General features: G+C 62.1%; 50 protein-coding genes, 1 tRNA gene and 1 pseudogene (2 of these 52 running past the window's edge). 22 read left to right on the top strand and 30 right to left on the bottom strand.

The window, feature by feature from the left end; all coding sequences use genetic code 11:
* From V8J83_RS13435 to V8J83_RS13420, 4 genes are all read right to left on the bottom strand, one after another.
* Positions 1-580, bottom strand: the 5' portion of a protein-coding gene (locus V8J83_RS13435) for an IclR family transcriptional regulator (RefSeq protein WP_339986913.1). The gene continues 203 nt to the left of window position 1, outside the view; the window shows 580 of its 783 coding nt (coding positions 1-580); it begins with the start codon at positions 578-580; the stop codon falls past the left edge of the window.
* 12 nt (positions 581-592) lie between these two features.
* Positions 593-1,972 (bottom strand): TRAP transporter large permease, encoded by a 1,380-nt coding sequence (locus tag V8J83_RS13430; RefSeq protein ID WP_339986912.1) that lies wholly within the window; start codon positions 1,970-1,972, stop codon positions 593-595.
* Positions 1,969-2,679, bottom strand: a complete 711-nt coding sequence (locus V8J83_RS13425; protein ID WP_339986911.1) for a TRAP transporter small permease — start codon at positions 2,677-2,679, stop codon at positions 1,969-1,971. The genes V8J83_RS13430 and V8J83_RS13425 overlap by 4 nt, the downstream gene beginning before the upstream one ends.
* 128 nt (positions 2,680-2,807) lie before the next feature.
* Positions 2,808-4,040, bottom strand: coding sequence for a TRAP transporter substrate-binding protein (locus V8J83_RS13420; protein ID WP_339986910.1), 1,233 nt, complete (start codon positions 4,038-4,040; stop codon positions 2,808-2,810).
* A gap of 121 nt (positions 4,041-4,161) precedes the next feature.
* Between V8J83_RS13420 and V8J83_RS13415 the strand changes: the two genes are divergently transcribed.
* Both V8J83_RS13415 and V8J83_RS13410 read left to right on the top strand, forming a co-directional pair.
* Positions 4,162-5,787, top strand: a complete 1,626-nt coding sequence (locus V8J83_RS13415) for a GMC family oxidoreductase (RefSeq protein ID WP_339986909.1) — start codon at positions 4,162-4,164, stop codon at positions 5,785-5,787.
* 138 nt (positions 5,788-5,925) lie between these two features.
* The gene (locus V8J83_RS13410; protein ID WP_339986908.1) at positions 5,926-9,282 is read left to right on the top strand and encodes a Hint domain-containing protein; all 3,357 of its coding nucleotides are present in this window, start codon (positions 5,926-5,928) and stop codon (positions 9,280-9,282) included.
* Here the strand turns inward: V8J83_RS13410 and V8J83_RS13405 are convergent.
* The 5 genes from V8J83_RS13405 to V8J83_RS13385 form a co-directional block, all read right to left on the bottom strand.
* Positions 9,279-10,109 (bottom strand): carbon-nitrogen hydrolase family protein, encoded by an 831-nt coding sequence (locus tag V8J83_RS13405; RefSeq protein WP_339986906.1) that lies wholly within the window; start codon positions 10,107-10,109, stop codon positions 9,279-9,281. The genes V8J83_RS13410 and V8J83_RS13405 overlap by 4 nt on opposite strands.
* Positions 10,099-11,571, bottom strand: a complete 1,473-nt coding sequence (glpK, locus tag V8J83_RS13400) for a glycerol kinase GlpK (RefSeq protein WP_339986905.1) — start codon at positions 11,569-11,571, stop codon at positions 10,099-10,101. Before glpK ends, V8J83_RS13405 begins: the two co-directional genes overlap by 11 nt.
* 9 nt (positions 11,572-11,580) lie before the next feature.
* A complete protein-coding gene (locus V8J83_RS13395) occupies positions 11,581-12,330 on the bottom strand; it encodes a DUF805 domain-containing protein (protein WP_339986904.1) in 750 nt (249 codons plus the stop codon).
* 75 nt (positions 12,331-12,405) lie between these two features.
* A complete protein-coding gene (gene glpD, locus V8J83_RS13390; protein ID WP_339986903.1) occupies positions 12,406-13,962 on the bottom strand; it encodes a glycerol-3-phosphate dehydrogenase in 1,557 nt (518 codons plus the stop codon).
* A gap of 88 nt (positions 13,963-14,050) precedes the next feature.
* Positions 14,051-14,755 (bottom strand): arylesterase, encoded by a 705-nt coding sequence (locus V8J83_RS13385; RefSeq protein WP_339986902.1) that lies wholly within the window; start codon positions 14,753-14,755, stop codon positions 14,051-14,053.
* Between V8J83_RS13385 and V8J83_RS13380 the strand changes: the two genes are divergently transcribed.
* From V8J83_RS13380 to V8J83_RS13365, 4 genes are all read left to right on the top strand, one after another.
* On the top strand, positions 14,754-15,443 hold the full coding sequence (locus V8J83_RS13380) for an ABC transporter ATP-binding protein (protein ID WP_339986901.1): 690 nt from the start codon (positions 14,754-14,756) through the stop codon (positions 15,441-15,443). The genes V8J83_RS13385 and V8J83_RS13380 overlap by 2 nt on opposite strands.
* Positions 15,440-15,793, top strand: a complete 354-nt coding sequence (locus V8J83_RS13375) for a hypothetical protein (RefSeq protein ID WP_339986900.1) — start codon at positions 15,440-15,442, stop codon at positions 15,791-15,793. The genes V8J83_RS13380 and V8J83_RS13375 overlap by 4 nt, the downstream gene beginning before the upstream one ends.
* Positions 15,790-18,309: an ABC transporter permease gene (locus V8J83_RS13370; protein WP_339986899.1), complete on the top strand. Its 2,520-nt coding sequence runs from the start codon at positions 15,790-15,792 to the stop codon at positions 18,307-18,309. The genes V8J83_RS13375 and V8J83_RS13370 overlap by 4 nt, the downstream gene beginning before the upstream one ends.
* Positions 18,310-18,377: 68 nt before the next feature.
* Positions 18,378-19,181: a metallophosphoesterase family protein gene (locus V8J83_RS13365; protein WP_339986898.1), complete on the top strand. Its 804-nt coding sequence runs from the start codon at positions 18,378-18,380 to the stop codon at positions 19,179-19,181.
* An 89-nt stretch (positions 19,182-19,270) separates the two neighbouring features.
* On the opposite strand, the gene mnhG is transcribed toward V8J83_RS13365, so the two are convergent.
* From mnhG to V8J83_RS13330, 7 genes are all read right to left on the bottom strand, one after another.
* Positions 19,271-19,603 (bottom strand): monovalent cation/H(+) antiporter subunit G, encoded by a 333-nt coding sequence (gene mnhG / locus V8J83_RS13360; RefSeq protein WP_339986897.1) that lies wholly within the window; start codon positions 19,601-19,603, stop codon positions 19,271-19,273.
* Complete coding sequence (locus tag V8J83_RS13355; RefSeq protein ID WP_339986896.1) at positions 19,600-19,932, bottom strand: MrpF/PhaF family protein; 333 nt, start codon at positions 19,930-19,932, stop codon at positions 19,600-19,602. Before V8J83_RS13355 ends, mnhG begins: the two co-directional genes overlap by 4 nt.
* Complete coding sequence (locus V8J83_RS13350) at positions 19,929-20,405, bottom strand: Na+/H+ antiporter subunit E (RefSeq protein ID WP_339986895.1); 477 nt, start codon at positions 20,403-20,405, stop codon at positions 19,929-19,931. Before V8J83_RS13350 ends, V8J83_RS13355 begins: the two co-directional genes overlap by 4 nt.
* A 70-nt stretch (positions 20,406-20,475) precedes the next feature.
* On the bottom strand, positions 20,476-21,987 hold the full coding sequence (locus tag V8J83_RS13345) for a Na+/H+ antiporter subunit D (protein ID WP_339986894.1): 1,512 nt from the start codon (positions 21,985-21,987) through the stop codon (positions 20,476-20,478).
* Positions 21,984-22,400, bottom strand: coding sequence for a Na+/H+ antiporter subunit C (locus tag V8J83_RS13340; RefSeq protein ID WP_339986893.1), 417 nt, complete (start codon positions 22,398-22,400; stop codon positions 21,984-21,986). Before V8J83_RS13340 ends, V8J83_RS13345 begins: the two co-directional genes overlap by 4 nt.
* Positions 22,400-22,822 (bottom strand): Na+/H+ antiporter subunit B, encoded by a 423-nt coding sequence (locus V8J83_RS13335; protein WP_339986892.1) that lies wholly within the window; start codon positions 22,820-22,822, stop codon positions 22,400-22,402. The genes V8J83_RS13340 and V8J83_RS13335 overlap by 1 nt, the downstream gene beginning before the upstream one ends.
* Positions 22,819-25,146 (bottom strand): putative monovalent cation/H+ antiporter subunit A, encoded by a 2,328-nt coding sequence (locus tag V8J83_RS13330; RefSeq protein WP_339986891.1) that lies wholly within the window; start codon positions 25,144-25,146, stop codon positions 22,819-22,821. The genes V8J83_RS13335 and V8J83_RS13330 overlap by 4 nt, the downstream gene beginning before the upstream one ends.
* Positions 25,147-25,688: 542 nt before the next feature.
* Between V8J83_RS13330 and V8J83_RS13325 the strand changes: the two genes are divergently transcribed.
* The 3 genes from V8J83_RS13325 to V8J83_RS13315 all read left to right on the top strand — a co-directional run bounded on the left by V8J83_RS13325 (position 25,689) and on the right by V8J83_RS13315 (position 28,346).
* On the top strand, positions 25,689-26,591 hold the full coding sequence (locus V8J83_RS13325) for a hydrogen peroxide-inducible genes activator (protein WP_339986890.1): 903 nt from the start codon (positions 25,689-25,691) through the stop codon (positions 26,589-26,591).
* Between the two features lie 83 nt (positions 26,592-26,674).
* Positions 26,675-27,376, top strand: a complete 702-nt coding sequence (locus V8J83_RS13320) for an Ldh family oxidoreductase (protein WP_339986889.1) — start codon at positions 26,675-26,677, stop codon at positions 27,374-27,376.
* Positions 27,377-27,380: 4 nt separating this feature from the next.
* The gene (locus V8J83_RS13315; protein ID WP_339986888.1) at positions 27,381-28,346 is read left to right on the top strand and encodes a LysR family transcriptional regulator; all 966 of its coding nucleotides are present in this window, start codon (positions 27,381-27,383) and stop codon (positions 28,344-28,346) included.
* Between the two features lie 382 nt (positions 28,347-28,728).
* On the opposite strand, the gene V8J83_RS13310 is transcribed toward V8J83_RS13315, so the two are convergent.
* The 3 genes from V8J83_RS13310 to V8J83_RS13300 all read right to left on the bottom strand — a co-directional run bounded on the left by V8J83_RS13310 (position 28,729) and on the right by V8J83_RS13300 (position 32,418).
* Positions 28,729-29,889 carry a carbohydrate ABC transporter permease gene (locus V8J83_RS13310; RefSeq protein ID WP_339986887.1) on the bottom strand — a complete coding sequence of 387 codons (1,161 nt, stop codon included), beginning with the start codon at positions 29,887-29,889 and terminating at the stop codon, positions 28,729-28,731.
* A gap of 196 nt (positions 29,890-30,085) precedes the next feature.
* On the bottom strand, positions 30,086-31,114 hold the full coding sequence (locus V8J83_RS13305; RefSeq protein ID WP_339986886.1) for a carbohydrate ABC transporter permease: 1,029 nt from the start codon (positions 31,112-31,114) through the stop codon (positions 30,086-30,088).
* Between the two features lie 71 nt (positions 31,115-31,185).
* Positions 31,186-32,418 carry an ABC transporter substrate-binding protein gene (locus V8J83_RS13300; protein WP_339986885.1) on the bottom strand — a complete coding sequence of 411 codons (1,233 nt, stop codon included), beginning with the start codon at positions 32,416-32,418 and terminating at the stop codon, positions 31,186-31,188.
* Positions 32,419-32,607: 189 nt separating this feature from the next.
* On the opposite strand from V8J83_RS13300, the gene V8J83_RS13295 reads away from it, so the two are divergent.
* Positions 32,608-33,600 (top strand): ester cyclase, encoded by a 993-nt coding sequence (locus V8J83_RS13295; protein WP_339986884.1) that lies wholly within the window; start codon positions 32,608-32,610, stop codon positions 33,598-33,600.
* A 6-nt stretch (positions 33,601-33,606) separates the two neighbouring features.
* Here V8J83_RS13295 and V8J83_RS13290 read toward each other — a convergent pair whose 3' ends face one another.
* A complete protein-coding gene (locus V8J83_RS13290) occupies positions 33,607-34,182 on the bottom strand; it encodes a hypothetical protein (RefSeq protein WP_339986883.1) in 576 nt (191 codons plus the stop codon).
* A gap of 192 nt (positions 34,183-34,374) precedes the next feature.
* On the opposite strand from V8J83_RS13290, the gene V8J83_RS13285 reads away from it, so the two are divergent.
* From V8J83_RS13285 to V8J83_RS13270, 4 genes are all read left to right on the top strand, one after another.
* Complete coding sequence (locus V8J83_RS13285) at positions 34,375-35,070, top strand: GntR family transcriptional regulator (RefSeq protein WP_339986882.1); 696 nt, start codon at positions 34,375-34,377, stop codon at positions 35,068-35,070.
* A gap of 77 nt (positions 35,071-35,147) precedes the next feature.
* A tRNA-Met gene (locus tag V8J83_RS13280) sits at positions 35,148-35,224 on the top strand.
* A 326-nt stretch (positions 35,225-35,550) separates the two neighbouring features.
* Positions 35,551-35,823 carry a thermonuclease family protein gene (locus V8J83_RS13275; RefSeq protein ID WP_339986881.1) on the top strand — a complete coding sequence of 91 codons (273 nt, stop codon included), beginning with the start codon at positions 35,551-35,553 and terminating at the stop codon, positions 35,821-35,823.
* A 69-nt stretch (positions 35,824-35,892) separates the two neighbouring features.
* Entirely contained in the window at positions 35,893-37,290 is a 1,398-nt protein-coding gene (locus V8J83_RS13270) for a hypothetical protein (protein WP_339986880.1), read from the top strand.
* 9 nt (positions 37,291-37,299) lie between these two features.
* Here the strand turns inward: V8J83_RS13270 and V8J83_RS19065 are convergent.
* A pseudogene (locus tag V8J83_RS19065) lies at positions 37,300-37,476 on the bottom strand (hypothetical protein); the annotation flags it as partial.
* A 296-nt stretch (positions 37,477-37,772) separates the two neighbouring features.
* A complete protein-coding gene (locus tag V8J83_RS13265) occupies positions 37,773-39,623 on the bottom strand; it encodes a hypothetical protein (protein ID WP_339986879.1) in 1,851 nt (616 codons plus the stop codon).
* A gap of 281 nt (positions 39,624-39,904) precedes the next feature.
* On the opposite strand from V8J83_RS13265, the gene V8J83_RS13260 reads away from it, so the two are divergent.
* Positions 39,905-40,093 (top strand): hypothetical protein, encoded by a 189-nt coding sequence (locus tag V8J83_RS13260; RefSeq protein WP_339986878.1) that lies wholly within the window; start codon positions 39,905-39,907, stop codon positions 40,091-40,093.
* Positions 40,094-40,430: 337 nt separating this feature from the next.
* On the opposite strand, the gene V8J83_RS13255 is transcribed toward V8J83_RS13260, so the two are convergent.
* The 8 genes from V8J83_RS13255 to V8J83_RS13220 all read right to left on the bottom strand — a co-directional run bounded on the left by V8J83_RS13255 (position 40,431) and on the right by V8J83_RS13220 (position 46,956).
* Entirely contained in the window at positions 40,431-40,631 is a 201-nt protein-coding gene (locus V8J83_RS13255; RefSeq protein ID WP_339987009.1) for an HGGxSTG domain-containing protein, read from the bottom strand.
* A gap of 985 nt (positions 40,632-41,616) precedes the next feature.
* Positions 41,617-43,143 carry a YfjI family protein gene (locus V8J83_RS13250; protein WP_339986877.1) on the bottom strand — a complete coding sequence of 509 codons (1,527 nt, stop codon included), beginning with the start codon at positions 43,141-43,143 and terminating at the stop codon, positions 41,617-41,619.
* Entirely contained in the window at positions 43,140-44,036 is an 897-nt protein-coding gene (locus V8J83_RS13245; RefSeq protein WP_339986876.1) for a DUF7146 domain-containing protein, read from the bottom strand. The genes V8J83_RS13250 and V8J83_RS13245 overlap by 4 nt, the downstream gene beginning before the upstream one ends.
* Complete coding sequence (locus tag V8J83_RS13240) at positions 44,033-44,236, bottom strand: hypothetical protein (RefSeq protein WP_339986875.1); 204 nt, start codon at positions 44,234-44,236, stop codon at positions 44,033-44,035. The genes V8J83_RS13245 and V8J83_RS13240 overlap by 4 nt, the downstream gene beginning before the upstream one ends.
* A complete protein-coding gene (locus tag V8J83_RS13235) occupies positions 44,233-44,586 on the bottom strand; it encodes a hypothetical protein (protein ID WP_339986874.1) in 354 nt (117 codons plus the stop codon). Before V8J83_RS13235 ends, V8J83_RS13240 begins: the two co-directional genes overlap by 4 nt.
* Positions 44,587-44,691: 105 nt before the next feature.
* Complete coding sequence (locus V8J83_RS13230; protein ID WP_339986873.1) at positions 44,692-44,886, bottom strand: helix-turn-helix transcriptional regulator; 195 nt, start codon at positions 44,884-44,886, stop codon at positions 44,692-44,694.
* A 79-nt stretch (positions 44,887-44,965) separates the two neighbouring features.
* Complete coding sequence (locus V8J83_RS13225) at positions 44,966-45,766, bottom strand: hypothetical protein (protein ID WP_339986872.1); 801 nt, start codon at positions 45,764-45,766, stop codon at positions 44,966-44,968.
* The gene (locus V8J83_RS13220; RefSeq protein WP_339986871.1) at positions 45,763-46,956 is read right to left on the bottom strand and encodes a tyrosine-type recombinase/integrase; all 1,194 of its coding nucleotides are present in this window, start codon (positions 46,954-46,956) and stop codon (positions 45,763-45,765) included. The genes V8J83_RS13225 and V8J83_RS13220 overlap by 4 nt, the downstream gene beginning before the upstream one ends.
* A gap of 392 nt (positions 46,957-47,348) precedes the next feature.
* On the opposite strand from V8J83_RS13220, the gene V8J83_RS13215 reads away from it, so the two are divergent.
* The 7 genes from V8J83_RS13215 to V8J83_RS13185 all read left to right on the top strand — a co-directional run.
* Positions 47,349-48,302, top strand: coding sequence for a helix-turn-helix domain-containing protein (locus V8J83_RS13215; protein ID WP_339986870.1), 954 nt, complete (start codon positions 47,349-47,351; stop codon positions 48,300-48,302).
* A 109-nt stretch (positions 48,303-48,411) separates the two neighbouring features.
* A complete protein-coding gene (locus tag V8J83_RS13210; RefSeq protein WP_339986869.1) occupies positions 48,412-49,821 on the top strand; it encodes an aldehyde dehydrogenase family protein in 1,410 nt (469 codons plus the stop codon).
* A 70-nt stretch (positions 49,822-49,891) separates the two neighbouring features.
* Positions 49,892-51,538, top strand: coding sequence for a GMC family oxidoreductase (locus V8J83_RS13205; protein ID WP_339986868.1), 1,647 nt, complete (start codon positions 49,892-49,894; stop codon positions 51,536-51,538).
* A 362-nt stretch (positions 51,539-51,900) separates the two neighbouring features.
* Positions 51,901-53,859 (top strand): CocE/NonD family hydrolase, encoded by a 1,959-nt coding sequence (locus V8J83_RS13200; RefSeq protein WP_339986866.1) that lies wholly within the window; start codon positions 51,901-51,903, stop codon positions 53,857-53,859.
* A 10-nt stretch (positions 53,860-53,869) separates the two neighbouring features.
* On the top strand, positions 53,870-55,360 hold the full coding sequence (locus tag V8J83_RS13195) for a M81 family metallopeptidase (protein ID WP_339986865.1): 1,491 nt from the start codon (positions 53,870-53,872) through the stop codon (positions 55,358-55,360).
* 132 nt (positions 55,361-55,492) lie between these two features.
* Positions 55,493-57,061: an ABC transporter substrate-binding protein gene (locus tag V8J83_RS13190; RefSeq protein ID WP_339986863.1), complete on the top strand. Its 1,569-nt coding sequence runs from the start codon at positions 55,493-55,495 to the stop codon at positions 57,059-57,061.
* Between the two features lie 166 nt (positions 57,062-57,227).
* A protein-coding gene (locus tag V8J83_RS13185; protein WP_339986862.1) for an ABC transporter permease crosses the window boundary here: on the top strand, positions 57,228-57,285 show its start. Its footprint extends 905 nt past the window's final position; the window shows 58 of its 963 coding nt (coding positions 1-58); its start codon is at positions 57,228-57,230; its stop codon lies off the right edge, out of view.

Here is a 57,285-nt window from a genome sequence, read left to right as displayed (position 1 = left end):
CCTGTCGCGTTACCTCGGCAAGCTCGGCCATGAGGGCTGCGCGGTCGGTGATGGTGTTCTCGGTCTTCTGCGTCAGGGCCGTTGCGTTGAGATAGCGTTGCAGGTGATTTGGCGCGAGCGAGCTGAGGTACATTTTGCCCGACGCGGTGCAATGGAACGGCACCCGCGTGCCCTGCGGCAGTTGGATGCGCAACGGCCATTCCGTTTCCACCCGCTCAAGGTAGAGCATCGCGTCGCGGTCCGGCAGCGCGATATTGCAGGTCTCGCCGATCTCACGGCTGAGCCGTTTGAGGATCGCCTGCCGTGCGGTACGGATGCGCAGGCTCGACAGGATCGACGCCGCAAATGTGCGCAGCCGAGGCCCGGGCGAATACGTTCGCCCGTCGAGATCGCGTTGCAGGAAGCGTTCCTCTTCGAGGGTTGCAAAGAGGCGGTGGATTGTGGGCTTGGGCAGTTCGAGATTGGCGTTCACATCGGTCGGCGTGACGGGCACTCCGGCGCGGGCCACCTCCTCCAGCACCATCAGAAGCCGGAGGTTGGTGGGGATGTTGTCACGCGGCTGCTCCCCGTCCAGTCCCATCAGCTACATCCCTCAGAGGTCCGGCAACAGCATCGTCGACAAAGACGGCACCAGCGCCACAATGATCCAGATCGAGATCAACGCGATCAGGTACGGCCACGTATAGCGGAGCAGTCGGAAATACGGCACCCCTGTTACGCCGGACGCGACATAGAGGTTGAGGCCATAGGGCGGTGTGATGAAGCCGATGGACGCCCCGACAAGGAAGATAACGGCGAACTGCACAGGTTCTACGCCGATATCATGGGCAATCGGGGCCAGAATGGGCGCAAGGATGATGGTGACGGGCAAGCTTTCCAGGACCATGCCGCAGACGAACACGATGGCCATCGCGGTGAACAGGACGGCGTAATAGCCCCCCATGGAGGTGACGAATTCGGTCAGGAACGCCTGCGCGCCCAGAACCGACAGGATCTGCTGCATGACCACCGACACGGCGATGAGCGGGGCCAGAATGCCGGTGATCTGCGCCGAGCGCATGGTGATCGACGGCAGCTCCAGCGGGCCGAAGCCGTTGACGACGAGCATGCCGCCAAAGCTGCGTTCATCGACGGGCCGCTCTTCGCGGGAGGCAAATTCCGGGCGGCTGATCGAGACGATCTTGGTGATGGCGAGGCACGCGAAGCCGACGATCACGCAAAAGCCCACCGTCACACCGGCCGCTTCGGTCGGGGAGAATTTGCCGGTGTAGATGCCCCAGAGCACAAGACCGATGGCGAAGAAGCCAAGCCAGGCGCCGAGGCCGGTTTTGATCACCCGCACGATGTTGAGGTTGATGATATGGCCCCATTTGTTCTTGAAGCAGACGATGAAACAGGCGGTCATCATCGCGAGGACCATCAGCGTGCCGGGAATGATCCCCGCGACGAAGAGGTCGGAAATCGGCAGGTTCATCAGGAAGCCGTAGACGATGAAGATGATCGACGGGGGGATGATGATCCCCACCGTGCCGCCCGCCGCCGCAGTCGCCGCCGAGAAGCGTTCATCGTAGCCGCCCTTGACCATTTCGGGGTGCAGCATCGAGCCGATCGTCGCCGTGGTGGCCGAGTTCGAGCCCGAGATCGCGGCGAAAAGCCCGCAGGCGCCAAGCGCCGCCATGGCAAGGCCGCCCCGGATCCAGCCCAGGCAGGCATAAGCGTAATCGGTCAGCCGCCTCGCGATGCCGGAGCGGTTGATCAGGTCGCCGGTGAGGATGAAGAGCGGCATCGCCAGAAGCGCGAAGCCGTCGGTGAAGACGCGGCTGAGTGCAGCGCTCATGTTGTCGAGCGGCAGACCAAGCACGAAGGACATGCCGATAACCCAGTAGCCGATCACCAGAAAGACAGGCACACCCATCATGAACAGGAAGGTCACGCCCAGGGAGAGGGCGGTGATAAGGGTTCCGTCGCTCATGTGTCACCTCCGATCACGGCTTGCTTGATGATGGCGTCCCCAGAGCGGAAATTACGCACATCCTCGAACCAGTTTTCCAGCACGCGGGCGACGAGGAAGATGAACGACACCGGCACTGCAAGGATGAACCACCATTGCATCAGGTCGTTGGTGCCCGGCACGATCTGGAAATTGTCGGCGGCATTGGCCACGACGCGGCTACCGGTGACGATGACAACCCAGGAGAAGCCGATCCAGAGGAGGGCGTCGACGGTAAGCATGAACATTTGCCCGGTGCGGGGCATGTTGGTGCGGAATTCGCTGAACGCGAGGTGGGTGCGGAGCTTGACGTTATAGCTGCACCCGACCCAGGTCATCACGAGGAACAGGAAGGGCGGCAGAGTTGTGGTCCAGGGCCAGGGTTTGAGCCAATCGGGCGTCGTCGAGAAGTCGAGCCCCAGCATACCGGGGACAAAGCGCTGGATCACGCCGAAGAAGATAATGCCACCGATGGTGAGGTAGGAAATCACCATCACGTAGCCTTCGAGGTGGCGTTCGATGAAGGGGGACGCACGGTAGAGCCCCATGACGAGGAACCCGCCCGCCAGCAGGATGACCAACCCGACCACCCATGCGGCGGGCAAGTTCAGGGCCTGACTGATTTCCCACGAGCTTCCACTGGCGAAGGCCGAAATGATCTCACCAATTCCGCTGAATAGCTCTCCCATCGGCCCCTCCCGGCGTTTGAGTCTTTTGAGACAGGCGTTCTTGGATGGCCTGTTGAGGTAAAAGCGGCGGCCCCCCTTTGATCTGGGGGCCGCCGTCAATCATGTCAGGTCTGATCCGAAGGCTCGGATCAGCCGCGCCACCAACGACGGGGCTCGACGTTTTCGGCCAGCGTCCCATCGGGGATCTCGCGGACGATGTCGAAGATCTCCTGGTAGGTGTCGGCACCGCCGGCCCACCCGTTGAGACGCTCGCGCCACTGAGCCCAGGGCTCGGGATTGTACTCGGGCGAGCACATTTCGCGGGCCATCTGGATCTGATCTTCCGGCAGGGTGGCCACGCGGACGTTGTTTTCCGCGAATATCGTGCCGGGACGCGGCGGATCGGTGAAGCCCACGGTGTTGACCAAGGCGGCCTCATTGGCGGCCTGAACATGGACCTGCGTGAAGTAGGCCGATTCCATGATGGCGTCCTGCAAATGCGGCTCAAGGCTGTCGAACAGCTCGGCGTTCATGCCGGTGTGCTCGGTGCCGCAGAAGAAGCGCAGATCGACCGACTGGCTGACCACGGGCGACATATTGGCGTAAGCCACGGCCGAAGCCCATGTCTCGGCGCCGTCCACGAGGCCCTGGCGCAGGCCGTCGAGGGTCTCTTCCCACGCAATCGGCGTCGGGTTGAGGTTCATCAGATCCATCGCGATCCGGCCAAGCTGCGTGCCGGTCACACGGTTGCGGGTGCCGAACAGCTCTTCGAGGGTGGTGACGGTCGGACGATCCTCGAACGAGGCGCCCATCTGCAGGCCGCGCAATTCGGCATGGCTGAACAGGAACTTGACGCCGTGACGCTGTTCCAGCGGATCGCGCAGCAGGCGCTGCGATTCCGGGTGGTAGAGGAAATAGTACTGATCCGCGCGGTTGCGGAACATGTAGGCGTAATCCAGCACGTTCAGATACGGCGCGGAGCCTGCGGAGTTCTGGGTCGAGGCGGAGTAGAAATCCACAACGCCAAGCTGCGCGCGCTCAAGGCAGTTGAGCTGCCCGCAGATCTGGTTGTCGCCAATGAATTCAAGGCGGATCTCGCCGTCCGTCCGTTCTTCGAGGTCGCGGGCGAATTCCAGAACACCAGCGCGCTCGATCAACAGATTGCGGGCGTTGAAGCCGGCAGCGCCCATCTTGAGCTCGTAACGGGCGGGCGTGCCAAGACGCCGCTCGTAGGTCGATTCAACCGCGCGCGCCAGCGACGGAAGCGTCACCGCACCGGTCAGCGTCGCGGCGCCCATCATGACCGACGACAGGCCATACGTGCCTGTCAGTTTCATCAGATCCCTGCGCGAAATCTGGCTGAGGACTTTCGAAGCCTTCATTTCCATTACCTCCCAATAATGCGCGAAAATGATACTTGTGGTCTCAATCCTGCTCAACTTATTGTCTCGCATGCAAGGAAAATCTTTTCCGCGCTGGCATTCTGTGCAGGGGAACGAAAAAATGACGGGCCTTTCAGCAGACTACGTGATCGTTGGCGCGGGCAGCGCGGGCTGCGTGCTCGCCAATAGGTTGTCGGCCGACGGAAAATCGCGGGTCATTCTGCTGGAGGCCGGGGGGCGCGATTGGAACCCGTGGATCCATATTCCAGTCGGCTACTTCAAAACGATCCACAATCCGAACGTCGATTGGTGCTACAAGACCGAGCCTGATCCGGGGCTCAACGGGCGGTCCATCGAATGGCCCCGCGGCAAGGTTTTGGGCGGGTCGTCGTCGTTGAACGGGCTTCTTTACGTGCGCGGACAGCCGCAGGATTACGACCGCTGGCAGCAGATGGGCAACGCCGGGTGGGGCTGGGACGATGTGCTGCCATTGTTCAAACGGGCGGAATGCAATGAGCGCGGCGCCGACGCGCATCACGGCGATCAGGGCCCGCTTTCGGTGTCGAACATGCGCATTCAGCGCCCGATCACCGACGCCTGGGTCGCGGCAGCGCAAGCGGCAGGCTACGCGTTCAACCCCGATTACAACGGGGCCGAGCAGGAGGGCGTTGGGTATTTTCAGCTGACGGCCAAGAACGGGCGGCGGTGCAGTTCGGCCGTGGCCTACCTCAATCCGGCTCGCGGACGCGCCAACCTGCAGATCGTGACCCATGCGCAGGTGGACAGGATCCGGCTGCAGGGCACGCGCGCGACGGGGGTGCAATACACCGACCGCAGCGGTGCGGTTCAAATCGTCAGCGCCGCGCGCGAGGTGATCCTGTGCGGCGGGGCGATCAACTCGCCTCAATTGCTGATGTTGTCGGGGATCGGTGAGGCCGCGCAACTGGCCGAGCACGGGATCGATACGGTGCAGGATCTGGGCGGTGTCGGAAAGAACATGCAGGACCATCTGCAAGCGCGACTGGTCTACAAATGCACGGAGCCCACCTTGAATGACGAGGTGTCGAGCCTTTGGGGACAGGCCCGTATCGGTTTGAAATACCTCATGTTTCGCGCAGGTCCAATGACGATGGCCGCCAGTCTTGCCACGGGGTTCATGCGCAGCAACGACACGGTCGAGACGCCCGATATCCAATTCCACGTACAGCCCCTGTCGGCAGAGAACCCGGGCAAGGGCGCGGATCGGTTCAGCGCCTTCACGATGTCGGTTTGCCAATTGCGCCCCGAAAGCCGCGGCGAAATCCGGCTCAACTCCGATCGCCCGCGCGACTATCCGAAGATCATCCCCCGCTATTTGTCGACCGAGACCGATTGCCGGACCATGGTGGCGGGTGTGAACATCGCCCGCACCATCGCGCGCCACGCGCCGCTGACCTCGAAAATCTCGGAAGAATACCGGCCCAACCCGTCGCTCGACATCAATGATTACGACGCAACGCTGGATTGGGCGCGGTCGAACACGGCGTCGATCTACCACCCGACCGGGACCTGCAAGATGGGTCAGGGAAGCGATGCGGTGGTGGACGATCGGCTGCGCGTGCACGGGATTTCGGGCCTGCGGGTCGCGGATTGTTCGATCATGCCCGAAATCGTTTCGGGCAACACCAACGCGCCTGCGATCATGATCGGCGAGAAGGCCTCGGATCTGATCCTGGAAGATGCACAGGCGGCCTTGTCGGCGGCGTGAGCCGACCCACGCCGCGCAAAAAACCCACGTTTCGCCATATTTCGTTAGGGTCCTGCCCCATTCGGGTCATGCAAATCTGATTAAAATTGCATCAATAAGAACACCAGCGGCTCAAAGAAGCCGGAGTGAGCAGGCCCCATGGCGACAATCAATGGCAACGCGTCCGACAACACGCTGACCGGTACCAGCACCGCAGACAGCATCACCGGCGGGTCCGGCAACGACACCGTCACCGGTGGCGCGGGCGATGACATCATCGACGGCGGTGCGCCAAGCCTGGCGCCGACGCCGCTTGACCTGAACTGGACGTCGCAAGGCGGCAATGGCACCTCGGTTGCGGGTGGGTTCACGCAGGACACCGGCGGGATCGACGTTGCCGTAAGCTTCACGAATGACGGCGCCGGGACGAACGCGGCCGTCTCCACCTCGGCGACTTATGTGGCGGGTGGCGAGACCTACAATCCGAATTCCAACCTCGCCTTGCAGGGCAATGGCGGCGCGGCAGTCTGGACCGTGGATTTGAACTTTTCGGCTGTGGGCGGGTCGGGTTTTGCCGATGAGGTCGAGAATGTCGCCTTCCGGCTGCAAGACATCGACCAGTCCGGTTGGCAGGACATCTTCACCGTCAACGCCTATGACGCGGCGGGCAATTTGATCCCGGTCGTGCTGACGCCCGCGGGCAATGACACGGTCAGCGGCAACACGGTGACGGCGGGCCCCGGCGCGACTGCGGCCAGCGATCCGTTGGGGTCGGTTCTGGTCGAGATTGCGGGACCGGTCGCGCGGGTCGAGATCATCTATGCAAACGGCGGCACGTCGGGTCAGTTGGGTTTGATCACCGATGTGGCCTTCGATGCGGTGCCAACCGATGACGATGAGCTGTTTGGCGAAGCAGGGAACGATACGCTGATCGGCGGCTTCGGGGACGATGTGTTGACCGGGGGCGGTGACAACGACAGCCTCGACGGCGGGTCGGGCAATGACCTACTGATCGGCAGCAGCGGCAATGACACGCTGCGCGGCGGCGACGGGCAGGACGACCTGCAAGGCGGCTCGGGAGGCGATGCGTTGTTCGGCGAGGACGGCAATGACACGCTCGATGGGGGTGGCGGGGCCGACACACTGGAGGGCGGCGCGGGCGACGACAGCCTGTTCGGGGGCAGTGGCTTTGACATACTGACGGGGGGCGCCGGCGCCGACACGCTCAACGGGGGCAACGGCAACGACACAATCACGGCGTCGGGCGGCGATGTGGTGATCGGCGGCGAAGGCGGCACGGACACGGCCGACCAGCTCATCGTGGACGATGTGGCCGAAGTGATCTTCGACCCCAGCAACGGCGAGAACGGCACAGTTGTTTTCAACGACGGCTCAACCGCCAGCTTCACCGGCATCGAAGAGCTGATCGTGAACGGCGGCCCGGACGGGATCGTCTCGGGTACGGCCGGCAACGATGTAATCGACAGCGCTTATGTCGATGAAAACCTTGAACAAGTCGACAATGGCGACGGCACGCTTGGCACCAGCGGTGATCAGGATGTGATCGAAGCCGGGGGCGGCGATGACACGGTCTTTGCGGGCGACGGCAACGACAGCGTGGTCGGCGGCCCAAGCGGCGCGCTGACGACGGGCAGTGTGGAGAACCTCAGCTGGGTCGCGGAAGGCGCCGACGGGACCGATCTTTTGAGCGGTTTCACGCAAGATACCGGCCTGGCCAATATTACGGTTTCGATCACCGATGACGGGGCGTTGCAGCAATCGGCCGTCTCGACAACGACGCAATACACCGCAGGCGCGACCGAGCCATTCGCGACGGGGTCCGGCCTTGCCCTGGGCGGTGACGGCGGGCCGGATGTGACCACCGTCGCCTTCAACAGCGACGCGGAGCTGACCAACGTGTCATTCCGGGTCAACGATGTCGACAGCGGCTCCTGGATTGATGTTCTGACGATCAACGCCTTCGATGCGAACGGCGATCCGGTCGCGGTGACCCTGACGCCCGCAGGCGACGACATCGTGTCCGGGCAGACCGTGACGGGTGGCCCGACGGGCGACGATCCGAACCTGGCGAATGGCTCGGTCCTGGTGAACATCGCGGGTCCGATCACCGCATTCGAAGTCATCTATGAGAACAACAGCACCGGTGGACAGGTTGTCTTCCTGACCGATGTGCATTTCACCGCCAGCGAATTTGACGACGACGTTCTGCATGGCGACCAAGGCGACGACACGCTGGACGGTGGCGCAGGCGATGACGTGCTGTTCGGTGACCAGTTGGCGCTTGATCCGGCAACGGTCCCATCGGGCAGCGGCGGAACCGCCACGTCGGTCACGTTCCAAAACGACAGCCCCTACGCGGTCGAGCTGGCGCAGATCGACGCAAGCGGCGCGTTGGTGTCGGTCATCACCATCCCATCGGGCAACGCCTTCACCAGCGCCTCGACCACGCAGACGAACTGGGCCCTTCTGGATCCGGGCTCGGGCGATATTCTGCAGGTCTATGAGGCGCCGCCCAACGGCGCCACGCAGGTCTTTGACAGCAGCGGCGCCGACAGCCTTGAAGGCGGGCTTGGCGATGACACGCTGTCGGGTGATTTCGGCAACGACACGCTTGATGGGGGCGACGGCGACGACTCCATCCTCGGCGGGTCCGGCGCGGACAGCATCACGACCGGCGACGGCGCGGATAGTGTGAATGCGGGCGACGACGCGGATTACATTATCGGATCCTCGGGCGACGTAATCGACGGCGGCGAGGGCGGGGACGACAACGACACCTTGTTCCTTGGCGACGACGGCGCGACCATCATCTACGACAGTGGCAACCCGGAAAACGGCACCGTCATCTTCAGCGACAATTCCACGCTGACCTTCACCAATATCGAGACGGTGATCCCCTGTTTCACGCCGGGAAGCCGGGTTGAGGTGGCACGCGGCACCTTCAAGGTCGAGGATTTGCGCGTCGGCGACCTGATCCGGACGCGCGACGCAGGCCTGCAGGCGATCCGCTGGATCGGGCGCAAGCACCTGACGCAATCAGATCTTTCGGCCGCACCGCATCTGCGGCCCGTCCGTATCCGCAAGGGCGCATTGGGCGATGGTCTGCCGAACCGCGATATGGACGTCTCGCCGCAGCATCGCATGCTGATCGAAGGGGTCAACGCCGAGCTATTGTTCGGCGAGGCGCAGGTTTTGGTGCGGGCCAAGCACCTGACGCATCTGCCGGGGATTGACGTTGCCCACCGGTGCGAACGGGTCACGTATATACACGTGATGTGCGACGCCCATGAGGTGATCCGCGTCGACGGGGCCTGGACCGAGAGCTTCCAGCCCGGCGATATAGTGAGCACTCAAGAGGCCCGCGCGATTTTCGGCGATCTTCTGGCGCAATTCCCCGATCTCGGCACCGAGAGAGGGCGCGCGATGTACAACGCCGCCCGCGTGAGTTTGAAGGCCCATGAAGCGGCGCTGATCTCGGCGTCGGTGTTGGGTTAGAGCCGCCGCAGGGGGGCGTCGCGCTTGTTCACGAGATTCGGGATCTGGCCACGGGTTTTCTCGACCCGGCTCAGGTCCAGATCGACCACCGCAAGCTTGGGCGCGCCGTCTTCGAGATCGGCGATCACCTTGCCCCACGGGTCGACGACAAGCGCGTGACCATAGGTTTCGCGACCATCGGCGTGATGACCCGCCTGCGCAGGCGCGATCACATAGGCACCGGTTTCGATCGCACGCGCCCGCAGCAGCACATGCCAATGGGCTCGGCCCGTGGGCACGGTGAACGCGGCGGGGCTGAAGATCACGCGCGCGCCGCCTTCGGCCAGCGTGCGATGCAGGTGCGGAAAGCGCATGTCGTAGCAGATCGTCAGGCCCATCGGCCCCCAGGGCGTCTCGGCCAGAACAGCCGCATCGCCCGGCGCAAAGGCCTTGGATTCCTTGAAGGTCGCGCCGGGCACATCAACGTCGAACAGGTGCAGTTTATTATAGGTCGCGCGGATCTCGCCGCCGGGGTCGATCAACGTTGATTGGTTGAAGAAGCGGCCATCCGGGGCCAGCACGGGGGTTGAGCCCGAATGCAGCCACAGCCCGTGTTGCACCGCGGCCTCGCGACAGGCGGCAATGAAGGGATCAGCTTCGGCCGCGACCACCTGCGTTTGCGACACGGCGCGGTTGGCGTTCATCAGGCCAGAGACCTCGGGCAGGGCCAACATTTCGGCCCCCTGCCCTTTCGCATCCGCGGCCAAAGCTTGCATCGTGGCGATGTTCGGCGCGTGACTGTTGGCCGAGCACATCTGCGCGGCGGCGATGCGAAGGTTATGTTCCATGGTTGCTCAACGTCCGTGCGATAGCGTCTTTCCAGCCAGAATAGCGGGTGGCGCGGGTCGCGTCGTCCATCTGAGGCTCGAAGGTGCGGTCCACCGCCCACCGGGCGGCGAAGGCGGCCTGATCGGGGTAAATGCCCGCACGGTTGCCAGCGATCCAGGCCGCGCCGAGAGCGGTGGTTTCCAACACCTCGGGCCGATCAACCGGCGCGCCGAGGATGTCGGACAGAAACTGCATCGTCCAATCCGACGCGGTCATGCCGCCATCCACGCGGACGGTACCGGTTTCACCCGGGTAATCGGCGGCCATGGCTTCGAGAAGGTCGCGGGTCTGGAACCCGACGCTTTCCAGTGCGGCACGGGCGAATTCCGCAGGGCCGGAATTGCGCGTGAGGCCAAAGATCGCGCCGCGCGCGTCCGGGTCCCAATAGGGCGCGCCGAGGCCGGTGAAGGCGGGCACCATGTAGAGCGTCTGCGCCGGGTCGGCCTGCGCCGCGAGGGGGGCGGTGTCGGGGGCGGCGTCGATGATCCCAAGCCCATCGCGCAGCCATTGCACCACCGCGCCCGCGATGAAGATGGACCCTTCCAGCGCATAGGTGGGCGTGCCGTCGAATTGGTAGGCGATGGTACCAAGCATCCGGTTTTGCGACGCGACCAGCGTATCGCCGGTATTGAGCAGCGCAAAGCAGCCGGTGCCATAGGTCGATTTCAGCATGCCGGGTTGAAAGCAGGCCTGCCCAACGGTCGCCGCCTGTTGGTCGCCGGCGACGCCGAGGATCGGAATCGTTCCGCCAAGCAGGGCGGTTTCGCCGAAATCCGCGTTGCAATCGAGCACCTCAGGCAGGATCGCGGCGGGGATGTTGAGAAGCCGTAGAATGTCGTCGTCCCAGTACCCGTCCCGAATGTTGTAAAGCAGCGTGCGGGCCGCGTTGGTGGCGTCGGTCACATGCCGCGCACCGCCGGTCAGCCGCCAGATCAGGAAGCTGTCGATGGTGCCAAAGGCGAGTTTCCCGGCCTCGGCCTTTTCCCGGGCACCATCGACATTGTCGAGCAGCCACGCCAGTTTCGTGCCGCTGAAATAGGGGTCCAGGAGCAGGCCGGTCTTCTCCCGCACCATCGCCTCGTGCCCGTCACGCTTGAGGCGCGCGCAGAGATCGGCGGTGCGGCGGTCTTGCCAGACGATGGCCTTGTGGACCGGCTCGCCGGTCTCGCGATCCCACAGGACGACGGTTTCGCGTTGGTTGGTGATGCCGATGGCCGCCACAGGGCCGCCTTGCGCAAGCGCATCCTTGCAAGTGCCCAGAACCGTATCCCAGATCTCGTTTGGGTCATGTTCGACCCAACCCGAGGCCGGGAAATGCTGCGTGAATTCCTGCTGCGCGCTGGCCTTGGGGCGCAGGTCCGCGTCGAAGACGATGGCCCGCGACGAGGTCGTGCCTTGGTCGATGGCAAGTATCTGGGTCATGGTGCTTCCTTATCCGAAACGGTTGGGCCCGGGCGTGCCGCGTTGGCAGAAATACACCAGCAACAAGATAATGTACCCGATGGCGACGATGCCCATCAGTCCGAAGAAGACAAAGGTGGTTTCCACGACGCCACCCGCCAGGGTCGCCCCCAAGAATAGGGCAACCACAAGTGTCGCGATCAGGTAACCGCCGATCCACCAGCCTGATCGATCCGTATCGTGCAATCTGCGCCAGCTTACGGCGAGCGACGGCAGAAGCGTTGCAAGGGAGAGCACGGCGTTGAACGGGCCGCCGGTTTCCGACGTCAGGGAGCCGGGGAACAAGATGGCATCAATGATCGTCGCGCCGATCCCCGCAAGCACGAGGAACAGGACAAAGAACCAGTATTCCGAACGGCTGGCCCGGCCGCTGAACGTCACGTATTTCGAGAAACAGACCCGGATCGCCTCCCCGAAAGACCGGGATGGGGCGCCTATGTAAAGGCCATCGGGGCCGATCTGATCGGTCGGGGCTCGGTCGGCTTGGGCGGTCCCAACGCGCGGCGGCGCGGGCGGGGGCGGCGGGCCGCTGGCTGCCGGCGGTGGCACCGCCGAACTGCCGAAGGCGAAATGTTGCGCGGCATTCTCCCAGCCCTCCAGGCCGTCACGCCAAACCAGCGTGTCATCTGCGATCTGACCTGTGGCGATCAGGCGCTGGATCTCTACCTCTTCGACGGGGCCGCGGCGCTCATCGTCTTCCGCATAGTACCAGTTGGTCATCGGTGCCGTCCCTCACATTCGAGCGTTGCAGCCATTGATCTCGGGTTTGCCCGCAAGGTCAAGGCACGCGCCTTGTCATGTGGCTTGGCGCTGTTCGGCCATGAAGGCGTCGAGCGTCGCAATCTGATCCGCCGTCATCCGCAACCCCAGCTTCGAGCGCCGCCAGACCACATCGGCCGCGTTGCGCGCATATTCGCGGGTCATCAACCAGCGCACTTCGGCCTCGGTCAGGGTGGCCCCGAACGCGAGGCCCAGATCCTCGGCCTTGTCCGCCCGCGCCAGGATATCCTTCGCCTCGGTCCCATAGGCGCGCACCAGCCGCCGGGCCCAGGCGTCATTCAGGAACGGATAGGCCACCATCAACGCGCCGATCTGTGCCTGTACCCCATCGACCGGAAAATCGCCACCGGGCAATGGCACGCCCGCCGTCCATTTGTCGCCCGCCTGCGGAAAGAACCGCGCAAGCTTGTCCCAGGCGTCCTCGGCCAAAACGCGGTAGGTGGTGATCTTGCCGCCAAAGACGCTGAGCATCGGTGCCCCGGCTTGGTCCAGCGACAGCACATAGTCGCGGGTCGCCGCGGTGGCCGATTTCGCGCCGTCGTCATAAAGCGGCCGAACGCCGGAATAGGTCCAGACGACGTCCTCGGCGGTGAGCGTCTGCTTGAAATATTCATTGGCAAAGCGCAGCAGGTAATCGCGTTCCTCGGGCGTGCAGCTGGCCTCGCGCGGGTCGCCGGGATGTTCGGCATCGGTGGTCCCGATCAGGGTGAAATCGGTCTCATAGGGGATCGCGAAGATGATCCGCCCATCCGTGCCCTGGAAGAAATAGCATTTGTCGTGATCGAACAGCCGCCGCGTCACGATGTGCGAGCCACGCACCAACCGCACCCCTTCGGACGAGTTCTGCCGCGCCACGTTGCGCACCACATCCGCGACCCAGGGCCCGCCGGCATTGACCAAGGCCCGGGCGTAAACGGTGCCCGCGCCCTCGCCATCCATCTCGATCCGCCAAAGCTCACCCTCGCGCGCGGCGCTGAGGACCTTGGTGCGCACCATGATCTTTGCGCCACGTTGCTCGGCATCGCGCGCATTCAGAATAACAAGCCGCGAATCCTCGATCCAGCAATCGGAATATTCGTAGGCCTTGGTGAACCGGTCCTGCAACGGCGCACCTTCCGGCGTGTCGTCCAACGAAATCGTCGCCGTGCCCGGAAGGATTTTGCGCCCGCCCAGATTGTCATAGAGGAACAGGCCAAGCCGGATCAGCCAGTTGGGGCGGCGACCCTTCATCCAGGGCATCACCGCCGTCAGGATGCGTGATGTCGGCGTTGAATTGTCGAACCGCATGTCCTTCGACAAGGGAAGCACGAATCGCATCGGCCAGGAAATATGCGGCATCGCCCGCAGCAGGGTCTCGCGTTCCTTCAAGGCGTGACGGACCAGCTTGAATTCGAAATACTCCAGGTAGCGCAGCCCGCCGTGGAACAATTTCGTCGACGCGCTTGAGGTCGCACCCGCGAGGTCTTCCATCTCTGCGAGCGCAACGCTCAGGCCGCGCCCCTGCGCATCACGAGCAATGCCGCAGCCGTTGATGCCACCGCCGATAACGAAAAGATCGTAGGTCTCTGCCATGGTGCCCGCTCCGCGTGTGTTGATCGCGTGCTTTCACTTCATGTTCGGTCGGTCAAGTGTTGTTTTCGTTTTGGTTCGCTTTGGGGGCTCATTCCGCCTGCGCGGCCACGATCAACGCCTCCACCTGCGGCCCAAGTGCCTCCACGATCAGGGCAACGCCTTCGGCATTGGGATGGATCCCATCCGACTGCATCACCTCCGAAAGTGCTGCGGGATCCGACTCAGTCATCGCCTCGAACCCCGCAAAGAAGCTTTCGGCGTAAAGCGTACCGTATTGTGCGGCCAGATCCGGGTACATCGCGTCAAAGGCCTGCTTGTAGTCCGGGCCGTAATTGCCGGGCGCGGACATGCCGACCAGCAAGACCTCGACCCCGGCCCCGGTCGCGACATCAAGGATGCCGGCCAGATTGGCGCGACTGGCCTCGGGCGGGATGGCACGCAGCAGATCGTTTCCGCCGAGCGTGACGATCATCGCGTCGACCTCCTCGGTCAAGGTCCAGGCCGCGCGCGCCAGGCCGCCTGCCGTGGTGTCGCCGGACACGCCCGCATTGATCAGGCGCACGTCATGGCCGCGGGCCTGCAACCAGCCCTCCATCTGCGGCACGAAGCCGTCTTCCTGCAATAAACCGTAGCCCTGCGTAAGGCTGTCACCCAGCGCGGCGATCACAACGTCCTGCGCTGCGGCGGGCACGGCCGCCGCGAGGAAGCTTACAAAGCCCAACAGGGCTGGCTTGCTTGCGCGCCGCGCCGCCCCATATGCCGAAGAGCACGCACACCAAAGGCCACGCCCCATGGATCCGATCCTTTCGCTGAACGAAGCGCGCCTGACGCTGGATGGCAATGCGGGGCGGGTGGACATCCTGCATGGCATCACGCTGGACGTCGCGCGCGGCGATACGCTGGCGCTGACGGGGCCGTCGGGGTCGGGCAAAAGCTCTCTCCTCATGCTGATGGGCGGGTTGGAACGGGCCACCGGCGGAACGGTCACGGCACTTGGCCATGATCTGACCGCGATGACCGAGGATCAACTGGCCCGGTTTCGCAGGGATCATATGGGGGTGGTGTTCCAGAGCTTCCACCTAATCCCGACCATGACCGCGCTGGAAAACGTGGCAACGCCGCTGGAACTGGCCGGTCATGGCGATGCGTTCGACCGCGCGGAGGCCGAATTGCAGGCCGTGGGTCTGGGCCACCGGTTGGGCCACTACCCCGCCCAGATGTCCGGCGGTGAGCAGCAGCGCGTGGCGCTCGCCCGGGCCGCCGCGCCGCGGCCCGACATCCTGCTGGCCGATGAGCCGACCGGAAATCTCGACGGTGCCACCGGTGCGCAAATCATGGAGCTGTTGATGGCCTTGCGCGACCGGCATGGCGCGACCTTGATCCTTGTCACCCATGCGCAAGACCTTGCCGCCCGATGCGACCGCGAGGTGCGCCTGCGCGACGGGCGGATCGATCCGATGTTACAAGACGCAGCAGAATGAACAGACGTTGGCGATATGAAGGGCTTGGGGCCCTTGTGCTCGATGGTCAGGGGGTCTCCCTCGACCAGCCCACCCACGATGATCCGCAAGGCATCGTCGCTTTTGTCGAACGCGATGCAAAGGCCGAGGGGCGGCTGTCGCTGGAACGCGGGGCAATCCGCTACATCCGGTATGGATGGCTGAAAACGGTGCTCGACCGCCCCCATCCAATGGCGCGTCAGGCGCTCTTGGAAGGCGCGGATATCGGTGTCTATATTCACCGCTGGAACGATCCCATGGCCGCGACCGAAACCATGCAGGCCTTGCTGGCCACCGATCAGCCGCCCTGGAACATGGGCATTCGCCGATGATCCTGGCCTGGCGCATTGCGCGGCGTGAATTGCGGGGCGGCCTTACGGGGTTCCGCGTGTTCCTCGCCTGCCTTGCCCTCGGGGTCGGCGCGATTGCGGCGGTCGGCTCGGTCCGCGTCTCGATCGAGGAAGGCATGGCGCGCGAGGGCGCGGTGATCTTGGGCGGTGACGCCGAGATGTCGTTCACCTACCGCTTTGCCGACGCGCAAGAGCGCGCGTTTATGGATGGCGTTGCGCTGGCCGTGTCGGAGACCGTCGACTTCCGCTCCATGGTCGTTGTGGACCGCGATCCGGTGGAACGCGGCCTGACGCAGGTGCGCGGCGTAGATGATGCCTGGCCGCTTTATGGCGAAGCGGGCCTTGATCCGCCGATGTCGATGGCCGAGGCGCTTGCGTTGCGCGATCTGCCCGGGGCGGTCATGGCGCCGCTGTTGATGGACCGGCTGGCGCTGGAGATCGGCGATACGTTCAGCCTTGGCACGCAGGCCTTTGAACTGCGCGCGGCCCTGACCGATGAACCCGATGGCGCGGCGTCAGGCTTCGGGTTGGGCCCCCGCACCATCGTGTCCCTTGAAGGTTTGGAGGGCGCGGGCCTTCTGCAGCCAGGCACCCTGTTTGAGAGCCAGTACCGCCTCGCCCTGCCCGATGGCGCGGATCTTGCAGCCCTGGAGCAGGAGGCGCAGGCGTTCGAGGCCAGCGGCGCGCGGTGGCGCGACGCGCGTAACGGCGCACCCGGCATCGCCGAATTCATCGAGCGGATCGGGGCGTTCCTGGTGCTTGTCGGGCTCGCCGGATTGGCCGTCGGCGGGGTTGGTATCGCGGCGGCCGTGCGGGCCTATCTCGATCGCAAGACGGCGACCATCGCGACGCTCAAGACGGTGGGCGCCGAAAGCCGCACGATCTTCGCGGCCTACTTCATGCAAGTCGGGCTTCTGACGCTGGTCGGGATCGTTCTTGGCCTCAGCCTCGGGGCTTTGGCGCCGATTGCACTTGGCCCGCTGATCGAGGCGCAACTGCCGGTGCCCGTCGCAATCAGCGTCTATCCCGCCCCTCTTGCCGAGGCCGCGCTCTACGGCATTTTGACCGCTCTGATCTTCACGCTCTGGCCACTGGCGCGCACGGAACGGGTCCGCGCCGCAGCGCTGTTTCGCGATGCGACCGCCCCGGCGAAGGGCTGGCCGCGTTGGCCTTACCTGCTGGTGATCCTTGCTCTGGCGGGCGGATTGGTCTGGGCCGCGGTGGCGTTTTCGGGGGTGCCGACACTGGCGCTTGGCACGGCGGGGGGCATCTTTGCGGCTCTTCTGGTCCTGTCGCTGGCGGCCATGCTGATCCGGATGCTGTCGCGGGTCCTGGCGCGCAGTCGACTGGTGCGCGGGCGCTCGACCCTGCGTACGACGCTTGGCGCCATCGGCGGGCCTAGCTCGGAGACGACATCGGTTGTGCTGTCGCTGGGTCTTGGCCTTTCGGTTCTGGCGACCATCGGGCAGATCGACACCAACCTGCGCAGTGCGATCCAGCAGAACCTGCCGGAGGTCGCGCCCTCTTATTTCTTCGTGGATATTCAACCCGATCAGCTTGATCCCTTCCTTGCCCGCGTCGAAGGCGACCCGCAGGTCAGCCGCGTCGAGACCGCGCCGATGCTGCGCGGGGTGATCACGCAGATCAACGGCACCCGCGCCCGGGACGTGGCGGGAGATCATTGGGTTATTCAGGGCGACCGGGGCGTCACCTACATGGCCGGGGCCCCGCCTGCCGGGGAAATCGTCGATGGCGCATGGTGGCCCGAGGGGTACGCCGGCCCGCCCCGCGTGGCCTTCGCCGCCGAGGAGGCGTTGGAGATCGGGATCGGCGTGGGCGATACGATCACCGTCAACATTCTCGGCCGCGATATCGAGGCCGAAATTGTTGCCCTGCGCGATGTCTCCTTCGAGAATGCCGGGATCGGCTTCATTCTGACGATGAACGAAGCGGCCTTGGCGGGCGCGCCGCACACCCATATCGCCACCGTCTACGCCGAAGAGGCGGCGGAGGCGCAAATCCTGCGCGATGTCGCGGGCGCGGCCCCCAACATCACCGCGATCCGGGTGCGCGATGCGCTGGATCAGGTGGCCCAAGCGCTGCGCTCGATCGCGTCTGCGACGTCCTATGCCGCGCTGGCCACGCTTCTGACCGGGTTCATCGTGTTGGTGGGCGCGGCAGCGGTGGGCGAGCGGGGGCGCGTGTTCGAGGCGGCGGTGTTGAAAACCCTGGGCGCGAGCCGCGGGATGATCCTGCGCTCTTTCGCGTTGCGCGCGGCGCTCATGGGGGCGGCGGCGGGGCTGGTCGCGATCTTCGCAGGCGCGGTTGGCGGATGGGCGATGATGACCTTCGTGATGGACACGGACTACGTCTTCGAGCCCTATTCCGCGGCTGCCATTGTGGTTGGGGGGGCTATCACGACGCTTTTGGCGGGCCTGGCCTTTGCGATACGGCCTTTGAACGTGCGCCCGGCGCGGATCCTGCGCGCGCAAGACTGAGCGGTTTCGGCGTTTTGAGCCCCGCTTTCCCCCTTGCCAAAGTCCCGTCGACATCGCACCTGTAGTCCATGTTGAGGTCGGTAAAATCCCTTTGGGGGCGTAAGGGTCAGGCGGGCGTGGAGCCTGCGGTTGCGGAGGTTGAGGACCTGCCCTGCCCCGAAAGGCCGACCTATGTGATCGGCGACATCCACGGGCGCGCCGACCTTCTCGAACAGATGCTGGAACTGATCGACGCCCATATCGGCGGCACGCTTGCGAACAATCCGAAACTGGTCTTTGTGGGCGATTACATCGACCTTGGCCCAGACAGCGCCGTGGTTTTCGACCGGTTGCGCGAGTTGACGGACGCCTTCCCCGACAACGTCACCTGCCTGATGGGCAACCACGAGCGTATGTTGTTGGATTTCCTCGAAGATCCGGCAACGCGCGGGCCTCGTTGGCTGCGCGCAGGGGCGGCGGAGACGCTGCGCAGCTTTGGCGTGGCAACATCCGATCTGGAGGGCAACACCCAATACAATGCCCTGCCCGCCGCCGCCGAAATGCTGCGTCGCAGGCTTCCTGCGGGCCTGCTCGATTGGGTCAGGGCGCTGCCGCTGTCGTACCGGTCGGGCAACCTTTGGGTGGTGCATGCGGGCGCTGATCCCGGCCACGCGATGGAGGACCAGACGGCGCGTGTGATGCTTTGGGGGCATCCCGAATTTGATAGCGCGCCGCGCGGAGACGGGTTGTGGATCGCCCATGGCCACACCGAGATGGCGGCCCCGCTGGCCCTCGAAGGGCGGATTGCGACAGACACCGGGGCGTGGAACACCGGACGCTTGACCTGCTGCGCGATCCGGCCCGATGGGCGGCATGATTTCCTCCAGACCTGAGGCCGGACTGCGTTCGGGAGAATGCATATGCGTGCATCTGAACGGGGTTTGATCGCTGCGCGGCGTGGGCGCGGCCGAGGCGCGCGGTTCTAGCGCGAGAGCTTTTCCTCGGCACCCTCTTCCAGTTTGGTGTTCCAGAGCGGCACACGGGCCTTGAACGCAGCGCGCCCGATCATATGCGCGGCGACGGGCGCCGTGATCAGCAGGAACAGGATCGTCGCCACGGCGCGTGTGATCGTGCCGGTATCGGCGAAGAAGATCGCGACCGCGACGAGGATCAGGCCGGAGCCCAGGGTACCCGCCTTGGTCGAGGCGTGCATGCGGATGAGCACGTCGGGCAGGCGCAGCACGCCGAGGCCCGCGACGAAGCAGAAAAACCCGCCAAGGATCAGCAGCGCGGCCATGATGTATTCGGCGATCATGTCTCGGGCTCCTGTTTCTTGGCACCAGGGGCGGTGACGGGCGTGGAGCCGTCGTAGCGGTGCTGTCGACGTTCAACGTAGCGGGCCAGCGCCACGGTGGCGAGAAAGCCGATCACGGCGACGACGATGGCGACATCGACGAAGGCGGTCTGTTCGCTGAGGATTGCGTAGAGGCCGCAGAAGGACACGATGAGCACGGTCATCATGTCGAGGGCCACGACGCGGTCCGGCAGGCTGGGGCCTTTGACGAGGCGGATGAATCCGCCCACGACGCCGAGCATCACGAGGATGAACGACACGTCCACGGCGGTGGCAAGGATCGGGCTCATTCCATGGCCTCCTTCACGCGACGCTCGACGCCTTCCTTGATCTGACGGCGGATCTCGTCTGGATCGTCGGCAAACATGGCGTGGATATAGAGCGTTTTGCAATCCTCGGTCACATCAAGGCTGAGCGTGCCGGGGGTGAGAGAAATGTAGTTCGTCAGCACCAGGACGGTCATTTCGTCCTTCACGTCGAGGGGGACGGAGACGATGCCGGGGCGCGCCATATGCTGCGGGGTGAGCACGTCGAAGACGACCTGCACCGACGAAGCGATGAGTTCCCAAAGGAAGGTTATGATCAGGCGGATCCAGCGAAAGGTGCGTTTGAAATAGCGATCGCAGCCCGGAAAGAGCGGGCGGGTGACGAAAAGCGCGGCGGAGCCGAGCGCAAAACCCACGAGCAGGTTCGCCAGGGTGATTTCGCCGGTGAGCGCGGCCCAAGCGACGGCGAGGGCGATGTTGAGGCCGAAGATATTCATGGGCAGGCCTTCCCGTATGTGGAGGTCGGGCAGTGCATTTTCAGGGCCCAAAGATGCGGCATGTTGCATGTCATTGGCCAGCCTCCGGGCCCGTGCCGAGGACGGTCTGGACGTAGATTTCCGGGTTCAGGAGCTGTTCGGCGGAGCGGGTGGCGAATTGCACGAAGGGCTCGGGGAAAAGGCCGATGATGCAGGTCAGAAGCGCCAGCGCCGCGATGGGGGTGAGAAGGGCGGCGCGGTCTTTGGCGGGCAGGCTTGAGAGTTTCGGTTCGATCCCCGAGGGATGCGGTTTCCAGAACGCATTGCCCCAGATTTTCGTCATCGAGTAGATCGTCAGCAGGCCCACGGCCAGCGCGATGAAGGCGATGAAATAGCCGCCGTCTTCCAGTGCGGCCTTGATCAGGACGAACTTGGCCCAGAACCCCGAAAGCGGCGGGAAGCCCGCCAGCGAAAAGGCCGGGATCAGGAACAGGAGCGCCAGAAGCGGCGCGGTCTTGTAGAGGCCGCCGATCTGGCTCAGCTCGGTGGAGCCTGCGATGCGGCGCGCGACACCTGCGACGAGGAAAAGGTTGGCCTTCACGATGATATGGTGGACGAGGTAGAAGACCGCGCCGACGAGTGCGAGCGGGGTGAACAGTGCCAGGCCAAGGATCATGTAGCCGATCTGGCTGACGATGTGGAAGCTCAGGATGCGGCGGAAGTCGTTCATCGCCGCTGCGCCCAGAACGCCGGTGACCATGGTGAAGCCCGCGACCCACAAAAGGATCGTGTGGGTGTAGGCAATGTCGGTGGTGAAGACGAGCGTGAACATGCGGATCAGGGCGTAGACGCCGACCTTGGTCAGGAGCCCCGCGAAGATCGCCGAGACGGAAATGGCCGGGGTATGGTAGCTTGCCGGCAACCAGAAGAAGAGCGGGAAGACCGCCGCCTTCACCCCGAAAGCGATCATGAACATGACGGCGACGACGACGAGCAGGCCGGGGTTTTCGACCTCTTGGACCGCGCCGTGCAGGTCGGCCATGTTGAGCGTGCCGGTCATCCCGTAGAGCAGGCCCACGCCCGAGAGGAACAGGATCGTCGAGATCAGGTTCAGCGTCACGTATTTGATGCCGCCGTCGAGTTGTTGGCGGGTGCCGCCGAGGATCAGCAGGCCGAAGGACGAGATCAGCATGACCTCGAACCAGACGTAGAGGTTGAACAAGTCGCCGGTCAGAAACGCGCCGCAGACGCCCGCAAGCAGCACCTGGTAAAGCGCGTGATAGCCCAGTTGTTCCTTGCGTTCCTCGACATCGGCGAGTGCATAGACGGCGACGGCCAGCCCGGTGATCCCGGTGATCACGACCATCACGGCGCTGAGCAGGTCGGCGACGAGCGTGATCCCGAAGGGCGCGCCCCATTGGCCCATCTGCGCGGCGACGACGCCTTGGTCGAGCACCTCGATCATCAGGATGACGGAGGCGATCAGAAGTGCGGCAGAGCCGATCACCGACAGCCAGCGGCCTTCGGGGCCGTGGCGGAACAGGAACGCGAAGACGGCCGTGGCGAAGGGGATGATGATGGGGGCTGCGAGGATCCAGCTCATGATTGGGTGTCCCGCGCGATATATTGCTTTTCGGCGACCTGTTTGGCGGCGTCTGCCTTGGCCTCGGGCGGTTCGGCCAGGCGCATCTCGTCGGAGTTGAGCGTGCCGAGGTTCTGGTAGGTGCGGTAGACCAGTGTGAGGGCGAAGGCGAAGAGGCCGAAGCCGATCACGATCGCGGTCAGCACCAGCGCCTGTGGCAGGGCGTTGGCGACATCGGCAGCGGGCGCGGTGGCGCCATCGGGGATCAGCGGCGGGCTTTCCGGGGTCAGGCGACCGCCGACGAAGATCGTCAGGTTCGCGGCGTTGGAGATAAGGACGAGGCCGAAGAGGAAACGCAGGACATTGCGCGCCAGCATCAGGTGAACGGCGGCGGCGACGAGAACGCCGACCATGATCGCGACAAGCAGTTCCATCAGACTTCCTCCTCCAGCGCGAGAACGAGGGTCAGGATGGAGCCGAAGACGACGAGGTAGACGCCGATATCGAAGAACAGCACCGAGGATATCGGGAGGTAATCGCCGGTCGCGCGGTCGCCGATGAACCACCATTGGCCGGTGAAGAAGGCATCATCGAAGAACACCGGGTAAATGCCGGCGCCGAGCGAGATGCCGAGGCCGATCATGGCGATGTTCTGCGGCTCGAAGTTGAGGGCCTTGCGGCAGGCCTCGGGGCCAAGCGCGATGGCATAAAGGATAAAGCCCGTGGAGCCGATCAACCCGCCGATGAAGCCGCCGCCGGGCAGGTTGTGGCCGCGCAGGAGCATGTAGACGGAGAACAGCAGCAGAAGCGCCACCAGAAGCCGCGTGGCCGCGTTGAGGATGATGGAGTTCATCATGTGCGGTCCTCCGTGGTGCTTGGGGCGGCGGTATCGGCGTCTTCGCGGATGGTGCCGTATCTGGTGCCGCGCAGGAGCGCGTAGGCCGAAAGTGCGGCGATGACGACGACGGCGATCTCACCGAAGGTATCCAGCGCGCGGAAATCGACGAGGATCACGTTGACGATGTTGGAGCCGAAGGCCTCGTAATAGGACGTCGCGTTGAAATATTCCGTCAAGCGCAGGTCGAGATCATCTTGCAGAACGGCGACCAGCACCAGCGTCGTGACCACGCCCACGGCGATGGAGAGCATGGCGTGCACGGGGCGGTTGGGCTCGGACGTGCGCAGGCCGAGATGCGGGAGTTTGAGCATCGCGACCGCGACAAGGACCACCACGAGCGTTTCGACCAGAAGCTGCGTGATGGCGACATCGGGGGCGGAGAACATGATGAAGATCAGCGCGACGCCGATGCCAACGACGCCAAGGGCCGCAATAGCGGTCATGCGCGAGCCAGTCAGCGCGGTGAGGATCGCGCCCGAGGTGATGAACAACAGAACCGCCCAATGTTTGAAGAGCAGCCCGTCAAGCTCGGCAGTCAGGTCGAGGCGGAAGTTCAACGCATCCTGCGCCCAGAGGGTGAAGCCGGTGGTCACTGCGAAGGTTGCGAAGATGATGAACACGTAGCGCGTCAGCACGCCCGATTGCAGGTAGCGCGTCTGGAACTCGGCGGTGGCCTTGAGGCCGTCGAGGACGCGGTCCCAGCCGGGATCGAACTTGATCGGATTGGCGGTGATGATCCGTGCCAGGACCTTCCGAAGCCATCCGTGGCCGAGGTAGAGGAAGAAGCCCACGGCGAAGGTGATCATCGACAGGATGAAGGCCTCGTTCACCTCGCGGAAGAGGTAGAGGTCGACCGACACGGGCGCGCCGTAGACCGCATCGGTGGCGGGCCCGACGAGCCAGATTTCGGGGATGTCGGAATAGATCCCCAAAAAGAGCGACAGAGCGCCCAGAAGGAACGGGCCGATCCACATCGGGAGCGGGCCTTCGTGAACATCCTTGAACCGCTCGGGCAGGCGCCCGAGGAAGGGCCGCGCGACAGAGATACCGGCGGCGACGAACATCAGGACGGAGGCCGCGAAGATGGTGCCGGTGATCCAGAGCGTCGCGGTATCGGCCTCAAGGCCCGCCTTGTAGAGGAATTCCTTGCCGATGAATCCGAAGAACGGCGGGATGCCCGCCATGGAAATCGCGGCCAGCGCGCCTGCGATGAAGGTGATGGGCATCTTGCGGGCCAGACCGCGCAGGTCGGTCGCTTCGCGGGTGCCGGTTTCATGGTCGACGATGCCGATCATCAGGAAGAGCGCGGCCTTGTAGAGCGAATGCACGACGAGGAAGATCATCGCGGCCTTGATCGCATCGGAAGAGCCCGCGCCAATGAAGAGCGTGAGCGCGCCGAGGGCCATGAGGGTCGTGTAGGCCAGCACCTGTTTGATGTCGGTCTGCCGGATCGCGAGGAAGGACGCGAAGACGGTGGTGAAGCCCCCCGCGATGACCAGCGCCCAGAACCACGGCTCGGTCCCGCCCAGGGTCGGGTTCATCCGCGCCATCAGGTAGATACCCCCCTTCACCATCGTGGCGGAGTGCAGGTAGGCGGAGACCGGCGTGGGCGCGGCCATGGCGTTGGGCAGCCAGAAGTGGAACGGGAATTGCGCGGATTTGGTGAAGGCGCCCGCCAGGAACAGGACCAGGATCGCCTCGTAATGTGCGTGATCGCGGATCGCGTCGCCCATGGTGCGGATTTCGGCCAGCGAGTAGGTGCCCGCGGCCTGCCCCAGAACGATCATGCCCGCAAGAAGCGCAAGGCCGCCGGTGGCGGTGACGAGCAGCGCCTGTAGCGCGGAGCGGCGGGATTTGGCGCTGTCGGAGGTGAAGCCGATGAGCAGGTAGGAGGAGAGTGTCGTGACCTCCCAGAAGACGAACAGGGCTATGAGATTGTCGGCCAGAACGAGGCCCAACATGCCCACCATGAAGGCCATCAGATACAGGACGAAGCGCGGATATTCCGGGTGTTTGCCGAGGTAGGAGGTAGTGTAGAGCGTGACCAGCGTGCCGATGCCGGTGATCAGGAGCGCGAAGGTGAGCGACAGGCCGTCGATCAGCATCTCGATCCGGATGCCCATCGAGGGCACCCAATCAAAGCCGATCAGAGGGGTCTCGCCCGCCGCGACGGGGCCAAGGAATTGAGCAAACCACGCAAACAGGGCAGCGGGGATCAGGACCGATATCCATCCCGCCGGACCGCCCGCCAGCCGTGGCACCTCCGCGCCGCCTTTTGCCACGTCGTCTCGTCCTTCCGGTTGCCGCCGTCTGCGGGCGGCATTGATCACTCATTGGCCGGTCTGCGCCTGAAAGTGGTGCGCCGTGCGCTCAGGTCCAGACCATGTTGCACTTTTTTGCGCAACCGCCGATTTCGAAATGCCAGATAGGGCATCCAGGTCGATAGTTCAATACTAAGACAATCGCGCTGTGGATTGGTAAAGGCTATTGATTAGGGGGGAGTGCGGGCGCGGAACCGAGCTGACCACAATTCTGGCGCCACAAAACAGAAAGGGCAGCGCTCAGAGACTGACGGCAAATGCCTCTGTGCGCTGCCCGATCTTGGTCGCCCATGAAGTCTGTACACACTGGAAGGGACAACTTGCCAGGGCTCACGGGCGCACCCTCAAATGCGGCAGCGTGCCCCACCGCAATTGATTTCGAATGCTTGCACCCTAACCTATTCCGGTAGCGTCATAGTTAAAATACCTAATGACCGATAAAACCAATAGAAAAAAGCTATAGACCCGTGCGGACACAAAACCTTCCATTCACTTTGCGGCAGTTGCGATACCTGATCGCGCTGCAGGACACACATCATTTCCGCGAAGCGGCAGAGGCGTGCGGGATCTCGCAGCCGTCGCTGTCGGTCCAGATCAAGGCGCTGGAAGATGCATTGGGGCTGACGCTGGTGGAACGGGGGCGCGGCCCGGTGCGCCTGACGCAGGCCGGGCGCGAGGTCGCGGGACGCGCGCGTGACATCCACGATGCCGGGCAAGGGATCGTCGATCTGTCCGCGACGCTGCAATCGGGGATGGGCGGCACGTTGCGCCTTGGAACGTCGGCGACGCTTGGCCCCTACCTGATGCCGCATGTGGTGGGCGAGCTGCACCGCACGCACCCCGATCTGCGCCTTTATATCCGTGAGGGCGCGCCCCAATCGTTGATCCGCGAATTGAACGACGGGATGCATGATCTGATCCTGACGCAATTGCCGGTGCCGGGTGCGCGCCTGACCTCCGCGCGGCTGTTTCGCGAACCGCTTGGCGTGGCGATGCCGGTCGATCATCCGCTGGAGGCATCGTCCAACATCGAAGGACCGGAGCTGGCCGATCAGACGATCCTGTCGCTGTCGCCAAACTACGCGCTGCATGACCAGATTTCGGCGCTGTGCGTGGAGACCGGCGCGCAGATGAGCCGCGACTATGAGGGCACGTCGTTGGACGCGCTGCGGCAGATGGTGGCGATGGACATGGGGCTTACGTTCCTGCCAGCGCTCTACGTGCGGTCCGAGATCGAGGGTCGCGCGCAGGACGTGGTCGTGCGGCCGTTCCGGGGGCGGAAATTCTCGCGTTCCATCGGGTTGGTTTGGCGCACAAGCTCCGGTTCCACGCCTGCGTTTGAACGTCTGGCAAAGGCGATCCGCGACACCGCGCGGCGGTTTCCGGAACTGGTGCTGGAAGGGTAGAGGCATGGCGTAGGTCTGCCGGAGGGATCGCGTTGCCCTCTGACCCATTGACCTGACGCGCAATGGACGAAAAGACTTCTGCCATGGATGAGCTTTATGACCTGTCCGATCTTGAAATGCTCGCACAGGATTGTCTGTTGCGGGCGGGTGTTGCGTCCGCGGATGCGCGGTTGATCGCACGCGATGTCGCCCTGTCGCAGGCCGCCGGCCACACGGATTGCGGGTTCGAGGCACTCTTGCGCGACATCCGATTGCTGCGGTATGGGCGCATCCATGTCGACACCGCACCAACGGTGAGCGCACCGGCGGCGGCGGTGCTGCACGTCGATGCGGCGCACGGGTTTGCCGCCCCTGCCCTGGCGCGCGCCCTGCCCCGGCTGATTGAAATGGCGATGAGCGAGGGGCTGGCCCTCCTGCACCTCAAGCGCGCCAGCGATCCAGGTGCGATGGCCGGTGCGATGACGGATCTTGCGACCTCGGGTCTGGCCGGCCTGTCGCTTCGCCCGGAAGGCACCGCTTTTGCCATCCGGCCCACGGCGCAGCGGATCACGCCGCTGGACCAGAAAGACGAAACCATGCTCTCGGCGCTCTTGTCGCTGGCTCCGGAGGCGGCGGATTCACCGCTGGACGGGCCGGTGGCACACAAAGGCTGGATCGCCGCGCTGAACCCCGAGATGACCGCCGCCGAGGCGTTGCTGGAGGCGCTACCTCAGACGGGTGCGGTGCCGAAGCGCGGCGCGGTGTCAGTCGCCCCGGAGCTTCTGGCGCAGATCGTGAACGCCTGACGCGATGCCGGCGCCGCTTCTCAAAGGTCTGACGCTGCGCGGGCTGGAGGTGTTCGAGGCCCTGGCACGCACCGGATCGGTTGCGGCCACGGCGGCGGAATTGGGGATGAGCGCGCCCGCCGTCAGCCAACAGATGAAGAACCTCAGCGCCGCGTTGGGCGCGGATCTGGTGGATGCGTCGCGTCGGCCGATGACGCTGACGCCTGCGGGGCGGATATTTCTGGATCAGGTGAAGGCGGCGCTGAAGGCGCTACGCTCGGGGCAGCGCGACCTCACGGCGCTGGATCTGAGCGGGCTTTCGACGCTGTCGCTAGGCGTGATCGAGGATTTCGAGAACGAGGTGACCCCGCTTCTGGCGACGCGGCTGGCCGATGCGATGAGCCATTGCGCCTTCGTGCTGCGCACCGCGCCGAGCCACCTTCTCAACGCGCGGATCGGGAGCCGGGAGTTGGACATGGTGATCGCGGCGGCCGGGCGCGCGGCGCCTGCCGGGACCGTCGCGCTGCCGTTGTTGGAGGACCCCTATATCCTCGCGGTGCCACGCGGAACAGATGTGAGCCAGGGCTTGGCGGGTCTGGCGGATTTGCCGCTGCTGCGCCGGGATATGGAACAGATCATGGGGGCGCAGATCGAGGCGTGGCTGACGCGGGGCAGGGCGGTGCCGCTCAGGCGGTTCGAGATGGACAGCAATCAATCCATCTCCGCGATGGTGGCGGCGGGGCAAGGCTGGACGATCACGACGCCTTTGTCGCTGCTGCGAGGCGGGCGGTTCGCGGGCGGGATCGACGCGCATCCGCTGCCGGGCGCGGCGATGGCGCGGCAGATCGTGCTTTATGCGACGTCGGATTGGTCGGGGGGTATTCCGGAGCAGATCGCAGCGCTGGCGCGGGAGTTGATCGGGCAGCATTTCTGGGAGCCGGGGCAGGAGCAGATGCCGTGGCTGGGAGAGAGCTTTCGGGTGCTGGGGTGAGCGGTTGCAAGGTTGCAACCGGGGGTCAAGCTTCTGTTTTCGTGATGAAAAGGCGATCTTGTTAACGTTTCGTTAAGCATGATGTTCGCAGCCTGATCCATCGCAGACACCAGCGGATGAAAGGTCCACTGGACCTTTTGTCGGGCGCGTTGCGCCCGGTCAGCCTACCCGGGGCTCCGCCCGTGAATTGACCGAAAGGTCCATTGGACTTTTCGCCCACGTAAACGCGGGTCCGTCAGCCGGGGCTCCGCCCGTGAATTGACCGAAAGGTCCACTGGACCTTTCGCCCGCGTAAACGCGGGTCCGTCAGCCGGGGCTCCGCCCGTGAATTGACCGAAAGGTCCACTGGACCTTTCGCCCGCGTAAACGCGGGTCCGTCAATTCACCCCTTTACAGCCCCTGCCGTCAGCCCGCTCACAATCTGGCGCTGGAACACCATCACCAAAAGGAACAGCGGCGCGATGATCGAGACGGCGGCGGCGACCGCGACGACCTGATCCGTCGTGGTGGTCTCGCGGTTGAAGAAGCCCGCGATGGCGGGAACCATGGTCTGGTTTGTGCCATCCAGAAGCAACGCGGTGATCAGGTAATCGTTGTAAGCCAACAGGAACGAAAACAGCCCCGTGGTGATGACGCCCGGCCACATCACCGGCATAATGACCCAGCGGAACGCCTGAAAATGGGTGCAGCCGTCGACGCGGGCGGCCTCGTCCAACTCATTGGGGATGTTCTGGAAGAACGAGCGCAGCATCCAGATCGTGAAGGGCTGGTTGATCGAGACCAGCACGGCGATCACGGCCAGCGGCTGGCCATAGAGCGTCGGGGCGTTTTCGCCGAGCCACGGGCGCAGGATTTCGGCGGAATTCACGAAGACCGGCAAATAGCCCGCCAGCAGGACGGAATGCGGCAGGGCACGGAAGATCAGCGCCACGATCAGGATCCAGAAGGCGATGTTGGAGCCCGACCGCGCAAGGCCGTAGCCCGCCAACGTGCCGATGGTCAGCGAGATGGTGACGGTGCCGCCGGTGACGATCAGCGAGTTGACGAAATTGTTGTAGAAGCCGCGTTCGACCCAGATCGTTTGATAATGCTCGGTCGTCAGGCCCACGATGGGCGTGCCGAGGGGGCCGAGGATCGGGTTCAGGAGGCCCAGGATCGCGGGAAGGATCAGGAAAAAGGCGAAGATGAAGGCCACGCCATAGGCCATCGCGCCGATGATCCACCCGGCCCAGACCTGGCCCTTGGGCGACCAGTCGGTGACGCGGCGGGGCAGCCATGTGAAGGCGAGTTTGATCGCGAAGAACAGGACGACGAGGCCGAGGATGAGGTCGAGCGCCGACAGGCCGTTGCCCCGGTCACGGGTCGCGGGGCCGAGGATCACGTCGAACGGGTTGGCCGCGAAGGCGTCCACCGGTGACTTGAAGCTCATCAGGGTGATCCAGACGATCGGGAAGGAGGCCAGCAGGCACCAGAAAGCGAGGAAGCTGGCGGAGCCGATGCGCAGGCCGAGGGGTTGGCGCATGGCGCGGGGGGTGTCGCTCATGGCTGGGTCCTCGCTATCATTTTGACCGGCATTGCAGTTGCAGAGGGCAGCGCGCGACCCTTGGAGGGGCGTGAAGCGCTCTCCCGGCGGGAGGATCGGGCGCTACCCGGTGGCGGGGCCAACGGGCGGATCAACGGCAACCGGGGGCGCTCAATGGCAAGGGCGCTATTGCCTTTTGAAAACAGGGCCAAACCCATCAATGCGACCCTCCCTTGTGGTCGCGCCAGGTGCGGCGCAGGAGCGGGATCAGCAGGATCACGATCCCCACCATCGTCAGCATCGACGAGGCCGAGGCCCGCGAGAAGGCGCGGTTGCCGGCATCGTCGGGCTGCAGGAAGTCGAAGGTCAGATATTGCAGCGAGATCACATGGGCCTGCGCGCGGAAGCCGACGATTTCGTCAAAGACGCGGTAGCTGTCCATCAGGTGGATCAAAGCGATGAAGACGATCAGCGGCATGAGGTGCGGGATCACGACGTATTTCAGGCGATCCCAGCGGGTCGCGCCGTCGATGATGGCCGATTCCAGCGTGTCCTGGTTCACGGTCTGAAGGCCCGCGTAGAAGATCACGAAGGCGAAAGGCGCCACGTGCCAGACGCGGTAGAAGAGCATGAGCAATTCGATGGTCCAGGCCTGCGCGAACATGGCGATGTCGCGGTCGAGCCAGGCCTCGATCCCGCGGGTCAGGATGCCGTCGCCGACAAACAGCCAATAGATCGAGAGCGAGCCGATGACCGGCGTGATGATGAACGGCAGGAGCGAGACGAAGATGATCGGGCCGCGGATCGATTTCGCGGCGTTGTTGACGGCCAAAGCGATGGCAAGGCCCACGCCGATCACCAGTGGCAGGGTGATGAAGGTGAACATCAATGTGAAACGCAGCGCGGCCCAGAAGTCGATTTGCATCAACGCGCCGTAGTTGAGCGAGGTGATCGCGTCCCAGGCGCGTTGCGGCTCCAGCACGCGTTCGTAGGAGAGCCAGCCGACCCATTCGGTGGTGGTCAGCATCTCGCCGGTGTCTTCGTCGAGGACGGGAACGGTGCGGATCTCGGTGGTGCAGGTCTGCGCGAGGAAACCCGCGGTGCAGCTTTCGACCTCGACCGTTTCCATGATCGGCTGCGTGACCTGAAACGAGCCCACCAGCACGGCATAAAGCGGCAGGGCGATGAACAGCAGCATCAGGAACAGGGAGGGTCCGACGAACCAGATGAAGGTCTTGAATTTCATGATGGTCTGGCCCCCGGTCGGTGGTGTTGGTCAGGGCGTTGTGCCGCCCTGACCGGTGGTTTTCGTATCGCTTACTCCAGCAAGCCCGCTTCCTGCGCGGCGACCGTGTAGGAGGCCTCAACCGCGGCAAGCGCTTCTTCGGCGGAAACGTCGCCGGTGAAGAACGCGGGCAATTCGTTGCCCAGGGCCGTGTGCATCAGGCCCATCTGCGTGGTCGAGGGATAGGCCGGGGGCGCGGGGGTGGCGGTGGCCGAAGCAATGGCGCCTGCGGACATGTCGTTGGGCTCGTAGCCTTCGATCAGCCAGATGGCCGCGTCGGGGGCGGCGGCAACGGTTTCGCTGTCGATACCGGCCATCGCGGTGCGGAACGCCATTTCGGCTTCCTCGTCCGAGATGTTGGCGGCGATGACGATGCCGTCCCACCACAGGGTCGTGGCCGGTGCGCCACCATCCATCGCCGTCGGTGCCGCAGAGGTGGCGACGAGGCCCACGACCTGGCTTTCGGCTTCATCGTTCATCGCGCCCGCGCGGCTGGCCCAGAGGTTCGACATCGCGATCGAGCCCTGCTGGAACTGCTGCTGCACGTAGGTGCTGTCGGAGACGAGGAATTCGGGGTCCATGTATTCGGTCAGGCGCATCATCATGTCGAGGGCGGCAAGACCTTCCTCGGAATTGACGCCGGGGGTGTTGTCGTCATTGACGAGCGTGCCACCAAAGCCGCCGTACATGTTGACGAATTCCTGCGCGATGTTCCAGCCGGCCATCATCGTGGCGCCAAGCGGGTAATCGACGACATCGGCTTCGCGGATGGTTTCGGCGGCGGTCAGGACCTCGTCCCAGGTGGTGGGGGTCTCGATGCCCAGATCGGACAGGATGTCGGAGCGGTACATCAGGTGCTGCACGTTGACCATCATCGCGACGGCCATGGTCTGCCCATCGACCTGGATCAGCTGGTTCGGTGTCAGCTGGCCGCCGTATTCGGCGATCAGGTCATCCAGCGGACGGATCGTGCCCTGGTTCAGAAGCGGTGTGATGGTACCGTTCGAGACGCCGCCGATCTGATAGAGCGACGGGTTGGCGGCGAAGCCTTCGGGCTGCTTGGTGCGGAATTCCTGGTCCAGCTCGGGCGAGAAGTTCCCGCAGGCGGCCATGCCGTCGGTGGCGGCGACCCAGGCTTCGAACGCAGCCGAAAGCATGGTGATTTCAGTGGTGTTCTCAAAATCGCAGGTGGCGTGACCGTCGGCGTAGGCGGCGGTGGCCGCGACGCTGACCGCGCCTGCGAGGGCAAGGCGTTTGACGAACATTTGGTATCTCCCTGTTATGTCCTTGGTCCCGGTATTCCGGTGACCCGTTCATCTTTTCACAATCCAGACCTCCGAAAAGGCCCGATTACGACCCAATGTGCCCAATTTGCATAGGTTTGCAATATTTGCCTTTTGCCAAGTTGCGCGCTCTGGCACAGAAACGGGCGAAGATTTCACACGAGGTGCGCCATGATCGACCCCCGCAACCTGCTGCGCAGCGGATTGGCCGCGCTCTTTACCGCGACAAATAAAGAGGTTGCGCCGCTTACCGCCGCGCTTTTCGCACCCGACGCCGAGGTTCATGTGTCGGACCCCGTTGGCCTGCTGCGCGGGCGTGATGCCATCGCCGATGGGCTTATCACGCCGATCCGAGCCGCGTTCAGCGCGCCGCGCAGGCGGGATCTTATGGTGATCGGCGGCCAGAATCGCCGCGATTACGGTGGCGATTGGGTGGCGTGCGTCACCCATGTGACCGGCCTGTTCACCGCACCGCTGTGGGGCATCGCGCCCTCGGGCAAGCTGGCCTACCTGCGGATCGGGGAATTCTGGCGTGTCGAGAACGGTCGCGTCACAGAGGCGCGGATCATCATCGACCTTCTGGACCTGCTGCATCAATGTGGGCGCTGGCCGCTGACCGAGGCACATTACGGCGCGCCGATCACCTTCCCCGCGCCCGCCACGCAAGACGGGCTCTGCCCAGCAGATCGCACGGAAGGCCCCGCGTCACTTGACGTGGTGGAGGCGATGTTGGGCGCGCTGCATGTCTACAACCCCGACACGTTCGGATCGGAGGGTCAGGTGGGCGCGGGCGGCACATGGGCCCCGGATTTCGCATGGTACGGGCCGGGCGGGATCGGGTCGACGGTGACATGGCCCGGCTTCGTCGATCACCACCGCGCGCAGTTTCTGGAGGCGTTCCCGGATCGCAAGGGCGGCAACCATTATTGCCGCATCGGTGACGGGGATTACGCGGCCGTGTCGGGTTGGCCGTCGATGACGATGACGCACCGGGCGACGTATCTGGGCGTGCCTGCGACCGACCGCGCGCTGACTTTGCGGGTGATGGATTTCTACCGCTGCGAGGCCGGGTTGATCGCGGAAAACTGGGTGCTTCTGGATTACATCGACCTGCTGCGACAGATGGATGTCGATGTGATTGCGCAGGCGGCGGCCCTTGGCTAAGCGGCGCTAGGCCCCGGGCCCGCCAAGCGGCAGAACCTGCCAGCGTCGGCGGCCGATCACCGGACCGCTGAGCGGCTGGCCCGAGAGGTGATAACCCGCGCGCCGGGCGGCGGCATCAAGCGCCGCCAACACCTCGGGCGGGTCGGCGGCGAGGGCCAGGATCGGAAACGTGACGCTGCGGTGCCCGGCGATGTCCAACCGGTAGTAAGACGCCCCGCGCGACAGGCTGACCATGGTCACCTGCATGAGGTCCGACCATTGCGCGCGCGTCGGTCTGCGCGCATGCAAACCCCTGATCTCGAGGGTGAAACCCCGGTCCGTCAAATGCAGGCTGGCGCGGCTCCACGGCGCGTACCAGAGCGCGATCGCCATCAGCGCGAAGAGCCCCGTGATCCCCAACATGCCCGCCACAACCCACCAATCGTTCGGGTGAACCGAGCCCGAGCGCGACAGCAGCAGGTAAAGGTCGATGGTCAGATAGATCATCATCCCGAAACCGATCACCGGCAGCACCACATAGGGCCAGACCGTGCCGTTTTTCGGCGGACCCAGACGGATGTCGGAGGGGTACGAGTGCATCATGCGCGGCGGTCTAGCACCGGGGTCGCGCGGTTCTTTGGCGTGGATCGGGCGCAATTGCGGCAGGGGCAGGCGCGCACACAGTTCGCGGGACGAGGGCGTTGCAAGGCGCGCATAGCAGCCGCGACGAGACGCCCGTTGTGTAAAATGCTGCGATGCGGCATAACTGTTATGGTAGAATAGAAAGGTCCAGATATGGCCCGCGTTCCCTTATACAAGACCGCCGAATCCGAGATGGTCGCCCGCATCGAACGTGGCGATTGGGAGATCGGGCGCCGCCTTCCCAATGAGTTCGAATTGGCCGCTGAGTTCGGCGTCAGTCAGGGGACGATGCGGCGCGCATTGATCACGCTGGAGGGCAACGGTTACCTCAACCGCAAGCCCGGGCGCGGCACATTGGTCGCCGCCAAGGCCCCCACGTCGCCCACAGCCGCCGCCGACGCACCGTCGCCGGTGCTGTGCGGGGCGGATGGTGCGCCGCTAGCTCTGGACCCGTTCCGCGGGCGCAGCGCGACACGCGCCGCGACACCGCAGGAAGCCGAAACCATGGGCTGCGAGCGGGTCGCAGTGCTGGAGCGGACGTTGAAACATCGCGGATCGCGCGCGGCGCTGGAAGCACTGGCCGTGCCCGCGACGCTGGTCCCGGCGCTCGACGAGGATGCCCCGGCGGAACTGGCCGCATCGCTGCGCCACCATGGGCTGGCGCCGGTGCGCCTGCGTGCCGATGCCCGCGCCGAGGTCACCGACATGGCGCAATCGGTCGCGCTGTCGGTGGATCGCCATACCGCGCTTCTGGTGGTGCGGCTGGCCGCCTATGATGCCACTGACCGGGTGATCGGACGCCAGATCCTGCGCGTGGCTGTCGAAGACGCGCGGCTTGCCTATTTGTGAGGGGCCAAGCGCGGGCGGGGCGTTGCGATTTTCGTATTGACGCACCGCGCGCGCTCGCATACCCACCGCGCCATCGTGGCGGAGTAGCTCAGTTGGTTAGAGCAGCGGAATCATAATCCGCGTGTCGGGGGTTCAAGTCCCTCCTCCGCTACCAATACAATTCTGAAAATACATGTATATCAGATATTTAGGTGAAGCCCTACTCACCTGTCCCACCATTTGCCCCACCATCAGGATTGATTTCAGCCCATCTTGGCGCGTCCCGTTCGAATGGATAGACTTCAAAAGCAAGCCTTGTTCGAGACTCGGCTCTCAGTCGCATACTAAGGAAATGTCATGCCTAACCCACTTTCCTTTGGAGTGCTCCTCTGTCTCGCTCTTGTGACAGCCCCCGCAAGCTCAGCTTCTGCAATCGAGATGTGTCCGAGAAGTGATCGGTATACGTGTGTCGTTGATGGAGACACGCTTTGGCTGGATGGGGTGAATTACCGTATAGAAGGTTACGATACACCTGAGGAACACACCAATGTCTGTGGCGGCTTTGAAGAAATCGACTTGGCGCGCGCCGCTACGCGTCGTTTCCTTGACCTTCTTAACCAAAACGAGTGGGTATTGCAGCCACTTGGCGAAGCCGACCGTTACGGAAGGGTGCTGGCGAACATCTTCATCGACGGCGAAGACGTAGGCGATATTCTGGTTCGGGAAGGATTGGCGCGCTACTGGCCAGATGGGCCTGAGTTCTGGTGCCAATAGGTCTACGAAAACGCCTCAGGAAAATGGCGAGGCATCACAGACAATTTTAGAATTGGGGATGCTCCTAGAATGAGGAAACTAACGTACCGCCTTGCAAAAATTACGCTGCAATTCCTATCGCTGTGCAGTTTACTAGTGGCTCTTACTCCGCTGGATATTAGCGCCGCTGAAATCGAGTTGCACAGTAGCGGACCGTGCAACTTCTCGATGACCGGCCCGATTTCTCAAGGTGACTATGCACAGCTAGTGGAGATGCGGGATGAAGTCATAATCCGCAACCAGATGGGGTGGACCGAAGGAACTCGCGTCTGCCTCGATAGCGAGGGGGGCAGCGTCTATGAAGGCGTTCGCATTGCCCGTTTTTTCTACGAAGAAGGCGTTTCGACCTACGTTGCATCTGGCGAAATATGCCTCTCCATTTGTGGTGTTATGTTCATGATGGGAACGATTAGGGGCGACGAGATAGCAAGGCCCGAACGCACCCTTCATGTGGGAGGTTTATTGGGATTTCATCGACTATACTCCACGATGGACGACGCTGAACTTTTCACATCTGGAGAGATGAATGAAATGTTCAATTTTGGAGTGGAAAGCGTTTTTGAAATCTTGGAACTGGCTAACCTCCGAAGCCCAAGCGGCCCGGGCCGCATGCTGCATCCCGACCTCTTGCAACTTATGCTGGAAACACCGCCAAATGACATGGAATTTATCGACACGGTCGAAGAAGTTGTATCGTTCAATATCCGTCTAGAAGGCGTTACACCCGTTCGTACACCCGACGCGTTCAACTACAATGCTGCATGTGAAAACGCCATTGGAGCTCTGACCATTCGGCCCAGCATGTATTATTCTGGTGGAGTTATGTCTGAGGAGATTTTTTCCTTAGCCCCTCTGCCACAATACAGCGTCAGCACAACGCTGGAAAGCGAGACAGACGTGATAAATGGAGAGCCAGCATACCGGGTTCGCACTCAGCGTAGCGGCTACTATGGGTCAGGTTGCGCAGTGCGCTCCACGGTTAACGTCTACGAAGACCATCGCAGCGTATCGCTATGCGGCTATGATGAGAGAAGCTACACCCAAATCGGCGATTGCGAAGGCGCATTGAGGGCTTGGCCGGAGATCATCTTTCATCACCCCGCGACAGATATTGCCCTGCTGGCCTACGATTCAGGCCGATCCTTCGATGCCGCACGAAGAACCACTTGCATATTGCAAGACGCTCCGGAGGATTGCATTCAACTCGCTGCAATCAGAATAGACCGTGAGACCCACTTGCTGGAGCATACCTTTTTGACGGAATCCGGCGCGTCAGTAATCGTAAGCGTTTGGGCGGATAGACATGATGGTAGCCTCGGCAACGTCTTGCTGAATGGTGAACCTGCGGAAACGCTGATTTCTTCAGCTATGGGTATATCCTGCGTGCAACCACTCAATGGAGAGACTTCTTTTTGCATCAATCAATAGGGCTGCGTTTCAATTTTCTGTTGGGTCACGCAGCTTTTTATTCGTGGAATGCTCATCCCACCTTCGCCTTTGCGCTTCCTCGATGCGCGCTCGCCCCTGATCTGTCTTCGGGCCGGAAGAGATCCTTCGGTGATTTTGGCACCGGTTCCGCCCCTCTTCAGACTTACGTCGACAAGGTGTGCCGTCGCACGTTTTGGCTCAACACATGCGGCCTCCAACTTAATGACTTCCCTAGAACCGCTTTGCGTGAACTTTCCGCGCTCAGAGGGCGGCAAAGCTGCATTCTGGAATATGTCCTGTTCGATGCGGTGAATGAGATCAAGTGTTTGCTTTAGGTCTGGATCCGCCAAGACCCCATGACGCAATGGAGCTGCACGTTTAGCACCCACCATCTGAACTGAGTTTGCAAACCCAATCGACACGCTGGAGCGCTAAAGCTTGGCACGTGATTAATGGACCAATGGCAAGGTAGAATGTACCAGCTAGCGGACTTTTTTGTTCACCATCTTGCGACGCTTGGCCAACCGTTTTGCCACGCCGTTTAGGTTTTTTTTACTTTTTGGCTGTGGCTTCACTGGCTGTGTACTCGTAAGCTTCCACGCTCTCGAATCTTGACTCACTCTCCCATCGATAGTCTGCTGACCCTTCTCGGGCATTGACGTTAGAGTTACTAGCACGCCTCTGGCACCATCTTTGAATGGCATGTGAATTGGCGTTTGGCCAAAAGGACTAGCAAAGAATGCCACCGCTTGTTGGGGTTCGAACATCTGAGTTTGGTTTGAACGTTCGACGAGGCCAAAGCAAGTAAGGGTAAGGACCGAGCTACCGGGATCATCACTCAGTGTGGATGCGTATCTTGCCGACCATCGGCTGGGGATCTGCGGGCCATCCATCAACAGGACAAAGACGAGGTTTGGAGCGATACTTCTAAGAACCTCGTGACATGGTTCACTTCTGGCCAAATCTTCACAAATCAAAGCCGAGAAGAGGGAGCTTTTCCGGAAGGGATGAAAATGGAGCTCGCGTTGACCGATGTTGTGAGATTCCCACCAATTCGCCCTCGGATCTAGTGTGGATGTTAGAGCGTATGTTTCCAATTGATTTGCCGACAACATCCAGCGATGGTGCTTCTTCCTGCTACTGATCACCGCCCGCGGGCCTTGCCCAAAGTCATGCCATACAGTCGTCAGAACATAGTTACCTGGACCATCTGTTTCCGGATCACAATTGTCACTTGATCCAGCAATTACAAATTCCAGAGCCGGTTCTAGCTTCTTTAGCTCCGTGCATAATTTGCCGAACGTATGGAAATCCAATGAGCTTTCTGGAAACACCACGACGTTGACATTCTCAACATCCTCTTTGGCCGACTTCATCAAGCGAACAGCGAGATCACAAATGTCAGATTCGTTCAGCCAGTCCTGACGCAGTTCAAAATTTCCCCATTCGCTTCTCGCGTCAGACTTATCTCCGCCTCGCAGGCTGTCTTGGGCTTGGTGCGTCGGCTTGAATGACTTCGCTTTTAACTCATAAGGAAATGGTATGATGAGGATGTCGACAGGCATGGCGTCGTCCTCGACCAACTCTCTTGGTGGCATATGCCAATGGCAACGTGAAGCACCCACTTTAGGCAACATGGTCAAATTACGACTAAAGTTTCTGTGGGAGCAGCCAGCCACTGAAAGCCGGCTTTTTGGGAACACGTTTACGACATTTTGATCTGCTTGAAATCCAAACGTGGCACCGCTGCCATGCGAGCGCAGGTACGCCATATCATCGGACCAATTTGTCTCGCTCGAAGGTCCATATTGCACGGTCCGGACTTGCTTCAGGTCAACTGCTTTTTTGAAGTAGGGGTCGTCTGCAGCTTCCGGCGCACCGAACCGTTCAGAAGCTTCATCGGCAATTATGAGTAGCTTTAGCGCCGTTTTCCACCAAGCAGGGGTTGATCGATTTCGTAGTGGTAGTCTTATTGGCTCTGGACCTTCCGCCAAGAGCTCGCCCCAAAGTTTTTCGACACCTTCAGGCGTGGCCACTGTGTGTAGGTCACTGTGCAAAGCGATCCACTCTTTTGCCAAGCTAACACACTCACTTCGGTCGTCTTTCTTCAAACTGAACCAAGGCTGCTCGTCATTGTCATCAGCGCCATCCGGGTCCGGGTCGAAGTGTGAAAACGCGCTGCTTGTATCCAGCAGTATTGCTGCAACAGCAAAGAGGTCCGTTGGGATTGGCGGTGACACCGACCAGCGAGTTTCGTCGGAGTCACTCTCATTTTGGACTAAGTTGGACGGTGCTGTTGACTCTGGGAAGACAAGCTTGATGTAATCGAACACTGTGGTTGGCATGGGTAAGGGCTTGCCTTTTTTGGACTTCGATCAGCGGATTGGCGCCTAGATACGCACAGTTTGTTGCTCAGACAAACGGAAAAAGGTGTGTATTAATCCGTTGCTAAGGAGCGACAGTGTAAGGAAGATTTTGCTCTTGCGTCCGCTTGTTTCCCTCCCTTGACTCCTCTTGGGCTAGGAAATAGGTGAGCTACCCACTGACACGCACACATTGAGGCATCTGGTTTGTCCTCAAGAGAGACGGTGCGGGTTCTGAAAGGTGAATTTAGATGACCGTTTTGGTTGATGAAGTCTACGCGAGGATTTTGACGGAGCACAACGCGACCTCGCGCGATGAGCTTTCGCGTGCCGTGACGGAAATTGAACACTTCGGGAAAGAAGACCCGGACCTCGCTCGTCGGCAATCCCCTATGCTCAACGTGCTGAGAGCGGCAGTGTTCTCTACGGGCAATCCCTGACGTTGGCGCTTTGCGCTGAGTTCCAGACGTCGAAGGCAGGTTGCCCCTGCTGCGTCCCAGACCAAACCTTGGCCTCGCACACTTTCGCAGACTACAAGCTGCATCATACTGTCAAGGGTTGGCTTGAACGGCACTTTCACGTCTTGATGCATGGGTCACGCCGCGCGCCGGATCGGAGTAACGATTGTGCATCTTCAGGGTTACAGTACCCATCGACACCTGAAGGTTTTCTCGGTTGGCAGTGGAGTTCGTCAAGACAAACGGCCTTTGTGTGAAATGAGTGTAATGCACAAGGCTTGTCCTTGACCGAGTACCTGTGAGGAGCGGGTCTGCCTTTTTATTCTTGGGCGCATACCGTGACATCTGTGCTGAGCTCTTTTTTCCAGCGCCGTCTTTGTCCTTCAGCTATCCGGGCTAGGCCTTCTTCCGTCTTGGGACCGGTAGACATTCCGCCATGGTTCCGGCATCGCTTGCGCCCAAGTATGGGTTTGCGCTGGCACGGCTCGCCCGTCCTCGTTTTGGCCCCACATAGTTCCATTATTGCCGCTGAGCCAATGTGGCCATCAATGGAACCGTTTCCATTCTTACCTAGGACTCGTTTGCAAGAGGCGGGCAAAGTATCTCTCTCTATTTCATGGATCATGTCCAGCGTTCGGTGCAGGTCCGCATCCGCTAAGACCCCATGACGTGCGGGCGCGGGCGCGCGTACTGGTGTACTTTCCGTGCATTTTCGTTTTGGAATGGGTAAGCCAAGGTGCACAGCGATCCGATAGGGAACGCCCCACCATAGGCACACGCCCGGTTTCGTTTCCCAATAGCTGATAGCGTTGCGACCGCATCCGATTGCCCATGCAAGTTGGGTCTGGTTCATTCCGAAATGCTTGCGGCGTCGGGCAAGGTCTGCCCCCGTGACGTGAACAGTGACCATCAGCGCTTCTCCTCCATTCGCCGCCACATTGCGAGGTCTTCGTCGAGACGTTTGCGACGGGATTTCTGGGCCTTGTTCCGGCAAGACATCCCGCAAAAGCGAGCATCGGCACGCTTATGGTCAGCAATGGGGCCTCCACATCGCTCGCAGCCCAGCGCGCGGCCCCGCCGAAAGGCGTGATAGAGACGCTTCATTCGCCGCTTAGCCGCCTTGGGGCATCCCACCAAGGGCGGCTGAATCATGAACCGAATGCGGTTTCGTTCGATTTCCTCCACCCAAAGGCGGTCAGGGTCTGGCGCTGGCATGGGCTTTCCTTCTCTAATTTGGGGGGGTCATAGACGCAGCAAGCGCCTGAATTTGTACGGTTTGGTTTTTTTGAACTGCCCGAAAGACCCTGCCATCACCTAAGGGTGATCTTAGGGTCGCCCTTAGGGAATTTGGTCGGCGGGCCAGCTGGTTCCACGCACAGTGATCGAAGCCGCACATTCTCAAATCTCGGAAGCTGACCGCTGCGACTTCTGCGACTTCTGCGACATGGGATGCGTGTTGGCGCGCCATGTCGCGGGTGTCGCAGGTGTCGCAACCCCAGAAGGCTTTAGAAGCCATTTTTCGCACCCACAATCTGAAAGGCGACCTTTCGCGCTGCGCCGTCGATCACCACACCATGCTCTAAGGGCACCAACCATCCATAGCGCACCAATATGCTGGTTAAGGCAGTCACTGTCTTAGCCTCACGCATGGAGCCGGGGCCAAACCTTGTTATGTCGCGCGGTAGGATTGTATGGGCTTCGCGGTCATTGTTCGCCGCTATCTCCGGCCAGTTATCTAGAAGCCACTGCCGCAAGTTTTCGGCCTTGTCAGTCTCGGCACTGACTTCCGCCGTCTCGGCCAAACGCTTGGCCTCTCCAAGATAGAACCGCGCCAACGTGATACCGCATCGCATCATCGGCTCGCCCACCTCTACCGCCCGCAAATTATCCCACAACGCCAGCACACCCGCGATCCTTGCGGCTTGCTCTACCGTCTTCGAAGCGTAGGCGGTCAAGGCCTCCAAAGGCCCTCCGGGGCGTTGCTCTGGCTCTATTTCAAGGTGATAGGTCCATAGGGCATCCCGCGCCGCCTCGGATAAAGAGAGGCACGGCGGCTTTAGTTCCTGGGGTGCCTCATCATCGACCGGCTTTGAGGCTGTCAGGATCGACCGCAGTTTCAGGGCGAAAGAATCTAACGACTGTCCGGCATCCGCAGGCGGACGCTTTAACAGACGAAAGCCGATAGCACTTTCCGGTTCGGCGATAAGGAAGCGCGCCAGAAACCCCTGACCGCTGGCCACCGGATCGGCAAGCAAGGGACGCGCCGCCACCGGCTGCACCATTAAATGAGCGGCCAGCCTTCGCCCGAAAAGGGTAGAGGTTCCATCGCCTGCCCTAACGCGGGTCAAAGGATCTCCACCCCAAAGCGCAGACAGCCCAGCAACGGTCTTCAAACGGTGATCCTGAGACATGCCGTGACCCCCAAGAAAACCGCCACCTTCATCAGAGAATAAGCCTAGGGACGGCTGGCCAATGAGGAACAACTTGTGCAGGCCTTCGAGGGTTGGTTCGGTGGCTGTAAGGTTTGGCAAAATGGGTGCCCTTGGCTCTGGCCCAAGTGCTTCTAGGTCATTCTGTGCACTTGCTTTGCCTTTGCCCTTTGCGCCCTTGAATTCACCCATAATCTGCGACCGCTCCGCTTTGTGGAGTTCCACCGCGTTTTCCCATGCTTGAACATCTTCGCGGTGCTGGGCGTTTGCCTCGGCCTCGTGGTCACGCAGGCCTCGCATCAACAGCCTGTCGGTCGCGCTCTTTCGTTCACCTGATTTGGCGATAGTCAGACAATAGAGGCTGACAGGAGCATCCCCGCCCAAGGTTTCGACATTCCCATGCGCCTGCACGGCCAGAGACGCCACAGAAAGGGCAGACTGCGCCGCAAGGGCCATCGGGGCCTGTGTGGTGGCCTGTGCGGCTTCTACGGCCTCTCTGAGGGGGCCAAGGGCCGCGATGGGATATTCGCCACCTTTGGGCAGTTCACGCAAAAGCGGTTGCGGGCCTTCGGGCACGTAGGCTTGGGGTTTCATTGCGGTCATTGGGCACCGCCTTTCAGAAGAACATCGTTGAAATCTTGGCCATCCGGTGCGGCCATGATCGAGACTGGCCAGCCAAGCGCGTGGGCTCGGTCGGCTAGTTTTGCCCCCGCCTCACGACCCGCCGGGTCGCCATCAGTCGCAACAATCAGAGATCCGCCAACGGGCTTGGGCGGTAGGTGAAGGGACCGCATTCCTGACGTTGAAAGGGTTGCCCAAACGTTTGCTGGACCTTCCAGGAGCCCACTCAGAAGGCTTAGGCCGGTCTCGATACCCTCTGCCAAGACAAGCGGCCCAATCGTCTCAGACAAGCGCACCGCGCCGCCAGAACAAGGGCCCAGCATCATCTTGGCGTTCTTTGGCAGACGGTCGCCCTTTTTGGTGAAGAAGGTGCGATGCACACCGCCTGTCGGCGTGACGTTCGCCACAATGGCTGCGCAGTAGGAACCACTTGGGCAGTGCATAGTATCTGCAACCCAACGCAAGCTGTATGGCAGGCTGCAAGTGATACCACGGCTGCGAAGGTAGGTTTCACCGGGCGTGCCGGTGATTGGGATAGTGTTGTCCCACACGTTGCGAGCGCGCTGGCGTTGCTTGGCCTCATGTCTGCCGCGTTCAGCCTCGGCCTCGGCCCTTGCTAAATGGTCGATTTCGAAGCTCCCTGACTTGATGCCCGCCGCCTGCAACAGGTCCACAAAAGCGCAGTCGGATTTCTTGCAGTGCATCAACAGCCGGTCACCTGCGGACCGGACGGTCAGGGCGTTTTGCCCCTTCCGCCGTTCCGGTTGGCAGATGGGGCACGGCGCGGTGCCGTACCCTTGCCCCCAACGCCCGCCTAGGTCACGGACAAGCTGGCGGGGCTCTACTTGCTCGAAGGTCGGAGTTTCAAGCCTCATGGCGTGCCCCCCTTCCCAGCCTTGCGGAAAGCAAACGCTTCCTTTTCGGAAAGGTCACGCACCGCGCCAGTGTTCAACAGGGCTTTGGGGCGGATGGGAACATCGACACCCCAGACGCCAAGGGCTTCACCTGCTTCTGACCAACACATTGTGCCTGCGACGGGATAGACGATTTGGATGGGAAAAGTGCTGACAATCATGCCGCGTCCTCCATTTCGATCCGCTCGACCACCGAAACCAGAACGTAAACGCCGTAGCGGTCACGACCCGTCTCTTTGTCGTCGCAGTAGAGGTCGCAACGAATATCAACTCCATGATCCCGTCGAAGGGGCAGCACCTTGTCAGACAATCGGCAATAGCTGGCCGCGAGCATTGGCCCTGCCATCAAACCTTCCAGCACCTGACGGGTGTGCTTGGACACGCAAATTGTGCGAGGTTCTTGGCCCGGGTCAGTCACCCTGTAGAGCGCGGGCGAGGTGGTTGGTGGAAGGTCCGCCCAACGATAAACGCGCCGGGTATTGCTTGGTGGTTTGCTTTTTTTGATGGTCATTTACTCGGTCCTCAAACTTGAAGAACCGGGCCAGTTGCGATACATTCTCAACAGCGACGTTGAACGAATACCGCCCCGCCCGGAATGCTTCGGGTGGGGTTTTTCTTAGGCGGCGTCGCGTTCGGCTTCCGCCTTGGCGATCACGGCTTCGATTTCCGACTTCTTCCAGCGGGACAGCCCGCCGATTTTGATGGGACGGGGGATTACTCCGTCCTGAACGCGACGCCAGAAGGTCGAAACAGAAGCGCCCAAAATGGCGGCAGCTTCGCGGTCACGAATTAGGGTTTCTTGAGTATGCATGGTTAGCCCTCTAGAGGTTGAGATGGGCTGACAAAGGATGGTTTTGCACAGATTGTTAATTCGGGTATCTCAACTTCCCTTAGGGGGTTTCTACTCCCCTAACTCTAGCTGCGTCCCAATTTGGATCAAAACGGCGGCCTCTGCGCGCGGCCTCCGCCTTTCCGCTTTTTATCCAAGGATCGAATAGAGTAGCCATGGTTCCGCGCCCGTCGAGGATAGGATATTCAGCAGGGTCATAGGGCGGGTCGCAAGTAATCAACCAAGGCTTCCAACTTTTCACACCTGGAAGCTCAAACGTGGCTGCTTGGCACGCGGCAAGTGTGTTGAAGTAACAGGCCATTGCGTCGAAATCCCAACCAAAACCATATCCCAAGTCCAAGTGTTCACTAGCGATTACCTCAGCAGACAAAAGGTGCGCTATCGACCGATATTTTGACCAAGCTTTGCGAATGTCTGCAGCGTCGGAAACGAGTCGAATTTTCAGCGTCTTTTGCCTACTACCTCTAGTATGAGTCTGAACTTCAATTGAACCAACACTAGCAGCGAATTCTTGCACTACTTCATTTGCCAAGTTCACAGAGGGCCGGTAGCCCACGCTCTTGAGACCCAACTGCGCAAGCCCTACCAATCCACAGGTTAGTCGTTGCCCAGCGGACGGATTGAGAGCTTCGCTCAATGTATGCGCAAGCGAAGACTCTTCATAGTTTTCTCCATTACACTCAGTCCATCTTCGGTATTCGTCATGAATGATTGATACGGCCTGTCGGCGGCTTGCTTCGTCTTCTGGATAATACTGTAATACCAGCAATTCATGGCGCGCAGTGGGCCGTATCTCACCTACTCGGTCTGACAAGGAGTAACGTCTTAACTCATCAATCATCTTGCTAATCTCACGACTTTGCCGCTTTCGCCAACACAATACTGACCCCAAGCCTCCATGAGTGCCATTCGCCGTTCGAAAAGGTCTGAGCGCGCATACGCCCGCTCTACTGCGTTGCCGGTTGAGTGGGACAAGGCGGCTTCGGATACTTCGCGCTGGGCATGGGCGCTTTCGGTGCACCAATCGCGGAAGGTAGACCGGAAACCATGAGTAGTAATCCCTTCAACCTTCATCCGTTTGAACAAAGCCGAAAAAACCGTGTCGCTTTGCTGGCGCGCTTTCCCATCGCGGCCCAGCGAAGGCGAGGGGAAACACAACTCTGCATCAAGGCCCTTCACCGCCTCCAACAATTCCAAAGCACGGGGGCAAAGCGGGACACGATGCGGTAGGCCGGTCTTCATTCTTTCGGCTGGCACGGTCCAACAATCGCCGTCAATTTCATCCCAACGCGCGCCCCTTGCCTCGCCGGATCGTGCGGCGGTCAGTATAATGAACTCTAGGGTGCGCGCTGACACGCCTTCGCGCTGTCGGAGCTCGTCCAGAAACGCGGGCACGTCCCGCCATGGCAGTGCTGGCATGTGCTGGGCGCGCTGGTTGACCCTTGGCAGGGACTTGGCAACGGCAGTGACAGGGTTCTCGCCCACGTAGTGTCCGGCACCCTTCGCCCAATCGAAAACGGTTGTCATGCGTTGCCGGACCCTACGGGCGGTTTCGTGCTTTTGAGCCCAGATTGGTGAAAGAACGTCCAGCACGTCACCAGACTGAATGGATTGCAGGGCGCGATTGCCCAGCTTTGGAAAGACATTGTTTTCCATCGAGGCCCACCAGATTTTTGCATGACGCTCGCTGCGCCAAGTGGGACGCAGACCGTCCAGCACTTTTTCGGCGGCTTCCATGAATGTAAGGTCTTCATGGTCACGGACCTTGGACGGGTCGCCGCCCTCCTTGGCGACTTTGCGCAGTTCGCGGGCCAATTCGCGGGCCTCGGCCAAACTGACGACACTCAAACCCCCAAGGCCACCTTCCCAACGTAGTGGCTTTCCAGTGGACGTTCGCCTGCCCCGGATGGTCGTGCGTAATATCCATGACTTCGCGCCAGTCGGACCCACGCGCAGATACAGCCCTTCACCGTCGGCATACATGCCAGCGTCAGACAAAGAGGCTATCTTACGAGCTGTTAGCTTCGGCATTGCTCACCTGTCCCACCGTTTGTCCCACCATAATTCATGGGATTGGGTGGGACAAGATGCGATACGCTGATTAGAGATTTTTGAGCATAGCCAACATATAATGGTCTATTTGCCTCTACTTTGGATTGGATGAGGCTGGGGTCAAACAGCCTCCTCCGCTACCAGTTTTCCAGTCTTGTTGTTTCAGCTCCGGCGCGAGGGGCGTGCCGGATTGACGTGCGCAGGGTCGGTTCAGGAATGCGGGTTGAGACCTGCGCATGTTGGCGCTGAGGGAGCAAGCTGAGTCTGCTCGCCCATAGCGCCTTCGTGGCACCAAAAAGTGACTGAGCAAACGTTGCTTCGCGATTCCAAACAATAGATTTGCGCCGAAAAGCTGTTACTGTGCGCAGGCTATGCCGAACTCGCACTCGCATCCCGAAAGCCTGCGCATTGAAACGCAACCCGTTGAACTGTTTCAGTCGCGCCTTCATGGAATCTGTGGATCATTTGACGTTCTGCCGACGCAGCAGAGGCGCGAAAACGTTTCCGGCCACCTGTCTGTGGCGCAATTCGGAGGCCTGGATGTCGCTCAAGTCGGCCTCGACGTGGAGCGCGTATCGCGCAGCACATCCAACATTCGATACGATCCCGGCAACCACTTCTTCTTGATCCTTCAGCAACGCGGACGGGCGCAACTTATCCAGGGAGACGCCGCAATCTGGGCGGAACCCGGTGACATGTTTGTGGTCGATGCGACCAAGCAAAGCACCTTCGTCTATGGCGGCGAACACACTTTGCAGCTGTCGGTGCACCTGCCGCGCGAAGAGATGTGTCATCGATTTGGTCACCGTATTTTTGGGGGCTTGGCGATCGAAGGGGACGAGCCCATGGCCATTGCAATGAAGGCGGTTCTGACAAAACTGATGACCACCGACGACGCGGCGGTTTTGCCCCACACCGTTGAAGCCTTCTACAGTGTATTTGGGGCATTGCTGACGGAACGGTCCCTGGGCAATGGCGGAAGGCTCAACCCAGACCGCGCGATTGTTCAGCAAGCGTTGACGGTCATCGCGGAAAGCTACCGCTCACCAAGCTTCAACAGTCAGTCGCTCGCGCTCCTGACCGGAGTTTCTCTGAGGCGCCTTCAGCGTGCCTTCAAGGTCACGGATGAAACGCCCCATGATCGTTTGCAGCGATTTCGGGTGGAAGCCGCACATCAGCATTTGCAACTGCTTTCAATGCAGCAAGACCATGTTTCGATCTCTACCGTCGCTTTTGAAGCGGGGTTTGGCGACCTCTCCACGTTCTACCGGGTGTATCGCAGATATTATGGCCGCGCTCCGGGCGAGACACTGCAGGTCGAGTGATCTGACGCCTGGCGCAAAAGACTCTGACGTCTGACGCCAAGACGCATCCGCGGCCACTTCCTAACCTCACCCGTGGGAGACCTATGGTTTTTGGAGGAGGAGAAAACCGATGGCTGACATTTATTCCATGGTCATTGGCGGTCAGAATGTGGCCGCAGCACAGACATTCGAGGTTCGCAATCCGTCCTCGGGTGAAATCGTCGGGTTGGCGCCTGAAGCCAGCTCGGCCGATCTGGATCATGCCGTCGCGGCGGCAAACGAGGCATTCTCAAGCTGGTCACGCCATTCTGACGCTGCCCTTCAGGCGGCCTGCGAGGCGGTGACCGCAAAACTGGGCGAACACGCAGAAGAATTGGCGGAGCTTGTCACGAAGGAGCAAGGCAAGCCGCTCAACGGGCTCGGTTCGCGGTGGGAGCTTGGCGGCGCAGGGGCTTGGGCAGGGTATACAAGTGCTCTCTCCTTGCCGATGAAGACATTGCAGGACAACAACGAAGGCACGGTGGAGCTGCACCGCAAGCCGCTTGGTGTTGTTGGCTCCATCACCCCATGGAACTTTCCGGTGATGATCGCGATCTGGCACATCATGCCGGCGCTGCGCACGGGCAACACGGTGGTGATCAAACCGTCTCCATTCACGCCGCTTTCGACCATTCGGTTGGTCGAGATCATGAATGAGGTCCTGCCGGCCGGTGTTGTGAATTGCGTCACCGGCAGCGATGGAGGGGCCTCTATTGGTGCTGCCATGTCGGCCCATCCAGACATCCGCAAGATCGTGTTCACGGGCTCTTGCGCGACCGGCGAAAAGGTCATGCGCTCGGCCGCGGAAACCATGAAGCGTCTGACGCTTGAAATGGGCGGCAATGACGCCGGCATTGTTTTGCCCGATGTCGATCCGGCGCAGATCGCGGAGGGTTTGTTCTGGGGTGGATTCATCAACAACGGCCAAACCTGCGCCGCGATGAAACGACTTTACGTTCACGCAGACGTCTATGACGCCGTTTGCGATGCCCTGGTTGCCTTTGCCAAGAGCATTCCGATGGGAGACGGAATGGCAGAGGGAAGCATTCTTGGCCCGGTCCAAAACCGGATGCAGTTCGACAAAGTAAAACGCCTGGTCGACGCGGGCAAGTCTGAGGGTCGCGTGCTGTTGGGGGGCGAGCCGGGAGACGGTCTCTTTTTCCCGGCCACGATCATCGCGGATCTCGACAATGACAATCCGCTGGTGGCCGAGGAACAGTTCGGACCAGCGTTGCCGATCATCAAATTCTCGGATGTCGACGATGCGATCGCACAAGCCAATGCATCGGAAAACGGGCTCGGCGGATCGGTCTGGTCAAAGGATATCGACCGCGCCAAAGAGATCGCCCTTCGCATGGAATGCGGGTCTGTCTGGATCAACAAACACGGCGCGATCCAGCCCAATGCCCCGTTTGGGGGGGTGAAGAAATCGGGCATCGGGGTCGCATTCGGCGAAGAAGGCCTACAGGAATATACCGACGTTCAAGTCGTCTTTTCCTGAGATCTCCTTGTCAAACAATTCGCATGTGCAGCCCACGAACCGGGCTGCGCACATATCGGGAGGAAACCACATGAGAAAACCCAGACTTAACCGCCGCGACTTTTTGAAGAAGTCCTCACTTGCCTCGGGCGTCTTGATGGTCGCACCGGGGATATACGGCGCATCTGTCAACACGGCGCAGGCGCAAACCGGAAGCTTCGACTATGTGATTTGCGGCGCAGGCTCGGCGGGATGCGTCCTGGCGGCCCGCCTTACCGAAGACCCGGACGTTTCCGTGCTTCTGATCGAAGCCGGTGGCCCGGAAGAAGGTGTGACAACCATCGAAACACCGCTTCTGCTTCTGGAGAACTGGAACACCGAATACGACTACGCCTACTTCACGGCCCCTCAAGAGCATTGCAACGGGCGTCAGATCCACTGGCCACGCGGGCGCGTCGTTGGCGGCTCCGGTTCGATCAACGGGATGCTCTATGTGCGTGGACACGCGTCCGATTACGACAATTGGGCCTATATGGGAAACCCGGGGTGGGACTATGAAAGCATCCTGCCGTATTTCAAGAAATCCGAAGATTTCGATCAGGGTGAGAACGAATACCATGGTGCCGGAGGGCCGCTCCGGGTGACGACGGATTATGAGATTCACCCCACGACACAACGCATCGTCGACGCGGCACTGCAAGCGGGCTACCCGTTCAACGAGGATTACAACGGGGCCGATAGCGAGGGTGTGAATTTCGCGCAGATGAACACAAAGGATGGCAAACGTCACTCAAGCGCTGTCGCCTTCCTGCGTCCGGCCCTCGAACGCTCGAACCTCAGCCTTCTGACCAACGCGCGTGTGACGAGGGTTGAATTGGACGGCAAGACGGCAACCGGTGTGAGCTATATCCAGGAAGGCGAGACGCGCACCGTCACAGCCACGCGAGAAGTGATCCTTGCAGGCGGGACAATCGAAAGCCCCAAAATGCTGATGCTGTCGGGTATCGGCGAGCGTGCGCAACTGGAAGAGCACGGGATCGAGGTTGTCCACGAGCTGCCGGGTGTCGGAAAGAACCTGCACGATCATTCGCTTGCACCGGTGATCTTTGAAGGAGACGTACCGCCGCCGACCAACGTGGCCGTCATTCCGCTCCATGCGCAGGCGTTCATGCGCTCTGACCCGCGCTTGCCCGCACCCGACATGCAGCCGTTGTTCTTCCATGTCCCGCTTTATACCGCTGACACGCAGGAGCCGATCACGCCATCGGCCTATACGCTGTGTGCTGGCGGGGTCAGCCCGACCAGCCGGGGAGAGTTGAGGATTACCGGTCCCGATGTCGACGACCCGCTGATCCTGGACCCCAACCTTCTCGAGACCGAATACGACGTGCAAACCCTGGTGACCAACATCAAGATGATGCGCGAGATTGCACAGCAACCTGCCCTGGCAGAGATCACGACGCGGGAAATCTATCCCGGCCCGGAGGTGCAAACAGACGAAGAATTGGCCGATTACGCCCGCAATTCGCTGCAAAGCTATCACCATCAGGTCGGCACCTGTAAAATGGGGCGTGATGAAATGGCCGTGGTGGATCACGAGCTAAAGGTCCATGGCCTCGAAGGCCTTCGCGTGATTGATGCGTCCATCATGCCGGTCGTTCCGACAGGCAACACCAATGCGCCCACCTATATGGTCGCCGAGAAAGGCGCAGACATGGTGAAAGCATCCCGAGGATAAAACCTCGGGCGACTTTTTCGGCCCAAATGGTTCGCCAATGCCTCACTTCGCGCATTGGCGAACCGCCACAAAAGACTGCTCGTTCTTCCGTGACTTCGCCCGTGCGGCGGGTGATCGGTATTATGGGCTGCTTTTACAACGGGATAACGCGTCGTTGACGGGAAGCCTTGGGCCGTGGCTGCACTGCGCTCCAAACCATTGACGGCACGTGGCAGGCTCAACAGCGCCGAACCCTTTCATCGCCGCATTTGCTCAGAGTTCGGCCGCACTCTATCGGTGCGGAGCGGAAACCGACATCCGCCGTGACGTCGCGCGGAACGATCCAACTGGACCCGCGCCGCCAAGCTTGGCACCAATGGGCGATGGAACATCACGACGCGCCCCTTGTCTGGATCCCGCTTCCCTGTGGCACACGCCTCGCCGCGCGGATCTGGCGGCCTGTCACCGACGCGCCGGTCCCTGCGGTACTCGAATTCCTGCCCTACCGCCGCCGCGATGTGACCGCACCGCGCGACGAGGCAACCTACCCCGCCCTTGCCGCGCACGGCTTTGCCGGGGTCCGGGTCGATCTGCGCGGCACCGGCGACAGCGGCGGGCAGTTCGACGACGAGTATTCCGAGACCGAGCTTTCCGATGCCGAGGCCACCCTTGCCTGGATCGCGGCGCAGCCCTGGTGCAACGGCCATGTCGGGATGATGGGGATCTCCTGGGGTGGCTTCAACGCGTTGCAACTCGCCGCGCGCAGGCCCCCGGCGCTCAAGGCGGTGATCTCAATCGCCTCCACCGTGGACCGCTTCGCCGATGATATCCACACCAAGGGCGGCGCGCAGATGGGGACCAACCTTTATTGGGCGACGCAGATGCTGGCCCGCGCCGCCGTGCCGCCGGATGCGGCTGTGGTCGGGGCGGATTGGCGCAAGATCTGGCTGGATCGGCTTGGCGCGATGGAGCCTTTGGCGCTGACATGGATGCGCCACCAACGCCGCGATGGCTATTGGAAACACGGCTCGATCTGCGAAGATTTCGGCGCGGTCGAAGCGCCCGCATTGCTCATCGCCGGGTGGGCCGATGGTTACCGCAACACGCCGTGGAAGGGGCGCGCGGGTCTGGGCGCGCGGGCCCGCGCCATAACCGGGCCGTGGGTACATCTCTATCCGCATTTCGCCGTGCCCGGCCCGCGCATGGATTTCGTGGCCGAGGCCGCCGCCTGGTTCGGCCAGCACTTGCGCGGTGAGGACGCGCCCGACCTGCCCGCCCATCGCCTCTACCTGTCGGAGGCCGTGCGCCCCGATGCCCCGCGCGACTTCGAGCCCGGCCAATGGATCGAGATTGATCAAAGGGCGGCGAGCGAGGCCCGCCTGCACCTGTCGCCCGGCACGCTTGGCCCCGCAGGCCGGACGCAGACCACACTTCTTTGCTCTGCCCTCGACACCGGCGTCGACGGCGGCGCCTTCTTCACTCAGGGCGGCGACACCGACCTGCCCGCCGATCAGCGCGCCGATGACGGGCGGAGTCTGTGTTTCGAAACCGAGCCGAGCGACACCCCGCTCGACATTATCGGCATGCCGGTGCTGCGCCTGCCCGTCGCGATTGACGCGCCGCAGGGCAACCTGATCGCGCGGCTCGTGGACGTCCACCCCGACGGCTGCGCCCATCGCATCAGCATGGGCGTTCTGAACCTCGCGCACCGCAACGGCAGTGAAACGCCGTCCCCCATGACCCCCGGCGCGCCGGAACACATTACCCTCACCCTCGACGCCACCGCCTATCGCCTGCGCCCCGGCCACCGGTTGCGTCTTGCGCTGTCCACCGCGTATTTCCCGCTCATCCTGCCGCCGCCCAGTGACGTCACCGCCACACTGACCCTAGGGCCCCAGGCGACGCTGCATCTGCCGCATGCCCCGCACCGGCCCTGCACCTTGCCCGAACCGCCGCCCGGCGATCCGCGTCCCGATTACCCGCGCCAAACCCCGGCAGAAGATTACCGTCGTACCCATTTCGACCGCGCCACCGGGCGCACCGATGTCGTGCAATCCAGCACCACCGGGCTGCGCACGCACCCCGGCCACGGGCTTGGCTTTGAGGATACCCACAAAGCGCGCTGGTCGATCACCCGTGGCGATCCGCTCAGCCTTGAGGCGCAGGAGGAAACCACCGCGCTGCGCATCCGCGACGGCATCACCACCGAGGTTATCGCCACCGGCGGGATGCGCGCCACCGCGACCCATTGGATCGTCGAGGCGCGCCTCGCCGCCCGCGAAAACGACGCGTTGATCTTCGAGCGCGGCTGGTCCGAAGAGATCCCCCGCGACCATGTCTAGCGCCCCGCGAATGCGACCCAAAATCGCCCTCGCCGGGTTCCAGCACGAGACCAATTCCTTCAGCCCGCTGCCCGCCGATCTGCCCGCCTTCGAGATGGCCGATTCTTGGCCACCGCTCCTGCGCGGCGGCGCCGTGATCCCCGGTTCCTGCGGCCTGAACCTGCCTATCGCGGGCTTTATCGCCGCCGCCGCGCCGACCGCCGATCTTCACCCGATCCTGTGGTGCGCCGCCGAACCTTCGGGCCCCGTCACTCACCACGCCTTCGACACGATCTGCGCCGAGATCCTCAGCGGCCTCGCCCGCACACGCCCCGATGCGCTTTACCTCGATCTGCACGGCGCGATGATCACCGAAGATCACCCCGACGGCGAGGCGGAGCTTCTGTCGCGCATCCGCGCGCAAACCGGCCCGGACCTGCCGATTGTGGCGAGCCTCGATTTGCACGCCAATGTCTCCGACACGCTCACCGACCTCACCGATGCGCTGACGATCTACCGCACCTACCCGCATCTCGATATGGCCGATGCCGGGGCCCGCGCCCATGCAGCACTCACCGATATCCTCAACGGCCAACGCCCCGCCAAGGCGTTCCGCGCCCTCCCCTACCTGATCCCGATGCACGCGCAATTCACCGGTGCCGCCCCCGCAGGCCCGCTTTACGCCGCACTCACCGCCCACGATGCCCCCGGCCAATGGGCCGAATTTGCGACCGGGTTTTCCGGCGGCGATAGCCCCGTCACCGGCCCCGCGATCCTCGCCCATGCCCCCACGCAGACGCAGGCCGATAGCATTGCCGACGCGCTCCTGGCCCGAGTTCTGGCCGCCGAGGACGCTTTCGATCAGCCCCTGCAAGACCCCGACACCGCCGTGCGCCTGGCCATGGCCAGTCCTGTCGGCAAACCCGTGATCCTCGCCGATGTGCAGGACAATCCCGGCGGCGGCGGATCGTCGGACACTACGGGCCTGCTGCGCGCGATGGTTTCGGGCGCGGCGCAAAACGCACTGTTGGGTGTGCTGCATGACCCCGCCGCCGCCGTCGCCGCGCATCAGGCCGGGGTCGGTGCGACCCTGACCCTCGGGCTTGGCGGAAAATCCGGGCTGTTCGGTGACACACCCTTTGAAACCCCCTGCCACGTCGCCGCGCTCAGCGATGGCAGCGTGCCTTACGAAGGCGACATGTACGGTGGCGGCACCGCGCAGATCGGGCCAACCACCCTGCTGCACCTGACTGTAAACGGTTCCGACATTCGGGTTCTCGTCAGCTCGGTCCGCAACCAATGCCTCGACCGTGCCTATTTCCGCCACATCGGCGCAATCCCCGAAACCGCCCGACTGATCGCGGTCAAAAGCACCGTGCATTACCGCGCCGATTTCGACCCGATTGCGCAGGCCACGATCCCCGTGGCCAATCCCGGCGCGTTGGGATGTGTCCTTGAGGATGTGCCCTACCGACACCTGCGCAAGGGCCTGCGGATCGGCCCGAATGGCCCCGCCGCCTAGGCCCAGTTCAACGTCAAGTTGTGGCCCGAAACCGATAAACAGGTTGAATACATGATATTTGCAGTCAGAATGAAATCATAACGTGCGCGCCCCTGACGGCCCGCACACCAAGAACGAAACAGGGAGACGATAATGAGTAAACTGACATCTTTTGCCAGTCCCAGCCGCCGTGGCGTGCTGAAAGGCGCGACGGCTATCGGGGCCGCGGCGCTTGTGACACCGTGGGGCACACCGCTCCGCGCGCAGCCCGTCCGCGGCGGCACCTTGCGCGTGGGCATGGCCCATGGCTCGACCACCGACGCGCTCGACCCGGGCTCGTGGGAAGCCGATTTCATGATCTTCCAGGCGCATACGCGCAACAATTATCTGACCGAGATTGCCGCCGATGGCTCCCTCGTGCCGGAACTGGCCGAAAGCTGGGAAGCCTCCGCCGATGCCGCGACCTGGACGTTCACGATCCGCTCTGGTGTTGAATTCCATTCCGGCCATGTCCTGACCGCCGAAGACGTGATCGCCTCGATCAACCACCACCGCGGCGAAGACAGCACCTCGGCCGCTGCGCCCATCGTGGCCGACATCACCGACATGACGGCCGATGGCATGAACGTGGTGTTCACCCTGTCGGCCGGCAACGCGGACTTCCCGTTTGTCCTGTCGGATTATCACCTGCCGATCCTGCCCGCGCAGGCCGATGGCACCATTGATCCCGAAACCCGCGATGGCTGCGGCCCGTTCCGCATCGCCGAGCTGGAATTCGGTGTCGGCGCCCGCTACGAGCGTCATGAGGGCTACTGGAAAGAGGGCCTGCCCTATTTCGACGCCATCGAACAGGTTGTGATCTTCGACGATGCCGCGCGTCAGAACGCGCTGATTTCGGGCGACGTCGATTACATCGACACCGCCGATCTGAACACCGTGCACCTTCTGGAACGCGCGCCGGGGATCGAGATCCTTTCGGTGACGGGCACGCAGCATTACGGCCTGCCGATGGACACCCGTGCGGCGCCCTTCGATGACGTCAACGTGCGCATGGCGCTCAAGTTCGGCATCAACCGGCAGCAATTGGTGGACACGATCCTCAACGGCTACGGCTCGCTCGGCAATGACCACCCGATCGGGCCCGGTCAGCGCTTCTTCAACACCGAGCTGGAGCAGCGTGAATACGATCCCGACCGGATGCAATTCCACCTGCGCGAAGCGGGCATGGAAAGCCTCGACGTGGACATCCACCTTGCCGATGCGGCCTTCGCCGGTGCGCTGGATGCGGGCGTTCTGTTTGCCGAAAGCGCGAGCGCCGGTGGCATTAACCTGAACGTGGTGCGCGAGCCCAACGATGGCTACTGGTCCAACGTCTGGATGCAGAAGCCGTTTGCCGGCACCTATTGGGGCGGTCGTCCGACCGAAGACTGGATGTTCGCCACCGCCTATGCCGAGGGCGTGCCGTGGAACGAAACCTATTGGTCGAACGAGCGCTTCAACGAGCTTCTCGTCTCCGCCCGCGCGGAACTCGATGAGGATCTGCGACGCGAGCAGTATTTCGAGATGCAACAGATCGTCTCCGACGAGGGCGGCATCATCATCCCGATGTTCGCCGCCTACGTGGGTGCGCATTCTGACCGTCTGGGCCGTCCCGAGCAGATCGCCTCGAACTGGCGCAATGACGGGCACCGCATCGGCGAGCGGTGGTGGTTCGCCTCCTGAAACCGTTCATCTGAACACACCCCGGGCCGCTTTTCGGTGGCCCGGGAGATGTGTCCATCTGAACGCTTTTCGCGCGAAAAAAGCGTTCAGATGAGCACATTTCCGTCCGGTTGAACGCATCTGGCGGTGGGCAAGCGACCGGGCATTGCGCCCCCGAAGGACAGACATGTCACATATATTCACCATGATCGCACAGCGTTTGGCCCTTGGCTTCGTGACGCTGT

The organism is Gymnodinialimonas ulvae (assembly GCF_037543845.1).
Classification (GTDB): domain Bacteria; phylum Pseudomonadota; class Alphaproteobacteria; order Rhodobacterales; family Rhodobacteraceae; genus Gymnodinialimonas; species Gymnodinialimonas ulvae.
The sequence above is the reverse complement of the archived record's forward strand: the minus strand, read 5'-3'. Positions and strand labels throughout refer to the sequence as shown.

What these genes read in the sequence shown, in the direction of transcription:
- V8J83_RS13305 (WP_339986886.1), bottom strand. Translation starts at nt 31,114, where the DNA reads ATGAAATTCAAGACCTTCATCTGGTTCGTCGGACCCTCCCTGTTCCTG.
- mnhG (WP_339986897.1), bottom strand. Translation starts at nt 19,603, where the DNA reads ATGATCGCCGAATACATCATGGCCGCGCTGCTGATCCTTGGCGGGTTT.
- V8J83_RS13290 (WP_339986883.1), bottom strand. Translation starts at nt 34,182, where the DNA reads ATGATGCACTCGTACCCCTCCGACATCCGTCTGGGTCCGCCGAAAAAC.
- V8J83_RS13270 (WP_339986880.1), top strand. Translation starts at nt 35,893, where the DNA reads ATGAGGAAACTAACGTACCGCCTTGCAAAAATTACGCTGCAATTCCTA.
- V8J83_RS13315 (WP_339986888.1), top strand. Translation starts at nt 27,381, where the DNA reads ATGCCGGCGCCGCTTCTCAAAGGTCTGACGCTGCGCGGGCTGGAGGTG.
- V8J83_RS13375 (WP_339986900.1), top strand. Translation starts at nt 15,440, where the DNA reads ATGAACAGACGTTGGCGATATGAAGGGCTTGGGGCCCTTGTGCTCGAT.
- glpD (WP_339986903.1), bottom strand. Translation starts at nt 13,962, where the DNA reads ATGGCAGAGACCTACGATCTTTTCGTTATCGGCGGTGGCATCAACGGC.
- V8J83_RS13220 (WP_339986871.1), bottom strand. Translation starts at nt 46,956, where the DNA reads ATGCCGAAGCTAACAGCTCGTAAGATAGCCTCTTTGTCTGACGCTGGC.
- V8J83_RS13200 (WP_339986866.1), top strand. Translation starts at nt 51,901, where the DNA reads ATGGAACATCACGACGCGCCCCTTGTCTGGATCCCGCTTCCCTGTGGC.
- V8J83_RS13250 (WP_339986877.1), bottom strand. Translation starts at nt 43,143, where the DNA reads ATGACCGCAATGAAACCCCAAGCCTACGTGCCCGAAGGCCCGCAACCG.
- V8J83_RS13255 (WP_339987009.1), bottom strand. Translation starts at nt 40,631, where the DNA reads ATGGAACTATGTGGGGCCAAAACGAGGACGGGCGAGCCGTGCCAGCGC.
- V8J83_RS13405 (WP_339986906.1), bottom strand. Translation starts at nt 10,109, where the DNA reads ATGGAACATAACCTTCGCATCGCCGCCGCGCAGATGTGCTCGGCCAAC.
- V8J83_RS13355 (WP_339986896.1), bottom strand. Translation starts at nt 19,932, where the DNA reads ATGAGCCCGATCCTTGCCACCGCCGTGGACGTGTCGTTCATCCTCGTG.
- V8J83_RS13195 (WP_339986865.1), top strand. Translation starts at nt 53,870, where the DNA reads ATGCGACCCAAAATCGCCCTCGCCGGGTTCCAGCACGAGACCAATTCC.
- V8J83_RS13370 (WP_339986899.1), top strand. Translation starts at nt 15,790, where the DNA reads ATGATCCTGGCCTGGCGCATTGCGCGGCGTGAATTGCGGGGCGGCCTT.
- V8J83_RS13410 (WP_339986908.1), top strand. Translation starts at nt 5,926, where the DNA reads ATGGCGACAATCAATGGCAACGCGTCCGACAACACGCTGACCGGTACC.
- V8J83_RS13210 (WP_339986869.1), top strand. Translation starts at nt 48,412, where the DNA reads ATGGCTGACATTTATTCCATGGTCATTGGCGGTCAGAATGTGGCCGCA.
- V8J83_RS13285 (WP_339986882.1), top strand. Translation starts at nt 34,375, where the DNA reads ATGGCCCGCGTTCCCTTATACAAGACCGCCGAATCCGAGATGGTCGCC.
- V8J83_RS13380 (WP_339986901.1), top strand. Translation starts at nt 14,754, where the DNA reads ATGGATCCGATCCTTTCGCTGAACGAAGCGCGCCTGACGCTGGATGGC.
- V8J83_RS13295 (WP_339986884.1), top strand. Translation starts at nt 32,608, where the DNA reads ATGATCGACCCCCGCAACCTGCTGCGCAGCGGATTGGCCGCGCTCTTT.
- V8J83_RS13340 (WP_339986893.1), bottom strand. Translation starts at nt 22,400, where the DNA reads ATGGAACTGCTTGTCGCGATCATGGTCGGCGTTCTCGTCGCCGCCGCC.
- V8J83_RS13230 (WP_339986873.1), bottom strand. Translation starts at nt 44,886, where the DNA reads ATGCATACTCAAGAAACCCTAATTCGTGACCGCGAAGCTGCCGCCATT.
- V8J83_RS13415 (WP_339986909.1), top strand. Translation starts at nt 4,162, where the DNA reads ATGACGGGCCTTTCAGCAGACTACGTGATCGTTGGCGCGGGCAGCGCG.
- V8J83_RS13365 (WP_339986898.1), top strand. Translation starts at nt 18,378, where the DNA reads ATGTTGAGGTCGGTAAAATCCCTTTGGGGGCGTAAGGGTCAGGCGGGC.
- V8J83_RS13350 (WP_339986895.1), bottom strand. Translation starts at nt 20,405, where the DNA reads ATGAATATCTTCGGCCTCAACATCGCCCTCGCCGTCGCTTGGGCCGCG.
- V8J83_RS13260 (WP_339986878.1), top strand. Translation starts at nt 39,905, where the DNA reads ATGACCGTTTTGGTTGATGAAGTCTACGCGAGGATTTTGACGGAGCAC.
- V8J83_RS13420 (WP_339986910.1), bottom strand. Translation starts at nt 4,040, where the DNA reads ATGAAGGCTTCGAAAGTCCTCAGCCAGATTTCGCGCAGGGATCTGATG.
- V8J83_RS13240 (WP_339986875.1), bottom strand. Translation starts at nt 44,236, where the DNA reads ATGATTGTCAGCACTTTTCCCATCCAAATCGTCTATCCCGTCGCAGGC.
- V8J83_RS13320 (WP_339986889.1), top strand. Translation starts at nt 26,675, where the DNA reads ATGGATGAGCTTTATGACCTGTCCGATCTTGAAATGCTCGCACAGGAT.
- V8J83_RS13205 (WP_339986868.1), top strand. Translation starts at nt 49,892, where the DNA reads ATGAGAAAACCCAGACTTAACCGCCGCGACTTTTTGAAGAAGTCCTCA.
- V8J83_RS13345 (WP_339986894.1), bottom strand. Translation starts at nt 21,987, where the DNA reads ATGAGCTGGATCCTCGCAGCCCCCATCATCATCCCCTTCGCCACGGCC.
- V8J83_RS13190 (WP_339986863.1), top strand. Translation starts at nt 55,493, where the DNA reads ATGAGTAAACTGACATCTTTTGCCAGTCCCAGCCGCCGTGGCGTGCTG.
- V8J83_RS13385 (WP_339986902.1), bottom strand. Translation starts at nt 14,755, where the DNA reads ATGGGGCGTGGCCTTTGGTGTGCGTGCTCTTCGGCATATGGGGCGGCG.
- glpK (WP_339986905.1), bottom strand. Translation starts at nt 11,571, where the DNA reads ATGACCCAGATACTTGCCATCGACCAAGGCACGACCTCGTCGCGGGCC.
- V8J83_RS13215 (WP_339986870.1), top strand. Translation starts at nt 47,349, where the DNA reads ATGCCGAACTCGCACTCGCATCCCGAAAGCCTGCGCATTGAAACGCAA.
- V8J83_RS13245 (WP_339986876.1), bottom strand. Translation starts at nt 44,036, where the DNA reads ATGAGGCTTGAAACTCCGACCTTCGAGCAAGTAGAGCCCCGCCAGCTT.
- V8J83_RS13225 (WP_339986872.1), bottom strand. Translation starts at nt 45,766, where the DNA reads ATGATTGATGAGTTAAGACGTTACTCCTTGTCAGACCGAGTAGGTGAG.
- V8J83_RS13300 (WP_339986885.1), bottom strand. Translation starts at nt 32,418, where the DNA reads ATGTTCGTCAAACGCCTTGCCCTCGCAGGCGCGGTCAGCGTCGCGGCC.
- V8J83_RS13310 (WP_339986887.1), bottom strand. Translation starts at nt 29,889, where the DNA reads ATGAGCGACACCCCCCGCGCCATGCGCCAACCCCTCGGCCTGCGCATC.
- V8J83_RS13235 (WP_339986874.1), bottom strand. Translation starts at nt 44,586, where the DNA reads ATGACCATCAAAAAAAGCAAACCACCAAGCAATACCCGGCGCGTTTAT.
- V8J83_RS13335 (WP_339986892.1), bottom strand. Translation starts at nt 22,822, where the DNA reads ATGATGAACTCCATCATCCTCAACGCGGCCACGCGGCTTCTGGTGGCG.
- V8J83_RS13425 (WP_339986911.1), bottom strand. Translation starts at nt 2,679, where the DNA reads ATGGGAGAGCTATTCAGCGGAATTGGTGAGATCATTTCGGCCTTCGCC.
- V8J83_RS13430 (WP_339986912.1), bottom strand. Translation starts at nt 1,972, where the DNA reads ATGAGCGACGGAACCCTTATCACCGCCCTCTCCCTGGGCGTGACCTTC.
- V8J83_RS13395 (WP_339986904.1), bottom strand. Translation starts at nt 12,330, where the DNA reads ATGACCAACTGGTACTATGCGGAAGACGATGAGCGCCGCGGCCCCGTC.